Origin of the sequence: Nocardia carnea (assembly GCF_029868325.1) — a bacterium.
Lineage (GTDB): Bacteria > Actinomycetota > Actinomycetes > Mycobacteriales > Mycobacteriaceae > Nocardia > Nocardia carnea_C.
Genome location: NZ_JARWNW010000204.1, coordinates 1 through 48,652, shown reverse-complemented (window position 1 = coordinate 48,652; position 48,652 = coordinate 1). Strand labels below are relative to the sequence as shown.

Genomic DNA, 48,652 nt, shown 5'->3' with positions numbered 1-48,652 from the left:
CCGCGCGGGGCGCGCCCCGCCCCGCCGCGCCTGCGCGCACTACCACCCAACCCACACACCCCCCCCCCGGGGCCACGGGGCGCGCGATTCTCTGGTGTTCGCCGGGATGCGCCGGTCAGCGCAGGGTGGCGGTGAGGTGCGGGTAGCCCTTCTTCGGATGCCGCAGGGCCAGTTCCCAGCCGTCGGCGACCCGATCCGCGTACACGTTCACGGTCGAGGGCAGCAGAATCGGCTTACCGAACTTCACCGCGTAGGACACCGCACCGGGAATCCGGCCCTCCAACGTGGCAAGGATGGCCGCCGCCGACCACATACCGTGCGCGATGGCCCGCGGGAAACCGAACGCCTTGGCACCCAATGCCGAGGTGTGGATCGGATTCTGATCGCCGGAGGCGTTCGCGTAGCGGGTGATCGCCGATTGGTCGACCCGCAGGGTGCGCAGCGGGGGCGGTGGTACCTCTTCCGGCTTCGGCTCGGGTTTGGGACCGCCCGACAGCGAGGTCTTCTGCTGGTGCAGGAAGGTGGTCACCTGCCGCCACACCAGTTCCCGCCCGACCCGGATCTCGCTGATCGCGTCCACCAGCAGACCTTTGGGGTGCTCGCGCAGGTTCTCGATATGCGCGGTGATATCGAGTGGTTCACCGACCGAGATGTCGCGGGTGCGTTCGATCAGGTTCTCCGTATGTACCGCGCCCATCGCGGCGAACGGGAAATCGCGCTGCACCAGCAGTTTCATCACCATCGGGAAGGTGATGACGAAGGGGTAGGTCAGCGGCAGGTTGTCGCCGAACCGCAGCCCGGTGGCGCGGCAGTAGGCGGCCAGATGTTCGGGATCCACGCGCAGGCCGTCGAGCCGGACCTGGCGGTCCGGTATCGCCGCCGTGCGGCCGGATACGAACGGCAGCGGGACCGCGCCCAGGGCCGCCTTCGCATAGAGGCTGCCGTTCTTCGGGGGTGCGTCGAGGGTGATGGTCTCGGTCATCACGCGCCGATCATGCTCTGGCCGCAGACGCGGACGATATTGCCGTTCACCGCGTTCGACGCCGGGCTCGCGAAGAAGGCGACGGTTTCGGCGACGTCCACGGTCTGCCCGCCCTGGTTGAGCGAGGCCATCAGCCGGCCGCCCTCGCGGGTTGCCAGCGGGATCGCGGCGGTCATGGCGGTTTCGATGAATCCGGGCGCCACGGCGTTGATGGTGATGTTCTTCTCGGCCAGCGCGGGTGCTTCGGCGTTCACCATGCCGATGACTCCGGCCTTGGAGGCGCCGTAGTTGGTCTGCCCGCGGTTGCCGGCGATACCCGCGATGGAGGATACGTCGATCACCCTGCCGCCTTCCTTCAAGGCGCCCGAGGACACGAGGCCCTCGGTGATCCGGTGCGGGGCGGCGAGGTTCACGTTCAGGACCGCGTTCCAGCGGCCCTCGTCCATGTTCGCGAGCAGTTTGTCCCGGGTGATTCCGGCGTTGTGCACGATGATGTCGATACCGCCGAAGCGTTCGGTGGCGAATTCGGCGAGCCGCTCGGCCGCGTCGGCGGCGGTCACATCGAGTGCCAGCGCGGTACCGCCGACCTTGTTCGCCGTTTCCGTCAGCGCCTCGCCCGCGGCGGGGATATCGGCGACGATCACGGTCGCGCCGTCCCGGGCGAAGACCTCGGCGATGGTGGCGCCGATACCGCGCGCCGCGCCGGTGACCACGGCGACCTTTCCGTCGAGCGGGCGGTTCCAATCGGCGGGCGCGGTGGAATCGTCCTTGCCGACCCGGATCACCTGCGCGTCCACGAACGCCGATTTGGCCGAGAGGACGAAGCGCAGCGTCGAGGCGAGGCCGGTGGCCGCCGGCGAGGCTTCGGGGTGCAGGTACACCAGCTGGGAGGTGGCGCCGCGCAGCAGTTCCTTGCCGACCGAGCGGGTGAAGCCCTCCAGCGCTCGCTGGGCGATCTGGCCCTCGACCGATCCGGCGAGTTCCGGGGTGGTGCCGATGACCAGTACCCGGCCCGACGGCGCGATACTGCGCATGGCCGGCTGGAAGAACTGGTAGAGCTGGGAAAGGTCCTCGATGCTGCCGATACCGGTGGCGTCGAAGACCAGTGCGCCGTACTTGGTGCCGGCAGCCGGTGCATCGGCGAAGGTGTAGTCGCCGGCCAGCAGCGCGCGCAGCGGTTCGGCCACGCGGCCCTTACCACCCAGCAGTACCGGGCCGGGCAGTGCGGGCTCGCCGGGGGTGTAGCGCCGTAGTTTCTCCGGCTTCGGCAGGCCCAGCTTGTTCGCGAGGAACCCGCCGGGCGCGGAGTTGACGAACGATCCGTAGAGGTTGGGTGCGCCCTTGCTCTTGGCTGCCACTGTTCCCACCTTTTCTGTTGCTCGAGTGGTTGCCGGTACCGGCCGTGGGGCGGGGTACCCCCCCCCCCGCCCGGTGATGCCGGACAAACACAACCCCCCGCAGCGCGGGGGGGGGGGGCCGGCCGCCCCCGCGGCCGGGTACCGCGGATCCGGGGCCGGAAACACCCGACCATCTCGCCAACTCGACAACCTGGGAGACCCGAGTGACCACCACATCCCGTTCGACCCGTCCGGTCGCCATCGTCGGCGGCAACCGCATCCCGTTCGCCCGTTCCGACAAGGCCTACGCGCACGCTTCCAACCAGGACATGTTCACCGCGACCCTGGACGGTCTGGTGAGCCGCTTCGGCCTGCAGGGCGAACGCCTGGGCATGGTCGCCGGCGGCGCCGTCCTCAAACGGGTCGGCGAACACGGCATGATCCGGGAGAGCGTGCTCGGCAGCACCCTCAGCCCCTACACGCCCGCCCACGACCTGCAGCTCGCCTGCGGCACCGGCCTGCAGGCCGTGGTCACCGTCGGCGACGCCATCGCGGCCGGCCGGATCGAGGCCGGTATCGGCGGCGGCACCGACACCACCTCCGATGCGCCGATCGGGGTGAGCGAGCGGATGCGCGAATGGATGCTGAACATCAACCGCGCCCGCACCAACGCCGAGCGTCTCAAGCTGGTCGGCCAGTTGCGGCCCGGCATGGTCGGTATCGAGATTCCGCGTAACGCCGAACCGCGCACGGGGATGTCGATGGGCGAGCATGCGGCCGTCACCGCCAAGGAATTCGGTATCGCCCGCGAGGCGCAGGACGAACTGGCCTACCTGTCACACACGAATATGGCCGCCGCCTACGAACGCGGATTCTTCGACGATCTGGTGACCCCCTTCCTCGGACTCACCCGCGACGACAATCTGCGTCCCAACTCCTCGGTGGAGAAACTGGCCACTCTGAAACCGGTGTTCGGCGTGAAACTCGGCGACGCCACGATGACGGCCGGTAACTCCACACCCCTCACCGACGGTGCCTCGGCGGTACTGCTGTCCAGCGACGAATGGGCCGCCGAACGCCGCCTGCCGGTACTGGCGCATCTGGTGGACAGTGAGGTCGCGGCCGTCGACTACATCCACGGCCCCGACGGCCTGCTGATGGCCCCCACCTACGCGGTGCCCCGCATGCTGGCCCGCAACGGCCTGACCCTGCAGGATTTCGACTTCTACGAAATCCACGAGGCCTTCGCGTCGGTGGTACTGGCCACCCTGCAGGCGTGGGAATCGGATCAGTACTGCAAGGAACGGCTGGGACTCGACGGTGCCCTGGGCCCGATCGACCGGACCAAGCTGAACGTCAACGGGTCCTCGCTGGCCGCCGGTCATCCGTTCGCGGCGACCGGCGGGCGGATCGTCGCTCAGACCGCCAAGATGCTGGCCGAGAAGGGGTCCGGTCGGGCGCTCATCTCCATCTGCGCCGCGGGTGGGCAAGGTGTGGTGGCCATTCTGGAGCGCTGAGCGGGATAGCGCCGCATCCGGCCGCAGGCGGTCGGCAGCTGGGTGCGGTGAACCCCGAGCCGGGCGACACCGGTGCCGGCGGGAGCAGGGAGCTCGCCGGCACCGGGACCGGCCCCGGTGGGTATGCGGTCCTACCTTTCGGCGCCCGGTAATTCGTGGTGTCCGCCGAAGGCCTCGCGCATAGCCGAGAGGGTTTTGTCGGCGTAGCCGGACTCGCCGCGGGACGCGAAGCGCTGGAACAGGGCCGCGGAGAGGACCGGGGCGGGGACACCGATATCGACCGCGGCGTCCAGCGTCCAGCGACCCTCGCCGGAATCCGAGACGCGACCGCCGAAGGAGTCCAGGTCCGGATCCGCGTGCAGCTGGGCCGCGGTCAGGTCCAACAGCCACGACGCGACCACCGACCCACGCCGCCACACCTCGGTGACCTGCGCGATATCGATGTCGTAGCGGTAGTACTCGGGGTTCTCCAGCGGCGTCTCCTCGGCGGAGTACTCGCTCGCCGCGCGGTTGCCGTAATCGGCTTTGTGCAGGATGTTGAGGCCCTCAGCGTAGGCGGCCATCACGCCGTACTCGATACCGTTGTGGACCATTTTCACGAAATGCCCGGCCCCCGCCGGACCGCAGTGCAGATACCCGTGTTCGGCCGGGCCGGGTTCGCCTGCACGGCCCGGTGTGCGGGGCGCGGCCGCAACACCGGGCGCGATCGCTTGCAGCAGGGGCTCCACCTGCCGGAACGGTTCCGGTTCGCCGCCGACCATCAGGCAGAAACCGCGTTCGCGGCCGAAGACTCCGCCGGAGGTACCGATATCCAGATAGTGGATGCCGAGCGGGCCGAGCTTCGCGGCACGGTCGATATCGTCGTGGTAACGGCTGTTGCCGCCGTCGATGACGATATCGCCGGGGTCGAGCAGTTCGGCCAGTTGATCGATGACCGCGCCGGTCGCCCCGGCGGGGATCATCACCCAGACCACGCGCGGGGTCTCCAGCATTGCGAGGAATTCCCGCAGGTCGGTGCTGCCGCGGAAACCGTCGGCCAGTTCGGTGGTGAGCCCGGTGATCACCTCCGGATGGCGTTCGCAGCCCACCGCGGTATGGCCGGCCGCCACGATCCGCCGCACGATATTTGCGCCCATCCGGCCGAGCCCGATCATGCCCAACTGCATCTCGTGTCCCCTTTTCCCTGGGTTGGAGGTCCGGATCGCACGTCGTAGTCGATTGTGCCCGCCGCGGTCGCGAACTTCTGTGTGCGCGGGTGTAACGCCCTGTCGGCGGCGCCGATATACCGGTTGGCTCCGTGTATTCGCCTGACCCCCGACCCGGCGACTGCACGGGGCCACTTTGCTGTCCGGACCAGAACCGCGCAGTGGTCGTGCAGGCCGTTGCGTGGTATCGCCCGGCTACTGTGCGGTGTCTCAATTGAGCCGCTGCCCGGACCGCCAGATGGCGCAGCTGTGATCGATCAGGCACTGAAGATTACAGTTCGGACAACTATCGTTGGCGAAGGCTCGCACCCGGCGAGTCCCCGGACATTTCGATTGGGGAGGACGGTTCGTGAGCGGCGAATCGAATACCGACCGCGGCGACAGACACGAGCCCGGCCGACCACAGCCGACCGGCAGCGGTCCAGCTCAGCCGTCGCATACTGGTCGTGACCAGCAGGGACAGCCGCCCGCACGACCGAATCCGGCAGAAACCGTCGCGCCCGGCTGGCGCGGCGGCAGTTCGTGGCTGAACCCGGCGACCGGTACGGCCGGCGCAGATAACTCCGCGGCCTCCCCCGATTCAGTATCCGAGGGCTCGCCCAACCAAACCTCCGGCCCCGCTCCCACCGTTTCCCACCCGGCTGCCGCGCCGCTCGCGCCGGGGTATACCGGACCGCAGCAGGCCCGGGGCGGTGCCGATCCGGCCGGACCCGATTTCGCCACTCAGCAGTTGCCGCGCAGCGGCCCCACTCCGCCGCCGGACGCCTATGCCGCCGGCGGCCCCGATTTCGACGCCCCCACCGAAGTCTTCGAGTCCGCCGCCCTTACACAGCGCTTGGCCGGTGAGGAGGCCGCGTGGTCGGCCTACTCCGATGACACCGCCGCGACCGATGCCCTCGCGCAGAGCGGCTCGGTCCCTCCGGCGCCACCGCGGCCGCCGCAGGGGCGCCCGGGAGGTTCCGGCGGAGACGGTGGAGACGACGGGAACAAGCGTTCACCGGCCGGCCTCCGCGACCGATTTCGTGGTTCCGCGACCGCTCGCCGCGTGCTGCTGGCCGCCGCCGTGGTGTTCGGTATCGCCCTGGTGGGTTATATCGCCGATCTGGTGATGACCTCCGGCAGCGTTCCGCGCGGCGTCGAGGTCGCGGGGGTCGCGATCGGCGGGATGGACAAGGACGAGGCTCGCGCAAAGCTGCAGACCACCCTCGATGCCCGCTCCGGCGAAGTGGTGCCGGTGAAGATCGCCGATGTGCAGACCGAGCTGGTACCCAGCGCCGCCGGCCTCGGCGTGGACTGGGACGCCACCTGGGAGCGGGTGGGTGGCCAGCCGCTCAATCCCGCGGCCCGGCTGCTGTCCTTCGTCGCCACCCGTGAGGTCACGGTGGCCAGCACGGTCGACGAGGCCGCCTTCGGGCGCACCCTCGATGAACTGCGGGTACACGATCAGCCGCCGGTGGAGGGCGGTATCGCCTTCGAGGGCACACGGCCGGTCGCCGTGGACCCGGTTCCGGGCCGGATTCTGGACACGGCCGCGGCGCGGACCGTGCTCACCGACCAGTGGGCCACGGCGAACACCCTGGACCTGCCCGTTACGCCCGCACCCCCCGCGGTCCGGCGCGACGCCATCGAGAAGGCGCTGCACGAGATCGCCGAGCCTGCCGTGAGTGCGCCGGTGGTGTATTCGGGTAAGGGCAACGGGACCGCGACGCTGAATCCGGAGCAGATCGCCGCCATCGTGAGTTTCGTCCCGGACGGCCACGGTGGTCTGCGCGTCGAATTCGACCACAAGGTGGCGACGGATCTGCTCGCCCCGCAGCTGGCGCCGACCGAGGTCGAACCCAAGGATGCGACCTTCACCTTCTCCGGTGCGCCGACCGTGGTTCCCGCCGTGGTCGGCGACAAGATCAACTGGCCGAAATCGCTGGATCAGTTGCCGGCGATGCTGGCCGCCGCCGGACCGCAGCGCACCACCGCGGCGATCTATGAGCGGATCGAACCGAAGCTCACCACCCAGGCGGCGGAGTCGCTGGGCATTACCGAGGTGATGGGTGAGTTCACCACCGGCGATTTCTCCGGTCCGTCGGGTGTGAACATCCGGACCGTCGCCCGGGAGGTGAACGGTGCGGTCGTGAAACCCGGTGACACGTTCTCCCTGAACGGGCATACCGGCACCCGCGGCGCGGCCGAGGGCTATGTCGAATCCGGCATCATCGACCACGGCCGTCCCAGCACGGCGGTCGGCGGCGGGATCAGCCAGTTCGCCACCACCCTCTACAACGCCGCATATTTCGCCGGGCTCGAAGACGCGGGCCACACCGAGCACAGCTACTACATCTCCCGCTACCCGGCCGCCCGGGAGGCCACCGTCTTCGACGGTGCCATCGACCTGCAGTTCCGTAACAACACTCCGCACGGCATTTACATCCAGGCGTTCGCCGACAGCTCCGATGTGACGGTGCGTATCTGGGGCACCAAGACGGTGAACGTCGAATCCATCACCGGCGAAAAGTCCAAGCCGACCGAACCGGAAACCATCACCCTGCCCGAGGGCGACGACTGTATTGCCTCCACGGGAGCACCCGGTTTCACGATCGCCGATACCCGGGTGATCACCGATATCAATACCGGTCAGGAGATTTCCCGGCATACGCGGACGGTCAAGTACGACCCGGTTCCCGAGGTGAAATGCGTTTCCCCGGACGATGAGAAATCCGACGGGGAACAGCCCGAGGACACTTCGGAGCCGACCGCAGTGCCGCCGAGCAGCGGCAACGAGGGCAGCCGGCCCACCAATCGCGCGGGTAACCGCTGATACGCCACACCGGCCGGCCGGTGGAACAGCGGCGTTCCCTGCCTGCTCGTCCGTGGGGTAGCTGACGGTCGCTGCGGCACGTCGGCCTCGGTACCGAAACGACCTGGTCGTCGAGCGCATTGAGGCCGAGTCGGCCATGAGGTGCCGCCCACCGTGCTTGTGCCGAGTCTCGGGCCGGCGCAGGTTGTGCGCCGATTTCTACGTTTGATCACCGGCAGGCCGGCGTTCGGTTGGCCGCCAGGGACAGCGGCTCGGGTGGCCGCGGTATCGCGCAGATCGCCGGCATCGGCGGTCTCGGCGACGATGCCGGCGTCGCATGTTTCGGGACCGCGTCAACGGTCGCCCGGGGTCATCGTGGTGAGCGCGACCCGGCCGGTCGACTTCGGCTGCCGTAATGGTCACAGTGTCCGGTAGGCCGCCGGTGACTTACGGCGCCGCCCCGCCTACAGCGGGGTGCGCATCAGCAGGACGTTGTACTGCCGGTGCACCGTGAGCAGGAAGTACAGGTCGCTGCCCGTCTGGTAGGGGAAGATCATGGGCGCGTAGGCGGTAGGCAGGGAAGCTGCCTCCACCAGCACGCGCGGTGTACTCCACGGGCCTTCCGGGGTGTCCGCCGTGCGCAGCACCACCGAGTTGTGCGGATCGGTCGTCAGCATCACGTATTTGCGCAGATGGTCGTTCCACTGCACCGACAATTCGGCGACACCCTCGACAATCGGCGTCGCGGCCAACGGGTCGTTCACCTTCCAGCCGTGGCCGTCCCAGTACTCGTAGGCGTCGACATTCGCGATATCCGCCTCCCGCACCCGGGAGATGTAGCCGGCGTTGCCCCGCCCGGCTGCCGTGCCGTACCGGTACACATACCCATCGGCCTTCACGAACGCGTTCTGCTGAAAACGTTCGTGGCCGCCGCCGTTGGCCCGGCGGGTGGTGGGCAGCTGCGCCCAGGTCCGGCCGCCGTCGGCGGAGGAGGCGAGGGTCGAGAAGTTGGTGGTCCACTTGCCGTGGTCGCCCCATTCCTTCACCGACATCATGCTCATGTACTGCACACCGCCCACCGCGACCCCGGCGGTCGGGATCAGGCTGATCTCGATACCCGGGATCTTCGGGCTGGGCAGCGGGTTCGGGACCGCACCGTCGAAGATGATGCCCTGCGACGGGTCCTTGGTGCGGCTGTGGAAGAGCACATTGCTGCTCCACGCCCATGCGCTGCCGGCCAGCAGGTTGGGGATACCGAGACCGGCGGAATCGCCGAACGCCGTGATCATGGTCCCGGCTCCGTCGTCCCACATCACCCCGAGATCGGTGCCGAGTACGTTCACCCGCTCGGTCCGGTTGGGGCTGTCCATCCCGGTGACCTGGAAGACGGCCTGGGTTTCGCCCGGTAGCTGCGGCAGCCCGCGTGGCTGGCCGTTGATCCCGGGGATGGGATTCACATTGTTGGGGTCGGCTGCGGCCGGACCGGCCAGGACGAGGGCCGCGGTAGCACCCACTATCCCGGCGCGCACGAGTACGGACAGCGGGCGGCGAGTCATTCTCGGTTGTCCTCCTGCGGAACTGCGCGGTCTGCGGGTCATCTTGCCACGGCCGCGGTATCGGCGTGCCGGTCCGCGCTACCGAACCACCGCGGGATCCGGTCGAGCAAATCCTGCTGATCCGCTCCGGTCCAGGCCACGTGCCCGTCGGGCCGCAGCAGGACGGCGGGCACATCCAGTTCCGCGCCGGGGTCGGCGATACGGTCGATACGGTCGGTCCACCCCGCGACGGAGAGCCGGCCGGTCCGGTCGAGCAGTAGACCGCGTCCGCGGTGCATCAGCTCGTACAGGCGTCCCTGAGTCAGTGCGATATCGCGCATCCGCCGCCCGGCCAGTTCGTTTCCGTCGCCGAAGTCGTAACGGATATCGAGCGCGGTGATCTTGGCCAGCAAGTACCGGGTCACTTCAGGGAAGTCCATCAGTTCCGACAACAGCCCGCGCACCGCCCGTGGCCCCGGCTCGGCGGACAGCAGTTCCGATTGCGCGCGGGTATTCGCCAGCACGCCCGCAGCCACCGGACGGCGTTCGGTGCCGTAGCTGTCGAGCAGATCGTCCGGCGCCCGGCCCGCGAGCGTGGCCGCGAGTTTCCAGCCGAGATTGAACGCGTCCTGGATGCCAAGGTTGAGACCCTGCCCGCCCAGTGGCGGATGGATATGCGCCGCGTCGCCGGCCAGCAGTACCCGACCGACCCGATAGCGTTCGGCCAGCCGGGTCGCGTCACCGAATCGGGACAGCCGGCGCGGCGAATGCACCCCGAAATCGGTACCGGCGACGGCACGCAGTTGCCGGGCGAAGTCCGCGAGGGACGGCGGTGCCGACCGGTCGGCAGCCACCTCGGCCGCAGGCACCAGCACTCGGTAGAGCCCGTCGCCGAGCGGCATGAGACCGAAACGGTGCTCTGTTTTCCGTACTTCGGTCATCACCGTGGTGATGGTGTCCGGGGCGGCGGTGACCGCCATTTCCCCGAGCAGCGCATCCGTCGTGGACGGTTCCCCGGAAAAATCCACCCCGATCAGTGCGCGCACCGTGCTGCGCCCGCCGTCGCAGCCGATAAGGTAGCGGGCCCGCAGCCGGGTACCGTCGGTGAGCTCGGCGGTGACCCCGTGTTCGTCCTGCGCCAGCCCCGTCAACTCCCGGCCGCGCCGGATCTCGGCGCCCAGTTCCTGCGCGCGTTCGGTCAGCAGCCGGTCGGTGACCGGCTGGGGGATGCCGAGAATGTAGGGGTGGGCGGTATCGAGCCCGGCGGGCACGGCTTTGTCGATACCGGCGAAGTGGCTGCGGAGCGGGTACTTCTGCCCGTGGGCGAGGAAACGCTCCAGGATCCCGCGCTGGTCCAATATTTCGATACTGCGTACATGCAGGCCGGTCCCGCGGATGAATTCCGACGGCTCGGCGTCCTTTTCCAGCACGACCACCCGCACACCGTGCAATCGCAGTTCGCAGGCCAGCATCATGCCCGTGGGCCCGCCGCCGGTAATGATCACATCGAACATGTATCGCCCATCCCCTCCGTGGTTCCTGCCGTCACCACGCGCTGTCGCGAGCCTGTTTCCGCAGGTAGCGGGGCTCCGGCCGGATATTCTGCGGCACCACCGGGGTCTTGCCGCAAGACCCCCTGTGCGATATACGTTGAAGTGGGGAGGGGTTCGAAACGACTCGTTCGACCGGCCGTGTGCCCGGGTCGGCTCATGGGCTTCGTCGCTATGAGCGGGAGCCCACACAAAACTGGCGGCCCGGATCGTCCGGGCCGCCAGTTGGGAGAGCGATTTCTCAGCGGATCAGAACGCCGCCTCGTCCAGCTCCATGATGTCGTTGTCCAGGTTCGACAGGATGGTGCGGGTGGCCGTCAGCTCCGGCAGGATATTGCGGGCGAAGAACTGCGCCACGCCGACCTTGCCCTGGTAGAAGGCCTGATCGGCACCTTCCGCGCCGGCATCCAGTGCGGCACCGGCGACCTCGGCCTGCCGCAGCAGCTGCCAGCCGATCAGCAGATCGCCGACCGAGAGCAGGAAACGCACCGAACCCAGGCCGACCTTGTACAGCTCATCGGTCTGCTCCTGGGCGCCCATCAGGTGCCCGGTGAGTGTGGCGGCCATGGCCTGCACATCCTCGAGCGCGGTCGCCAGCAGCTTGCGCTCGGCCTTGAGCCGGCCGTTGCCCGCCTCCGAGTCGATGAACTTCTGCACCTGTCCGGCCACATGGCCCAGCGCGACACCGCGGTCCCGGGCGATCTTGCGGAAGAAGAAGTCCTGCGCCTGGATGGCGGTGGTGCCCTCGTACAGCGAGTCGATCTTGGCGTCGCGGATGTACTGCTCGATCGGGTAGTCCTGCAGGAAGCCGGATCCGCCCAGGGTCTGCAGCGATTCGGTGAGGTACTGGTAGGCCCGCTCGGAACCCACCCCCTTCACGATCGGCAGCAGCAGATCGTTGACGCGGGCCGCGAGATCGGCGTCGGCACCGGAAACGGCCGCGGCGACATCGGCGTCCTGGTGGGCCGCGGTGTACAGGTACACCGCGCGCAGGCCCTCCGCGTACGCCTTCTGGGTGGCCAGGCTGCGCCGCACATCCGGGTGGTGGGTGATGGTGACCCGCGGGGCGGCCTTGTCCGACATCTTGGTCAGGTCGGCGCCCTGCACGCGCTGCTTGGCGTAGTCGAGGGCGTTCAGGTAGCCGGTGGACAGGGTGGCGATGGCCTTGGTGCCCACCATCATCCGCGCGTGCTCGATGACCTCGAACATCTGCGCGATACCCTTGTGCACCTCACCCACGAGCCAGCCCTTGGCCGGGATGCCGTGGCCGCCGAAGGTGACCTCACAGGTGGCCGAAACCTTCAGGCCCATCTTGTGCTCGACATTGGTGACGAATACGCCGTTGCGGTCGCCCAGTTCGCCGGTTTCGTGGTCGAAGTGGAACTTCGGTACGAAGAACAGCGACAGGCCCTTGGTGCCCGGGCCGGCGCCCTCGGGGCGGGCGAGCACCAGATGCATGATGTTCGGGAACAGGTCGTCCGAATCGGCCGAGGTGATGAAGCGCTTCACGCCCTCGATATGCCAGGAGCCGTCCTCCTGCTGGACCGCCTTGGTGCGGCCCGCGCCCACATCGGAGCCGGCGTCGGGCTCGGTGAGCACCATGGTGGCGCCCCAGCCCTGCTCGACGGCGATCTTGGCCCACTTCTTCTGCTCTTCGGTGGCGTTGTTGTAGAAGATGTTCGCGAAACCGGGGCCGGCGGCGTACATGAAGGCCGCGGGCTGCGCGCCGAGGAGCAGTTCGGCGATGGCCCAGTAGGCGGCGCGCGGGACGTCGATACCGCCGAGTTCAGGGTCGACGGAGAAGCTGTCCCAGCCGCCTTCCTGCAGGGTCCGGTAGCTCTTCTTGAACGACTCGGGGAGGGTGACCGTATGGGTTTCCGGGTCGAAGACCGGCGGATTGCGGTCGGCGTCGGCGAAGGATTCCGCCAGCGGGCCTTCGGCCAGGCGACGCACCTCGTTGAGCATCTCCTTCACGGTGTCGGCGTCCAGGTCGCCGTAGGCGCCGGACTCCAGGATCTTGTCCAGACCGAGGACCTCGAAGAGGTTGAACTCCAGGTCGCGGACGTTGCTCTTGTAATGACCCATTGTGATACTCACTCTCCGTTGAGTCGGGTGCGGTCGGTGTGGTTAGCCGTTCCCGCCCGTTGTTGCCACCGGGTAGCTACCGGAACGCGGCAGGCTACTCGCGGGTAACTTACTGCCTATATTACCGACGGGTAAGGCGAGCGGCAAAGGGTCCCGCGGCAATGTGATGAGCGAAACAGGTAGCAACCCGGTGACCTGTGCAAACGAGACCCGAGCGGGTCTATCGGGCCGTTGTCACGCGTGGTACCTCGGAATGGGATCACCGGTGCCGGTGCTCAGCAGCTGCGGCAGGCTTTTCGTGATGTAGAAGGTCCAGCCGCGTGAGCAGGCCTCGAAGCATTCCGACTCGTCGGCGGTCAGGCCCTTGTGCGTGAACTGCAGTGTCGTGCCCTCCGGTGTCGCGGTGATATCGAAGACGACCGTCGTATCGGTCCATTCGGTGCGGTCGTCGACGAAGGTGAGATCGGAATCCACCACCTGCCAGACCATGCGTGCACCCGGAGTCACCTCGGTGAGCTGGAACCGGGCAAACCGGATGCCTTCTTTCTCCTTCGCGGTTTCCCCGGCATATTTGCTGTCGTCGGTGAAAACGAACTCGTCGCCCAAGGCGGCGCTCGCACCGATGAGGTTCTCGCTCCACCAGCCGCGCACGTTCGTCACGGCCGCGAAGACCTCCTCGGGGGTTTCCCGCACGGTTACGGCCGCGGTCAAGTACTCGGAATTCGACATCGTCATCGTCCTCTCTTCATCGGTGGTTTCGCCCCACCGACGAAGCAACACCGACCGGATCGACACCCGCATGGGAAAAAGTTCGAGAAAATTCGGGACGATCGCCGCGTCGCAGGTCAGAGCCCGCGCAGCCGCCGGGTCAGGTAGCGGCGTTCGGCGGCGGAAGGCGCCAGTTCCAATGCTTGCTCATAGGCCGCGGCGGCCTCGGTGACCCGGCCCTGCCGGCGCAGCAGATCGGCGCGGGTCGCGGGAAGTAGGTAGTAGCCGTCCAGGCGACCGGATTCGGCGAGTTCGTCGACGAGGGCGAGACCGGCCGGGACGCCCTCGGTCATGGCTACCGCCACGGCATGGTTGAGATCGACCACCGGAGACGGCGCCAGCCGCGCGAGGACACGGTAGAGCGCCGCGATCTGTGACCAGTCCGTGGACGCCGCGTCGGGTGCGCCGGCATGGCAGGCCGCGATGGCGGCCTGCACCTGATACGGCCCGGGACGCCGCAGAGCCAGCGCCTCGTCCAGTATGCGGACCCCTTCGGTTATCAGCGCGCCATCCCATCGGGAGCGGTCCTGATCCTCCAACGTGATCAGCACACCGTCCTCGGTACGTTGTTCGCGGCGGGCCTCGAGCAGCAGCATCAGCGCCAGCAGGCCCCGCGCCTCGGGTTCGGCAGGCAGCAACCGGACCAGCATCCGCGCGAGGTGAATGGCTTCCGCGGTCAGCCCGCGCTGTGTGGCCGCATCGCCGTAGCCCTGGTTGAAGATCAGATACAGCACCGCCGCGACCGCGGCCAAACGCTCCGGTAGCAATTCCGCCGGGGGAACCCGGTACGGGATGCCGGCCTCGACGATCTTGCGCTTGGCCCGCACCAGGCGCTGCGCCATCGTGGACTCGGTGGTCAGGAAAGCGCGGGCTATCTCGGGGGTGCTCACGCCGGCCAGCGTCCGCAAGGTGAGCGCGACCCGGGCCGGAAACGGCAGCGCGGGATGGCAACACGTGAATATCAGCCGTAACCGCTCATCGGGAATTACGTCTACCGGCGGCTCGGCCGGGTCGCGGGCCAGCACGGCGAGCTGGCGAAGTTTCGTTTTCGCAGCTGTGTTCCGGCGTAGCCGGTCTGTCGCGCGGTTGCGTGCGGTCGTGGTGAGCCAGGCCCCTGGGCGATCGGGGATACCGTCGCGCGCCCACGCGGACAACGCCGCGGCGAACGCGTCCTGTGCACAGTCCTCGGCCAGGTCCCAGTCGCCGGTCGCCCCGATCAGGGTGGCGACCACTTGACCCCACTCGTCGCGGTACGCCGCATCCAGCGCGGCGCGGACCTCCGGTGGTGCGGTCATTCCCACACGGGCCGGACCTCGATGGCGCCGTGCCGGGCATAGGGATGACGGGCAGCGAGTTCGACGGCTTCGTTCAGATCGGCACATTCGAGAATATCGATGCCGCCGATGAAATCCTTGGTCTCTGCGAACGGGCCGTCGGACACCAGCGTTTCTCCGTCCCGCACCCGGACCGTCGTCGCCTCCGCCACCGGACGTAACCGGGCGCCACCCCGTCGAGAGCCCCGCCGATCCACTTCCGCCGCGTAGTCCTGATGGGCCGGATCCGCCGCGATTTCGGCCGGGCTCGGCAACGATGTCTCGTCATCGCAGATCAGAAGCACATACTTCATCCTCCCAATATGCCCGACCACCCGGGCCGGAACCACTGGCGCGCGCCGCCCGGCGCTCCGGTACGAGATCTCGAAGAACCGATACGGGACTGGATAGGGTGAAGTGTGCGGATCGAGACGAGCGCCGGGCCCGCCGAGGCCGAGATCGATCACCCGGACGACCCCGCCTTCCTGCTGGTATTCACCCACGGCGCCGGCGGTGGGGTGGACAGCCGCGACATCGTGACGGTGCGCGATACGGCGCTGGCCGCGGGCGGTGTCGTGGCCCGCGTGCTGCAGCCCTACCGGGTGGCCGGCCGCCGAGCGCCCGGTAAGCCGGAGCCGCAGGACAGGGCCTGGGTCGAGCTTGTTACCGCCCTGCGATCGGAGATCGGCCCCGGCCTTCCGCTGATCCAGGGTGGCCGCAGCAACGGGGCGCGGGTCGCCTGCCGGACCGCCGGCGAACTCGGTGCCCGCGGCATCGTGGCGGTGTCGTTCCCGCTGCATCCGCCCGGGAAACCGGAGAAATCCCGGCGCGACGAATTACTGGCGGCCGCACCGGCCGAGGTGGTGGTGATCAACGGTGGTAGCGATCCGTTCGGAATCCCGGACCCGGCGGACGCGGCGGAGGTCCGGGTCATCGCCGGGCAGCCGCATTCTTTCAAGAAGGGGTTCGACGACATCGCCGAAACGCTGGCGCCGTGGTTCCGGCGCTGGAGTCGGTGAGTTACCCGGCTGAGCCGGACAGGCCGCGCCGCAAGGCGCGTGTGTGACCGCGCCACGCGGCACTGCCGGGTTAACCGGGTTGCCGCCTGTGTGATCCGGGGCTACTGAACCGGTTTGGTGGCGACCACCAGGGCGTCGATCGCGTCGCCGGCTTCGGTCGGCCGCAGGACCTGCTGGGCGGTATCGATCTGGAGACCGCTGTCCTCGCCCAGGTCGGCGACCACATCCTCGGGCGTGAACAGGATCTCCGGATCCTGCGGACCCCCGTGCCCCCGTTCCGGATTCGCGCTGTCGTGCCCGAGGACCAGCAGCATCCCGCCGGGGGTGAGCAACCGCGCCGCCCGCCGGACCATCTCGCGACGCTGTCCGGCCGGTAGATGCAGGAACACCATCAGGACCAGTTCGTAAGGACCGCCGATATCCACACCCGGATCGGTGAGATCGGCGCACTGCCAGGTGATCCGCTCCCGGATCGACCGGGTCAGCCGCGTCGCCACCGTACGGCCCTTATCGATCCCGACCTGGGAGAAATCCACCGCGTGCACCTGCCAGCCGTGGGTGGCCAGCCACAGCGCGTTGCGGCCCTCCCCGCAGGCCAGATCCAGTGCGCGCGGGAATTCCGGAACCGTCCCGTCGGGACCGGGTACGCGCGGTATGCGCCGGTCCAGTCCGTGCACGAACTCCACCACCGTGTTGTTCGGCGGTGCGCCCCACACCAGTTCGCTCTGCACATACCGCGCATCCCATTCGGCCGCGTCCATACGGGCCAGTGTATGGACGCGGTGTCCGGTTCGGACCGCTTCGGGGCCGGATGTCACTCGTCGGCGGGTTCGGGCAGCCAGTGCACCGGCGAGGTTTCCCGGACATGGACGAGGATGTCGAAGGCCGCCGCCGCCGAACTCACCGTCAGCCGCGCCGATTCATCCGCGGCCGGGTCGTACACACCGCTGATCACCCGCAGCTGGGCCGGCGCCGCCCGCCACGCCCGGACCTCCGGTGGTGCGTCGTCGCGTAGGTCGACGAAGTAGGCGGGCAGGTCGACGGTCCCCAGATCGGCATCGACGAGGTCCGGGTAGGGGTCGGGCGCGATCGCCGCGCCCAGGTCGCCGTGATGGAAACCGATCGCCACCGAGCGGTAGCCGGTGCCGAAATAGGTGCGCAGCTCGCTGCCTTCGCCGTGGAATCGGGTCTGATCCGGGCCGAGGCCGATCTCGGTGGCGGCGGTATGGGCGATCCCGTCCCAGTAGACGATTCGGGCACCGGTGTCGCGATGGTGATCGATGATCCTCCGGGCGGGCCGGGGATCGTCGCTACCGAAGCTGCCGCGACCGGCCACGCTGTTCTCGTGGAAGTCCACGATCAGCCGGATGCGGTCCAGTGCCGTCGAATACGCTGCGGCGGCCTCGGGGTCGTCCGGCTGCGGTAGCGAGTGCAGGAGAGTGAGCGCGGCACGGGCATCCTCGGCGAATGGTCGGCCGGGGTGAATGCCCTGGTGACGTTGGACGTGCTCGTCGATCCGGTGCGCGCTGCGGATCGGGGTCAGATACGCGGCGAGTTCGTCGGCGTGGGCGGGGGCCCAGCGGCGGGCGTAGGCGAGCACTTCGTCGTAGTCGGCGGATTCGGCGGCCGCCGGTTCGATGCCGAACACACCGACCTGATCGTCCGGGTGGTCGATGTTGTAGGCGCGCAGCCATTCGAGTGTCGCGACGGTTTCGGTCGTGCGCAGGGGGCGCCAGGCGCCGGTGAGCGCGGTGTACGGATCACCACTGCCGGTGCGTACGTAGGCGTCGAGCCGGGCACCGGAGCGTGCGCTGTCCTGGATGGCGAGCGCACGGAATCCGTGCTCGCTGATCAGAGTGCGCAGGATCCGATCGCGGATCCCGTAGGTCTGGCGGGAGAAGCGGGTGGATTCGCCGAGGCCGACCACGGTGGCCGCGGCCAGGTGGTCGGTCAGCGCCCGCAGATCCGGACCGGTATCGGCGGCGTCGGTTCCGTGTACGGGCCGCGCGTTATCGCGCAGCCATCGGTGCACCGCGTCGGCGGTATCGGTGGATGTCGAGGTCGTGGTCACGCCAGGCTCCTAATGGCTCGTCGGAGTGTGTGTCGTGAACCAGCCTCGTACCTCAACTATTGTTTAGGTCAAGCCGTGTCAGAGCTGAGTGCGCATCAGGACCACGTTGTACTGGTTGTGGACCGTGGTGAGGAAGTACAGATCGCTTCCGGTCTGATACGGGAAGATCGACGGCGCGTACGCGGTCGGCAGCTCCCGTGCGTCGATCAGCACCCGGGGCGGGCTCCACGGACCCTGCGGGGCGGGCGCGGTGCGCATCACCACCGAATTGAACGGGTCGGTGGTCAGCGAAACGTATTGACCCAGATGATCATTCCACATGACCGACAATTCGCCGACCCCGTGCATGATCGGTTTCGCGGCATTCACATCGCCGTGTTTCCAACTGCCGCCGTCCCAGTATTCGTAGGCGCCCAGATTCTGGATATCGGCCTCGCGGACCCGGGATATGTAGGCGGCATTGTCGCGGCCCGACGCGGTTCCGTAAACATAAACGTAGCCACCGTCTTTCGCGAAGGCATTCATCTGGAAATTGCGGTTGGCGCCCTCGTTGGGCCGGCGGGTGAATGTCAGATCGGCCCAGGTTTCGCCGTTGTCGGCGGATGCGGCCAGCCCGGAGTAATTGGTTGTCCATTCGCCCGGGGTATCCCATGTCTTCACCGACATCAGGCTCATGTACTGTACGCCGTTCACGGAGATACCGGCGGTCGGAATACGGCTGATCTCCAGGAACGGAATTTTCGGGCTCGGGATCAGATCCCGGGCCTGACCGAACACGTCGCGGACCACACTGTCGAAGTAGATACCGTGCCGGGGGTCGCGGGTATGGCTGCGGACCAGCACATTACTGCGCCACGCCCACATACTGCCGGACAGCAGGTTGGGGAATCCGACGCCGGCGGTATCGCCGAACGCGGTGAGCATTTCACCGTGCCCGTTGTCCCACATGATGCCCAGATCGGTGCCGAGCATGTTGTAGGTGTGGGTGCCGTTCGGGCTGGCCATACCGGTGACCTGGAAAACGGCCCGGGTGGCTCCGTGTAATTGGGGAAGCCCATTGGTGCCGTTCAGCACCGGAATGGGATTGATGGCGTTGGGATTCGCCGTGGCCGGTGCGGTGGCCGCGAGCATTGCGGCCGATGCGCCCGCCAGCAGAGACATGAGTATGGATCCGGTTCTTTTCAAGTCCGTCGGACCTCCGGGTTGCGTCGAGAATCGCCGCGGATAAACGTGGGCACCTCGAGATCTGTTGCACGGCTCATTTCGACTGGCTGGCAGATCGCGGTCATGTTAGCAGTGGATATGGGCTGATCAGAGGCTTTGCGTGGCAGTTCTGTGCTGGTGTCACACAGGTCGGCGGGGTTGTTGCCGAATTGTCACCAGCGGTGAGTCCGCGGGACCGCTGCTCCAGAGCGCCGTAGATCACTCCATGGTCTAATCGAGAAGTTAACCGCGCATTTCGGCGGTTTACTTCAGTGAGGAAGCGGAGGACGTATGCTGCCAGCCGGAATGGACCCGCGCACACCGGTGCTCGTCGGAGTCGGACAGATCGTGCATCGGTCCGGTGAACCAGGTCTGCCGGGGGCAGTCGAATTGGCGGCGGAATCGCTGCGCCGGGCCGGTGCGGACAGCGGAACCGGCGATACGCTGCTGCGATCGGCCGATGTGGTGGCCGCCGTCGCCACGGTCAGCGGCTCCTACCCCAACCTTGCCGCGACGGTCGCCGCGCAGATCGGCGCCTCCCCGAAACGGACCCTGCAATCCGCCCCCGCCGGTGGCGACGCACCCCAGCGGCTGCTCAACCTGCTGGGCAGGCAGATCGCCGAAGGTAAAACCGATATCGCCCTGATCTGCGGCGCCGAGGCGATGGCATCGCTCGGCAAGGCCAAGAAAGCCGGTGTGGACCCCGGCTGGACCGAACAGCACGAGAACGCCGTACCCGACGAGATCGTGGGCGCCACCGACGCCCCCAGTTCCGCGATGGAAACCGCGGCCGGACTCTGGGGGCCGATCTATGTGTACGCGCTGATCGAATCGGCGATGCGCAACCGTCTCGGCCTCGACCAGGAGACGCATCTGGCGCGGATCGGCGGGCTGTGGTCGCGATTCTCCGAGGTCGCGGCCCGCAACCCGTACGCCTGGCTGCCGACGCAACGGACCGTCGCCGAACTCGTCACCACCGGGCCCGACAACCGGATGGTGTGCAGCCCGTACCCGAAACTGCTGATGGCGAATCTGTCCGTCGACCAGGGTGCGGGCCTCATCCTGTGCAGCGCCGCGGCGGCGGATGCGGCCGGGGTGCCCCGGGAGCGGTGGGTCTTCCCGCACGGCGGCGCCACCGCCACCGATACCTGGTACCTCTCCGAACGCACCGATATCGCCGCCTCCCCGGCGATCGCCGCGGCCGGCCGGGCCGCGCTGACGGGCGCGGGGGTCGGTATCGACGATATCGCCCATATCGACCTGTATTCCTGCTTCCCGGTGGCCGTTCAGGTGGGTGCCGCGGCGCTGGGCCTGCCGATCGACGATCCCGCGCGACCCCTCACCGTCACCGGCGGCCTCACCTTCAGTGGCGGTCCGGGCAACAACTACAGCACCCACGGCATCGCCACCATGGCCGGGATCCTGCGCGACAATCCCGGCGACTACGGGCTCACCACCGCGCTCGGCTGGTACATCACCAAACACGGGGTGGGCGTGTATTCGGCGAAACCGCCGGCCGAACCGTTCCGTCCGGTGGAGGCCGAGGTCCCGGTGGCCCGGCGCGAGACGGCCCCGGGCTATACCGGCCCGGCGGTTATCGAGGCGTACACGGTCCCGCACCGCAAGGGTGAGGCGGGCGACGAAGCCGAAGCCGTGGTGGTCAGTGCGCTGAACCCGGCCGGGGCACGCATACTTGTCCGGGCGACGGACAGCGAAACCATCGCCGCCTGCACCATCGGCGACCGGTTGGGCGCTGCCATCGAGATCACCGCCGCCGACCGTTTCATTCTGCGCAGCGAGAGGACAGCCTGATGACCGACACCGTGCTCCTGGACCGGTGTGATGCGATAACCGTGCTCACCGTCAACCGGCCCGCGGCGCGTAACGCCATCGACCTGGCGACGGCGAAGGCGATCGAGGCCGCGATCGACGAATTCGAGGCCGACGATACCGCGCGGGTACTCGTGCTCACCGGCGCCGACGGAACCTTCAGCGCCGGAATGGATCTGATCGCGATGACCCGTGGCGAGTTCCCGGTGACCGAGCATCGCGGACCGCTCGGAATCGCGGCGAAACCGCCGGCCAAACCGATGATCTCGGCAGTCGAGGGTTTCGCACTGGCCGGTGGTTTCGAACTGGCGCTCTCCGGTGACCTCATCGTCGCCGCGCGGGACGCGAAATTCGGTATCCCCGAGGTGAAACGCGGACTCGTGGCGTCCGGCGGCGGCGTTATGCGCCTCACCCAGCGCCTGCCGCGCAGTATCGCGGCCGAACTGGCCTTGACCGGGGGCCGGATCAGCGCCGAACGGCTGCATCAGCTGGGGCTGGTCAACCGGGTGACCGAACCCGGCGAAGCGCTGGAGGTCGCGCTGGAGCTGGCGGGCGAGATCGCGGCCGCCGCCCCGCTCGCGGTGGCGGCCAGTAAACGGATCATCGACGAGTCCCCGGATTGGAATACCGCGGAGGGCTTCGCGAAGCAGGGGGAGATCGCTCTTCCCGCAATCGCTTCCAAGGATGCGGCCGAGGGGGCGCTCGCATTCGCGGAGAAGCGCGACCCGGTGTGGCAGGGTCGCTGAGTTTTCCGCGCCGCACGGTGTATCGGCTGTCGCCAGAACACCCGCGCCCGGCCGAGTGCGCCTTCTACGTGGGCATTTGATCGAGAATCACGCGGGCGCAGGCGGCGGGATCGTCGTAGAACGGCGTATGCCCGCTGCCCTGCAGCGTGATGTGGCGGGCGTGCGGGAGTACCTCGCGGGCGCGCCGGCTCTGGGTCTTGTAGGTGAGCAGGATGTCGCGGTTACCCCAGGCGATGGTCACCGGAAGGTCCGCCAGCGCCGCCGGGTCGGCGAGTTCCGCCTCGGTGAACGAGTCCAGTGCCGGTGAGAAACCCAGCGATTTCACCGCACCTTCGGCAGTGTCCAGAGCGGTCTGCGTGTCGACTGCCCAGGGCTTACCGAAGACCAGGCTCAAGAACATGGTGCGGCCGGCCGGTGTGCCGAGCACCTTCGGCATCGCCGGGCCGAGGATCCGGCCGAGTTTCTTGGACCGGCCCAGCGATTGCTGACACCAGACGCGGCCCGGTGTGTCCCAGAAGAAGATCGGCGAGAAGGCCGTCACCGAGCGTGCCAGGCCGCGGGCACCCAGATTCAGCGAGATGCCGCCGCCCATCGAATTTCCGGCGAGATGGGGCCGGTCGAGCCCTTGGGCGGCCAGGAAATCGGCGAGGGCGTCGGTCAGGGTGTCGACGGTGGTGCGGGGTAGCGGCGCGGAACCGCCGAAACCGGGTAGATCGACCGCGAACACCTCGAAATGCTCCGCGAGGGTGCCGATGATCGGTTCCCACACCTGCCACCGGCTGCCCACACCGTGGACCAGCACGAGAGGTTCACCGCTGCCTTGGCGATGGTGCTCGAGATCAGTCATTATCCAGCTCTCCGATCAGGATCCGAACTGCGGAATCACACTAACAGCAGGCAGGGGACATCAGTTCGGTTCGCGAGGATCGCCGGCGGTACGTCCTCGTTGGACCTGCACCGACGACGGGTGTGAGTCTTCTCGAAATATGCTCCTCCGAGTTGCGGCCCGACTGTGACTGCGACTACACACATGCGTGGGCGTCACGCGGACGACCGTGGGACGATCCCCGATCACCGCGGCGTCCAGGTGATACATCTGAGAGAGGAACCCGGTGCGGAAGACCCTTTTTGCCGCGACCCTAGTCATTCTGCCGCTGCTGGCGGCGGCCTGCGGTAGCGATACCGAATCCGCGCCCGCGCTCACCGAGGCGGACCTGTCGAAAGCCCTGCAGGAAAAGGGTCTCAAGGACCCGGCCTTCGCCGACTGCGCCGCCAAGGTGTACCTGGCGGAAGGTATTTCCCAAGAGGGCCTGCAAACCATGATCAGCGACGAGTTCGACACCCGGATGGCCGATCCGGAGACTCTCGGACTGAGCCCGGAGGACAAAACCAAGGCCGAAGCCGCGACCACCAAGATCGTCGGTGAATGCCTCGGGACGTCGCAGTAGGCGGTAACGGTAGCGGATGCCGATCGGGCATCGTCGGCCGTGCCGTAGCAGCGTTCTCTGTCCACGGCCGTGGGCCGGGTCATCGCGCTGCCGCTCGGCGGCCGACGAGTGCCGAGGCCGCGGCTACGGAACCGTTCAGGACAGATATCGGCTGGGGCCGAACTGCTCGAGTCCGGTGACCCGGAGCAATTCGAGGGACCCGGCAGTGCCGGTCGCTGGTGCGGCGGAGTAGACGAGGACGGTCTGGTCGGCCTCGGGATCGTGCAGTACGTCGCAGTCGAGAGTGAGAACGCCCAGTTCCGGGTGGGTGACCTCGGTGGTGCGGCTGCGCAATCGACCGGAACGGCCGGTTTGCCAGAGTTGCTCGAATCGAGCACTTCCGGCCCGCAGTTCGGTGATGAGCCGGACGAGGTCTGCGTCCCCTGGGTATTTGGCATGGGCAGTGCGCAGGCAGCCGACGCAGTCGGCAGCGTCGCCGCCGGCCTCCTCCCCGGTCCGCGCGCTGTCCGCACCGGCGCCGAGGAACCGTTGCCACAACAGGTTGCGTTGTGCCGGTGGCAACTGTGAGAAGTCGCCGAACAGGGCGGCTGCGAGCGGATTCCAGGCCAGCACATCGGATTTGGCGGACAGTACGACAGCGGGCAAGTCCGGGATGCGGTCCAACAGCCGCAGCACGCTCGGGCGCACCAGCATGGATACACATCCCGCGTGCGGCGGCTCCGATCCCGCGAGCCGGAACACCAGGTCACGGTCGGGATCGGAAAGCCGTAACGCGCGGACCAATGCACCCAGCACCTGGTCGGACGGTTTGGGGCCACGCCCCTGCTCGAGCCGGACGATGTAGTCGACGCTGAGCCCGGCCAGTTGCGCGACTTCCTCGCGTCGCAGACCGGGCACCTGCCGCCGAAGGCCGGCCGCCAACCCCACATCGACGGGCCGGAGACGGGAGCGCGCGGTCTTCAAGACGGTGGCCAATTCGGCTCTGTCCACCACCTCATCCTGCCGCAACTTCGGTTGCGGCGGGTGGGACGGACAGTCCTACGCCTGATCGGCCCTGGAGACGGCAGCGCGATGCTGTGACGCTACGAGCTGTGACAACATCGACAATCGCCTTGGTTACCGGGGCAAACAAGGGCCTGGGCCGCGAAACCGTCCGACGGCTGGCCGACCTGGGATGGCAGGTATTCCTGGCGGCCCGCGATACCGCGCGCGGCACCGAGGCGGTTGCCGAGCTGGCCGCCGAAGGCCGGCAGGCCGGGTTCGTCCGGATGGATGTGACTTCGGACCAGTCCGTCGCTGCGGCGGCTCGCCTGATCCGAGCACAGGTGGGGCGGCTCGACGTAGTGATCAACAACGCTGGTATCGCGGACCGGGGAACTTCGCCGACCGAAACCACTCCCGACGAGCTGCTGGAGGTGTTCGATACCAACGTTTTCGGACCGGCCCGGGTAACCCGTGGCCTCCTGCCGCTGCTGCGTGCAAGCACGTCCCCTCGAATCGTCATGGTCTCCAGTGGTATGGGATCGGTTGCCACCCTGACCGATCCCCGCTGGAAACACCTCGTGAACCCGACACTCGGTTACCCCGCAAGCAAAGCTGCGCTGAATATGCTCACTGCCGTCTACGCGAGCGCGCTGCCGGACATCCGGGTCAATGCGGTAGATCCCGGTTACACCGCAACAGACCTCAACGGCCACACCGGTCCCCAATCCCTCGCGGAGGGTGCCGACGCGATAGTGCGCCTCGCCGCCATCGCCACGGACGGGCCCACAGGCGGATTCTTCGACCGCAACGGAAGGATCCCGTGGTGAGAACCGGGGCGATCGCCGGGGCGGTGGTGCTCATCTGCCTGGCCCTGTTCATCATCACAACAGAATCGGAGAACACGATGAACCAGCAGAACGTGGACGCATCGACCGTGCTGTCGATCGGCGTACATCCCAGTGCCCTGGACTACAGCCGTTACCCAGGCCTCGACGAGGCCACGCTGACCGCGCGAATCGACGCCGCGGAAGCGGCGCTGCGGGAAGCCGGATTCGATATCGTCTCGTGCCGGCTCCCCGCCGAACCCGATGCGGCGGAGCAAGAACTGCGCCGATGTGCCGCGTCCGGAACTTTCCGGATCGCCATGATAGGAGCGGGCATTCGCATGGCCCCGGAACACACCCTGCTGTTCGAACGCCTGATCAATACTCTCGGCGATATCGCTCCGGGTATCCGCTTCTGCTTCAACACCTCACCCGAAACCACCATCGACGCTCTCCGCCGCTGGGTGTGATCCGCCGGGGCGGTGCTACGGCGGCCTGTCGATGTTCGAGTGCGGGCCGGTGGTGGCCTCGAAAGGCAGCAGTGTCGTCCGGTCCGGTTCGGATCGTCTCGATTCGAACCATGGCCGCACGCCCGGCCGGATGCTGAACTGGGCGCACAGCGGCGACGGTGCACTCACCGCCTACGCCGAAACCCGGCGCCCGGTAGCGCAAGCGTTGTCCACCGAAAAACAAGAGGTCGAATCGTGAGCGAGCTGTTCGAAGCCCCCGCCGACGGCACCGGCCTGCGCCGGGCATTCGCCAACTTCCCCAGCGGGGTGGTGGCCGTCTGCGCCCGAGTCGACGGCAAACCACACGGTCTCGCCGTGAGCACCTTCGTCCCGGTTTCCCTGGACCCGCCGCTGGTGTCGTTCTGCATCCAGAACACCTCCGCCACCTGGACCCGCCTCGTCCACGCGGGCCACCTCGGTCTCAGCCTGCTGGGCACCGACCAGCAGGACGCCGCCCGCTCCCTGGCCGCCCGCGACGGCGACCGCTTCCGCGGCCTGGACCTGCACGACGGTACGGGTGAAGCAGTGTTCATCGACGGCGCCTCGGTCTGGATCGAAGGCACTCCCGAAGCGCACGTCCCCGCGGGCGACCACACGGTGGTCATCCTGCGCGTGCGCCGTCTCGCAATCCACCCCGGTCGGGAGCCCTTGGTATTCCACGGCTCCCGCTTCCGACTCCTGCGCGCCGGCTGAGGCCGGCGATTCCGGGTTCGCGCCGGACCCTCGGCGGCTGTCTTCACAGGCACCGTCGAGGATTCTCCGCCGTATCAGTCGATCAGCGAGAGCCCCAGTTCAGCGGCGACCTCATGTGGTTCATGGCGATTCCCGGTATCGGTCACGATCCGCGACAGTGTTGTGATCGCCGCCCGGATATCTTGCTCCCTTTCGCCCGGGTCCTGGATGCGTTGGTTCGATCCTGCGCCCCCGAGGGAAAACGGCGCCGCCTTCGACCATCACATCGGCGCCTACCACGTCGGCGATCTTGCCATTCCCGTGCCTTCCACACGTCCTCCGCAGTGAGATGCGGTACGACAACGACTTCGGCGCGATTCTCCAACGCGTGCCCTGCCGCGCGCGGGCAGCGGATCAGGCAAGGGAGCCAGGCGATCGATGCGGCCTGGAATATATCGTGCGGCAGGTGAGGAACTGCCTCTGACCTGCATTTTGAGCCGGTGACGGGAATCGAACCCGCGCCGTCTGCTTGGGAAGCAGAAGTTCTGCCATTGAACTACACCGGCGGCACGCCTGTCGACGCGTTGGCGAGCTTAGCAGAGGGCCGGCCCGGGGCCGAAATCTTTTGCCGATTCCGGCCCCGGTGAACGTGGGTGGGTCAGGCTTCGGACCAGACGCCGAGCTGGTTGCCGCTGGGGTCGGTGAAGTGGAAGCGGCGGCCGCCGGGGAAATCGAAGGGGCCTTCGGTGACCGTGCCGCCGGCGGCGCCGACGGAGCGCAGGCTGGCGTCGAGGTCGTTCGAATACAGCAGGACCAGGGGGCCACCGGTGCGGACTTCGGAGCCGGCGGCCAGGCCGCCGGCCTCGCCGTCGCTGCCGTCGAAACGGCGGATACCGGTGTACTCGGGGCCGTAGTCGTTGAATTCCCAGCCGAATGCCGACCGGTAGAAGCTGCGGGCGGCGTCCATATCGGTGACGGTGAGTTCGATGTAGTCGATGCCGTGGTGGGTGTGCGCACTGGTCTCTGACATGGGTGGAGTATGCCCGCGGGGTGTGACAGGAAACAGTGCTGCCGGACCGGGATCTACCTGCCCGGATCGCGGTCGCTACGCTCGTGGCGTGCTGCTTTCCGATCGTGATATCCGGGCGGAGTTCGCCGCCGGGCGGCTCGGGCTCGAACCGTTCGCGGACAACCTGGTCCAGCCGTCCAGTATCGACGTGCGGCTGGACCGGATGTTCCGGGTGTTCAACAACACCCGCTACACCCATATCGACCCGGCGCAGCGTCAGGACGAGCTGACGAGCCTGGTGGAACCGGCGGCGGGTGAACCGTTCGTGCTGCATCCGGGGGAGTTCGTGCTCGGGTCCACGCTGGAGGTGTGCAGCCTGCCCGACGATCTGGCGGGCCGTTTGGAGGGTAAGTCGAGCCTGGGCCGGTTGGGGTTGCTCACCCATTCGACGGCCGGGTTCATCGACCCGGGGTTCAGCGGGCACATCACCCTCGAGCTGTCGAATGTGGCGAATCTGCCGATCACACTGTGGCCGGGGATGAAGATCGGGCAGTTGTGCCTGTTCCGGCTGACCAGCCCGGCGGAGAACCCGTACGGCAGCTCGGGCACCGGCTCGAAGTATCAGGGACAGCGCGGGCCGACGCCGTCCCGGGCGTATCTGAACTTCCCGCTGCCGGACTGAAGCGGCCGGTGTTCGGGCACCGAACGGAACCGGATCGCAGCCACTGTGATGTGTTCAGCGGCCGTCGTTCTCGGGTGGGCCGAGCACGATATCGGCGGTCCGTGTCATGACTTCGCCGCGGTCCATGCCGTCGGGCGGATCGGCGGCCAGGAACTGGATACCGATTCGCGCGCAGAAGGCGAGCAGGCTGCGGGCTTCGACCTCGACCGGGTCGGTGAAGTAGGCGCCGATCATCTCGCGAAGCAACTGCATGCGCTGGTTGTCCACCCGGCGCAGCCGGGCGGCGACGGATTCGTCGCGGCGGGCCCAATCCCGGATGGCGAGGTCGATCGGCAGTAGTTCCGGGGAGAGGGTGAGTGTGCCGGCGCGCTGGATTTTCGTCCGTGGGTCGCCGCCTTCGCGGGCGACGCTGTCGAGCACTTCGTCTACGCTGCGCCGTTCCCAGGTGTCCAGCATGGCCTCGAGCAGGGCGTTGCGGTCGGTGAAGTAGCCGTAGAAGCCGCCTTTGGTGACTCCTAGTTTCTTGGCGAGCGCTTCGACGCGGACTGCGTCGGGCCCACCGTGGGCGAGGGCGCGCAGGCCCTCGTCGATCCAGTCGGCACTAGGTGTGCGTGCCGTTCCCATTTGTGTGTCTCCCTTCACCGCCGGACATCTATACGCCACCGTATAACTGCGGTACCGTGCTTATATACGCCACCGTATAACAGTCAGAGGGAGATGCGGCGATGACTGACCCTTCCCCGGATCATGTGGTCGACAGCCACCCCGATCCGATCGCATTTCAGCAGTACGACCTCACCGATACGACCCGAGCGCGCAGCGCGATAACCGAATACGACTACAGCGATCAGTTCACGCTGCTCACCGACGCGGCGGCGACCGGGAATCCGGAAGCATGGGCACGCGCGGCGCTCGACGCCGTCGCCGGGAGCACGGGGCAGCTGATCTGGCGTGGCCTGCTCGGGTTCCGGCTGGCCCGGCGGTCCGCGCCGGCGCACGTGGCGGGCTGGCGGGTCGTCGAATCCGGCGACAGCTGGATAGCCCTCGCGGCCCGGTCGTGGATGCTCACCGGCAGTCTCGTGATCGAGGTCGAGGAGAACAGTGTTTCCCTGGCCACCTTCGTCCGGTACGAGCGGCCGGTCGGCAAGCGCATCTGGGCATTCGCCTCCCGGGGGCATCGCCGGTTCGCTCCCGAACTGCTACCCGATGCGCGGCGAGTGCTGCGTCGACTTCCGTGATACCGAGCCGGCCGGGGCAGAGACCGGCCCGGTATCCCGGTGGCTGTACTGGACAGCCGGTCCCGCGGTCGCCCGTCGGCGCCGCGGGCGGGCTACGACCGGCGTGCCTTGTGAGCTGCCGGACGTAGCCCCATCCCCGGTCATTCCCGGCTGCCGCCCGCCAGGAGTGCGGCATTGATCACCGAGGACAGTGGCGGGAGCAGACCGTCGCGTTCGGGTGGCACCACCCAGTTACAGCCCTCCCGGTTCCAGCGGCCCATCCCCGTGGGCAGCATGACCGCGCTGCCCACGCCGGGAATGTCGATATCGATGCGGTGCAGCATCTCCACCACTTCGGGATCGGGCCGGCGATCCGGATAGGCCACGAAGCTCCAGCGAATCTGGCGGGCCAGCACGGGGACCCGGATATCCCGGGAATCCAGCAGTTCGCGGACGGCGCGGGCGCGTTCGGTGGGTAGGTGGATGACACAGGCCCGGCTGGTGATCGGCAGCATCACGAAGCCGCCGCGTTCGGTGGCCGGTAGACCGAATTCGTGACGGTAGTAGGCGGCCCAGTCGTCGACCGTTCTGAGCTTTTCCACATTCACGGTGAATCCCCTTGCCTCCCTGGCGTGCCGGACCTTCCTGGCGTGCCGAGCCACGGCCGGTGGCGGTTTCGCTTCTGCCCCTCCAGGATCCCGCCTGCACCGGCGCGCCGGAACCGCCTCCGCGCTTGCGTTCCACTGCCCTTGCGCTGCCATTCGCTGCGGTAGCGAATTTCCTTGTGGTTGCAGTCACATTCGGCTCGTACTCTGGGGAGGAAATCGTTCGGAAAGGGTGACAACGTGGTCGGCCAATGGTCTGGAAAGGAGGCCCGGGCGCTTCGCGAGGCCAAACGGATGAGCATCCGGGAGTTCGCGGCACATCTGGGTGTGCACGAACGACTGGTGTCCAAATGGGAGGCCGGGGGCGACCGGGTACATCCGCGTCCCGTCAACCAGGCTGCCCTCGATACCTGCCTGGCCAGGTCCGATGATGTCGAGCGGGGCAGGTTCGCCGCATTGACGGCCGCCGGTACTGTCTCCGGCCCCGGCGGATCTACCACGGTGCGCGGAAGCTATTCCAATGACGCCGAACTCCTGGCCCTCATCGATAGCGGTGCGGTGCGCGGGGACGGGTCGGCGGCGATTTCGGAGAGGGATCTCATCATGGCGGCAGCACACGAGGCGAGCGATCACGCGGGCCGGGCCGAGGCGACGAATATCGGCCCCAGCACCTTGGAGCAGCTCGACGCGGATGTCACCCGGATCGCCAACGACTACGTGCACACCCCGCCGATGCCGATGATGGTGGAGATGCTGCGGGTCCGCCGGCGGGTGTATCGGCTGCTCGAGGGTCATCAGCGCCCGTCCGACACCAGTCACCTATATCTGCTGGCGGGCTCCCTGTCGGGGTTGCTCGCCAACGCCAGTACCGATCTGGGTTATCTGGATGCGGCCGGCGAGCAGATCCGGGCAGCCTGGGCGTACGGGGAGATCTCCGGTCACAACGGGCTGCGAGCGTGGGCGCGGGGGATGCACGCGCTGATCGAGTACTGGTCGGAACGGCCACATCGGGCGCTTGCGCTGGCGCAGAGCGGGCAGCAGTACGCGGATTCGGCCACCGCCGCGGTGCGGCTGCACAATATCGAGGCGCGGATCTGGTCGAAGATCGGTAGCGCCGCCGATACCGAACGTTGTCTCCGGGCCGCCGCCGCGGCGAGCGAGGGCCCCGCCACCGACAGCCTGCACGACGAAGTGGGCGGGGTGTTCGGCTTCTCCGAGGCCAAGGCCAGCTACTACGCGGGCGCCACCTATATCCATCTCGGTCTCGCCGAACCGGCGCTGGCCGCCACGGAGCGCACGATCGAGCTGTACCGCAGCGGTCCGGCGCGGCAGCGTTCCTACGGCGCCGAAGCGCTGGCCCGGGTCGATTCGGCGGCCGCGCACCTGATCAACGGCAGCCTCGACGGCGCGGCGGAGGCACTGTCGCCGGTGCTCGAACTGGCCGAGGACAAGCGCATCGCGCAACTCGAGGAACGGCTCACCGGCGTCCGCCGGCGGATCTGCGCTCCCACTTACCGTGGCGTGGCGCAGGCCCGGTCCCTGGACGAGCAGATCGAGGAATTCTGCGGTTCGACGCCCACCCGCAGCCTGCCCCCGGGCGCCGGGTGAGCGCACCGCGCGCCCGCTTCCTGCGGTAACCGTACGGGCACGGGCCGGGGCCGGACCGGATAACCCCTTGCCCCTGGTGGCACCATGGATCGGGTGAGTACTGGCCATTCGCATCCCGCCCCCCGCATTCTGGAGCAGTCGAAGAAGCTGCAGAACGTCGTCTACGAGATCCGTGGACCGGTACACGCACATGCGGCACGGCTGGAGGCCGAGGGGCATCGGATCCTGAAGCTCAATATCGGCAATCCGGCGCCGTTCGGGTTCGAGGCGCCCGATGTGATCATGCGGGATATGATCGCCGCCCTGCCGAACGCGCAGGGGTATTCGGAGTCCAAGGGGATACTGTCCGCGCGGCGGGCGATCGTCACCCGGTACGAGCTGGTGCCGGGCTTCCCGGAGCTGGATGTCGACAGTGTGTACCTGGGCAACGGCGTCTCCGAGCTGATCACCATCACGATGCAGGCGCTGCTGGACAACGGGGACGAGGTGCTGATCCCGGCCCCGGACTATCCGCTGTGGACGGCCATGACCAGCCTGGCCGGCGGTACGCCGGTGCACTATCTCTGCGATGAGAGCAACGGCTGGCAGCCCGATATCGCCGATATCGAAGCCAAGATCACCGACCGGACCAAGGCCCTGCTGGTGATCAACCCGAACAACCCGACCGGGGCGGTGTACTCGGCGGAGGTCCTGCAACATCTGGTGGACCTGGCCCGTAAGCATCGGCTGCTGCTGCTCGCCGACGAGATCTACGACAAGATCCTCTACGACGACGCCAAACATATTTCGCTGGCGACGCTGGCGCCGGACCTGCTGTGCCTGACCTTCAACGGCCTGTCCAAGGCCTACCGGGTGGCGGGTTACCGGTCGGGATGGCTGGCGATCACGGGCCCGAAGGACCATGCGGCCGGTTTTCTCGAGGGGATCGATCTGCTCGCCTCGTCGCGGTTGTGCCCGAATGTGCCGGCGCAGCATGCGATCCAGGTCGCGCTGGGCGGTTATCAGAGCATCGAGGATCTGATCCTGCCGGGTGGGCGCCTGCTCGAGCAGCGGGATATGGCCTGGGAACGATTGAATGCCATTCCCGGCGTGTCGTGCGTCAAACCCAAAGGCGCACTGTATGCATTCCCTAGGCTGGATCCCGAGGTTCACGAGATCCACGACGACGAGAAGCTGGTTCAGGACCTGTTGCTCCAGGAGAAGATCCTGATGGTGCAGGGCACCGGTTTCAACTGGCCCGACCACGATCACCTGCGCATCGTGACCCTGCCCTGGGCCCGCGATCTGGCGGTTGCCATCGAGCGTTTCGGCAACTTCCTGGCGAGCTACCGCCAGTAGCGGGACGGCCGAATTTGGAGGAAAACAGACCTCTCGTCCGGATTATGGCCAATTTTCTGAACCTACTGGCACAAAAGCGGATCGTATGTGTACAGTGGGCCTCGGCACTTCGAGTGCCCGGCCAGGTTGTCTACCCCCCCTGGGCAACCTGGTCCTCGGGTTAGGCCGCCTACCCCCCTGGGCGCCTGCCCCCGGGCGGCGGAGACATCCCCCTGCTCTCCGCCGCCCCTTCCCGAGTTCCCCGGCAGCTTGCCGAATCCCCAGCGTGGGGCCACATCCGTAGCCCGTGGCGGCACTCGGTGCATCCTCTAGGCTGAGCCGCGTGAGCGACCACCATCACCATCACGATCACTCCCGGCCGATCGCCATCGGAGCCACCGCCGCCCGCGTGGTGGTCGGATTGCTGATCGCGATCGGTGTCGTCGTGGTGGTCGCCGCCATCGCGCTGTGGCCCGACCGGCAACAGGTCGATATTCCGCTGCCCATGCAGAATGCCGACGGTTCGGCGGTGGTCACCGAGGCCGGAACCGTGATCCGGCAGGACCTCGGCGCCTGCGGCAGTCCCTCCATCGGCCGGGTGTTCGACGGTGAACCGGCACCGCCCCCCATGGAGGTCTACGACTGCCAGCGCAGTCTGATCGCCATCGAATCCGGGCCGCACGCCGGTAAGCACACGCTGCTGGAAATCGCGCCGGGTCCCGGCCAGCCCGATCTGGCAGCCGGCGACGAACTCCGTATCGTGCGGCAGGAGGCGCCGGACGGGACGCCACTGTATTCGTTCGACGATTACGCCCGCGGATTCCCGCTCAGCCTCATCTTCCTCGCGTTCGTCGTGGTGATCGTCGCGATCGCCCGGTGGCGCGGTGTCCGGGCAATCCTCGGCCTCGGTTTCGCTTTCGCCGTTCTGGTGATATTCCTGCTACCGGCTCTGCTGGACGGCAAACCCGCGATACCGGTTGCGCTGGTGGCCGGTTCGCTGATCCTGTACGCGGTGCTGTACCTCGCCCACGGGTTGAATCTGCGCACCAGTTCGGCGCTGCTGGGGACATTGACCTCGATGGTCATCGCCGCTGTGCTGTCCTGGATCGTCATCGAGGCGACCACGCTCACCGGTCTGTCCGAAGAACAGAACACGAACGTCGCCACCTATATCGAGCACGTGAGCATCACCGGGTTGCTGCTGGCCGGGTTCATCATCGGCTCGCTCGGTGTGCTCAACGATGTCACCATCACCCAGGCCTCGGCCGCGTTCGAACTCGCCGAACTCGACAAGAGTGCCACGCGGGGAGAGATATTCGCGGCCGCGATGCGCGTCGGGCGCGACCATATCGCCAGCACTGTGTACACCCTGGTACTCGCCTACGCGGGTGGTGCGCTGCCGCTGCTGCTGTTGTTCAGCGTGGCCGGCCGGCCCATCGGTGACGTCCTGGTGGGCGATGCTGTCGCGATCGAGATCGCGAGGTCCGCGGTCGGCGGTATCTGCCTGGCACTCTCGGTGCCGCTGACCACGGGGATCGCGGTACTGCTCGCCCGCCCGTTCGGTACCCCGAAACCGTCCGCACCTGCACGTAAAGTGAAGGTGGGCAGGCGTACCGATACCGGCAGCCACCGCGCGGTACCACGGCCGGAAGGTAGCCCGGAGACCGGGCCGCCGCGCCGGGCCGAACGCGACTATCGACCGTGGCCGACGACAGGTGACCAGCCCCGGGTCCGGCGACCGGGCCCCACCGACCCCCGTACGGGCCCACGTGCCGCCACCGACCCTCGGCAACCCAGCGCACCGAGGTCGCCGCGCACCGGCCCGCAGACTCCGGGCCGGCCACCACAGGGCCCCCCGCAGCCGGGGCCGCAACAGGCGTGGAATCCGCAGCAGCGGCTCGGCGGCGGGCCTCCGGGCCGGCGACCGGACCCCGGCTACGGTCGGGGCTGACGCGAGGTCAGCGTTCCGCGGGGGCGTGCCGCGGAAAAGGAAGCGCCTCCGGTGGGATGGTCGGTACGACGATCGGCGGCAGCCCCGGAACCTGGAAAGTGTTGGGACCGGCGGTGGTTGTCGGGGCCTCCGTCTCCGGCTGGTAGATCGGCGGCGGCTCGGCCAGCGGTGCGTGCTCGGCCCGCGAGGTGGTAGCGCTCGGCGGTGCGGTGGTTGCCGGCGGTGTGTTCGCCGAGGTGGTCTGCGGCTGTGACGTTCCTTGTACGTTGGCCGAATCCTGGCTGAACATATGCTGCCCGTACCCGAGACCGATGCCGATCGAGGCGACCACCACCAGCGCACTCACCGCCACCATCGCCGCGCTGATCTCCCGGGTGGGACGTTGTGGCGGCTCACCGAACGAACGGCGCGGCAACAGTTTCGCCGGAAGTCGCAACGCAACCGTCGGGGGGTCCTCGTCCGGAGACAACCGCGGTACCGGGGTACCGGTCGGGCGGGGTAGTGCGGCTGCCGGTGCGGGGTGGTCGCCGGTCGGTTCCTCGCCCGCCCGGGGACGCAGGGTTCCGGCGCCCGGAGGCGTGCTCGGGGCATCGGTCGGTGGGCCGAAGATGCTCTCCTGCGGTATCGGTAGGCCGGGGCGGGAACGATCCGAACCGGGCGCTTGATCCGCGGGGGAGGGGTGGGGACCCGAGTGAGTTGTCGCGGGAGTTGCTGGGCCGGAGCTCGAAGTGAGAGGCGTTGTGCGGCCGGTGAGCTCGCGATATGGGGTGGCCGAGCCGAACTGTGCCGCAGCCGGGCCGGGCAGTGCGGTGCTGGACTCGGGTGGTGCGGTGGCGGAGTCGGCCGGTGGCGCGGCGAGGCCGGGCAGTGCCGTGGCAGGGCTGGGCGGTGCACCGGTAGGACCGGGCAGCGCTGCGGTGGAACCGGACTGTGTCGTGGTGGCGCCGGACACCGCTGTGCCGGCGCCGGAAAACGCGGGCCCGAAGAGCATGGTGGTGGGCTCGGGAAATCCGGTGTGCGTGCCGAAGAGCGTTGTGGTGGTGCCGGGTCCCGCGCTGGTCGGTGTGGGGAGTGCCGACGGGGTTTCCGGTGGCGTCGTGGTGCCGGGAGCCTGGGGGACGGCTCCCGGATGCGTGGGTGCTGCGCCGACGCGGGTTGCTGCGGCGGCGGGGTGTGCCGAGGTCGTGTCGCCGGTGCGTGCCGTACTGCCCAGGTGCTCGTCCGCGCTGGGGATCGGGGTGGTGGTGCCGGCGGCCGTGTGCCCTGGGGCGGACTGCAGCGGGTAGGCCCCGCTGCCTTCCGAGTGCCCGGGGGCGGCGCCGGATCGCGCGGTGCCTTCGGTGGCGGGGGTGCGGGATTCGGCACCCTGGCCGGTTTCACTCGAGTCCGCCGGTTCGGCGGCCTGCGAGGTCCGTGTTCTGCCGGCCAGTAGGGCCGCGCCGCGGGCGGTTGCTGTCTCCGGCTCCGGGGGGACCAGGACCGGCATGTCCATCGCATCGCGCAGTGCCCGGCTGACCAGCGGAATACGCATACCGCCGCCGACCGCCAGCACTGCCTGCACCGGCCGGCCCGATCGTTCGACGACCGCGCGGGTGGCGCGGGCGGCGGTTTCCACGGCGCGGGAGATCAGCGCGGTGAAATTCTCCTGAGTGAGCAGCACCGGCCCGTAACCGCTGGGCAGGGCGACGGCACTACCTGCCGAGAGCCGCTCCTTGGCCGACCGGCACAGTGCGTCGAGCTCGGCGAGCCCGGCCGGGTCCGGCGGATGGGCGATCCGGCCGGAATTGATCTGCTGTTCCCGGATCAGCGAATCGAAGTATTCGCCGCTTATATCGCCGGTGCGTTCGGTATGCCGGACCTGGCGGGTGGAAACATCCACCACCGTCACGGAGAGTCCGGAGGCGCCCAGATCGAAAACGGCGAGCGAGGATACGTCCTTCAGGGCGCCGGAGGCCGCGGCGAATTCCACTACGGCGTCGATATCGGGGACGATGTCGTAATCGCTGAGGGCATGCTCGGTCATCGCCGTATGCAGGGCCCGGGCCTGCTGCTCGTCGCGGCAGGCCAGAACGGTGGAAGTGATGGCGGGGTTCGAGTTCAGGGCCGCCGCCACCGAAAGCGCGGCGCGTTCGGCACTGGGGGTTTCCGGGGGCACCACGAAGGTGCGCAGTTCGAAGGATTCGGGTACGGCGGAATCGGGTACTGCGCCGGGCTCGCCCGCAGGTGGGCGCGCCAGGCGGATCGCGCCGGCCCCCACCGACACTCCCAGTACTGAACTCATCGACAGCCCATCCGTACTTCCCGCTTCACGATATGCGAGCGCCGGCCAGTCGGCGATGACGGCTCGTCCCCCGACCCAGGCGGCTCGTCCGACAGTACCGCCCGGTCCCGTTGTTTCGCCGAGGCCGGAACCGTACGTACGGTTCGCTCACCAGACTCTACGGTGTACCCAGCCCTGCGTACACCCATCCGGCAGACCGCCAAGCGGCCTTATCGAGACAATTGCGACCGTCGATGATCGAACGGGTGCGGACCACCGAGTCGAGATCTTGCGGCCGCAATCCGGCGAACTCCTGCCATTCGGTGAGGACGAGGATCACATCGGCGCGTTCACACGCCTCCCGTACCGAGGTCGCGTAGCTCAGCGTGGGAAATACGCGGCGGGAGTTTTCCAGGGCTTTCGGGTCGTAGACGGTGACCACGGCGCCGTGGAGCTGAATCATTCCGGCCACATTGAGCGCCGGGGAATCCCGCACATCGTCGGATTCGGGTTTGAACGCCGCGCCCAGGACAGCGACGTTGGCGCCCAGCAGGGAGCCGCCGCAGGCGCGGGCCGCCATATCCACGATCTTGGTGCGGCGGCGCATATTGATGTTGTCGACTTCGCGGAGGAAGGCGAGGGCATGGTCGGCACCCAGTTCACCGGCACGCGCCATGAACGCCCGGATGTCCTTGGGCAGGCAGCCGCCGCCGAAACCGGCCCCGGCATTGAGGAACCGGCGGCCGATCCGTTCGTCGTAGCCGAGCGCGTCCGCCAGCACGGTGACATCCGCTCCGGTGGCCTCGCAGACCTCGGATACCGCGTTGATGAACGAGATCTTCGTGGCGAGGAACGCATTAGCCGATACCTTGACCAGTTCGGCGGTGGCGAGATCGGTGAGCAGGAACGGGACCTCGGCGGCGAGCAGATCGGCGTAGAGCTCGTCGATCAGTTCGCGTACCCACGGCGCCCGTTCGCGGGACCCGTCGACGCCGAGTACCAGCCGGTCCGGGCGCAGAGTGTCGCGGACCGCGTAACCCTCCCGCAGGAACTCGGGGTTCCAGGCGACCTCGATATCCACCGTGCTCAGCGCCCGCGCGCGTTCGCCCAGCGCGGCGGCGGTACCCACCGGCACGGTGGATTTGCCGACGATCACGCAGGGCCGGGTGACCAGTGGCGCCAGCGTATCCACCACGGCATGCACGTATTTGAGGTCGGCGGCGTATTCGCCCTTCTTCTGCGGTGTGCCTACGCCGAGAAAGTGCACGTCGGCATGGTCGGCGGCCTCGGTGTAGGAGGTGGTGAACCGGAGCCGGCCCGCGTCCAGGTTGCGGCGCAGTACCGCCTCCAAGCCCGGTTCGTAGAAGGGCGTGACCCCGTCGGAGAGTTTCGCGACCTTGCCCGGGTCGATATCGACCCCGAGTACGTCATGACCGAGTTCGGCCATACACGCTGCGTGCGTGGCCCCCAGGTACCCGGTGCCGAAGACTGTGCATCGCATAGAAGATTGGTAATCCGCGCCGGTGGCCACACCAGAAAACTGGGGCGAGAGGCCGGGCAACAGCAGATGTACACCCGACGACGGGACCGGTCGGCCTGCGGAAACCTCCCCGTGGGGGTTGTGCCGTCGCGTTCTGTCCGACCCGGTGCGTACTCGGCTGCTACTCCGCGGCTGCCCGTAGGATCGCGGCGATGCGCCGCCGAACGACCCTCCTCGCCGCCGGGGCGGTCGCCGTCGTGGTGTTCGTGCTCGCACTGTGGCCGGTCTACGTTCGTCCGCAACGCGAGCAACCCGCGCCGGCCGATGCGATCCTCGTGCTCGGTGGCGCGCACGACGGCCGGGAGGCGCTGGGGTTGCGGCTGGCGCGGGAAGGTTACGCGCCGCGGGTGCTGATTTCCAATCCGTACGAGGACAGCCCGCTGATCAACCGGATCTGTCATGGCGGTTACAGCTTCGAGGTGGTGTGTTTCGATCCGTCGCCGCGGACTACCCGGGGTGAGGGCCGGTACCTGGCGGATCAGGCGCGTGCGCACGGCTGGGACCGGGTCATCGTGGTGACCTTCACCCCGCATATCTCGCGGGCCCGGTATGTGCTCGGTAAATGCTGGGACGGGGAGTTGCTGTTCGTGGACACGCGCCCGGACCTCTCGGTACCGCGGTGGGCCTACGACTATCTGTATCAATCGGCGAGCTATGTGAAGGCGGTTTTCGAGGGCTGCGGACGGTGAACCGGAACATTTCCCGACCTTTGAGGGCATGTGCCTTCAGTTTGACGCGATGAGAGAGAACTGGCTAAATTCTCTCTAGCACCGGTAGTCGCCGGACCTGCTGTGACGACGCATGAAGCCCTCGGGAGCGTGTATGGATTACGACTGGTCGGAGGCCGACAAGGCCTTCCGAGACGAGGTACGGGCGTTCCTGGCGGAGAAGCTGACGCCCGAGATCAGCACCGCGGGCCGGTTGATGACAAGTGTCTACTCCGACCACGAGGCGAGCCTGGAATGGCAGCGCATCCTGCACGAGCGGGGCTGGGCGGCGCCGCAGTGGCCGGTCGAGTACGGCGGGTGCGACTGGTCGCTCACCCAGCACTACATCTTCAGCCGCGAACTCACCCTGGCCGGCGCGCCCGCGCTCTCGCCGATGGGTATCCGGATGGTGGCCCCGGCGCTGATCGCGTTCGGTACCGAGGAACAGAAGAACTACTTCCTGCCCCGCATCCTCACCGGCGAGGTCTTCTTCTGCCAGGGGTATTCGGAGCCCGAAGCAGGCTCCGACCTGGCCGCGCTCAGTATGGCCGCGGTCGACGACGGCGACGATTTCCGCTGCACGGGCAGCAAGATCTGGACCACCCACGCCACCGAGGCGAACTGGATCTTCGGCCTGGTCCGTACCTCTCGCGAGGGTAGGAAACAGCAGGGCATCACTTTCGTCCTGATGGATATGACCGCCCCCGGAATCGAGATCAGGCCGCTGGTCATGAGCTCCGGTGAGCAGGTACAGAACCAGATCTTCTTCGACAACGTGCGGGTTCCCAAGAGCAATGTGCTCGGGCAGATCGACGACGGCTGGACCGTCGCCAAATACCTGCTGGTCCACGAACGCGGCGGCGGGGCGATGGCACCCGCGCTGCAGGCCATGGCCGAGAACATCGCCACCGCCGCGGCCACCCAGCCCGGCCGCGACGGCAAACCACTGAGCGCGGACCCGCATTTCGCCGCCCAACTCGCCGACGCCCGCATCCGCACCGAGGTACTCGAAGTGCTGGAATTCCGGACGCTGGCGGCCATGGCCTCCGGTAAGGACCTCGGCAGTGCCTCCTCGATGCTGAAAATCCTGTCCACCGAACTCAGCCAGCAGCTCACCGAGCTCGCGCTCACCGCGGCCGGACCGCGCGGCCGGGTCTACCAGCCGCACGCCACCGCGCCCGGCGGACCGATCGCCGAATACACCCCGCCCGCCGACGGTTACCTCAGCGGCGAGGACTGGCAGGCCGTCGCACCACTGCGCTACTTCAACGACCGCGCGGGTTCCATCTACGCGGGCAGTAACGAAATCCAGCGAAATATTCTCGCCAAGGCAGCATTGGGGCTCTGATGGACTTCACCTTCACCGATGAACAGCAGATGCTGCGCGACGCGGTCGCCGGGTTTCTCGCCGCCCGCTACGACCTCGAAAAAAGCCGAAGCGCGGTCAAGACCGGGGCCGGTTGGCAACCGGAGATCTGGCGCGGCCTGGCCGAACTGGATGTTCTCGGTCTGACGCTGCCCGAGGAAACCGGCGGATCCGGCGGCGGACCGGTCGAATCCATGATCATTGCCGAGGAACTGGGTCGCGTGCTGGTCGTGGAACCCTATGTGGACACGGTGGTCGTCGGTGGCGGGCTGTTGCGCCGCTCCGGTGGTGAAACCGCCCAGGCGGTGCTGCGGCAGATCGCCGAAGGCAGTGCGCGGATCGCCTTCGCCGCGCTCGAACCGGGGTCCGGCGAAGTGCGCCACGACGTCTCGGCCACCGCCCGTCGCGACGGTGACAGCTGGGTCCTCGACGGCAGCAAGATCGTGGTCACCGGGGCGCCCATCGCCACCCACTTGATCATCTCCGCCCGCACCGCCGGCGAACGCCGCGACCAGGACGGGATTTCCCTGTTCCTACTGGAATTCGACGCCGCCGCGCCGCCGGCCGGAGTCGAGGTGCACCGCTACCGCACCATCGACGACCGAGTCGCCGCCGACCTCACCTTCACCGAATTCCGGTTCCCTGCCGATGCACTCCTCGGTGCGGAAGGACAGGCCTGGCCGATCATCGATGCCACCGTCGACGACGCCATCGCCGCGGTGGCCTCCGAAGCGGTCGGGTTGATGCGCAAGGTGCTCGACGACACCGTCGAATACACCAAGCAGCGCCAGCAGTTCGGCGTTCCGATCAGCAGCTTCCAGGTACTGCAACACCGCATGGTCGATATGCTGATCGAACTCGAGCAAAGCGTCGCCGCCGCCTACCTGGCCGCCTACGCCCTCGAGGCCGAACCCGCCGAACGGGCCCGCGCCATTTCCGCGGCCAAGGTCACGATCGGCCGCGCGACCCGTTTCATCGGCCAGAACTCGGTGCAATTGCACGGCGCGATGGGGATGACCGAGGAATTGGCCATCGGCCACTATTTCAAGCGGCTCACCGCCATCGAATACGAATTCGGCAACAGCTCCGATCACCTCGCCCGCTATATAGCGTTGACGAACTGATCGGCCCGCACCCCACTCAACCTGTGCCCGAGTGGGGTGCGGAAACCCGTGCCGGGCCGTGCGGTGGCTCGACAGGGGGGATCACCGCCCGGCCCGGTACCTCTACGTCAGTACTCGAGTTCGGTCCACGGAATGGTGATCGGGAACGGGAAATCGATGTGGATACCGTCTTCGTCTGCTGAGGTCCATTCGCCTGTCAGCAGATAATTGGCCGGCCGCAGTGGGCGAACACCGTCAGGCAGCTTCCCCGGCTCCGTTTCCAGGCCGTACGCGCGAACCGTTGCGATGGCGCTGGTGGCCTGCGCAATGGTCACTTCCCAGTACCAAGGGATGCCTGCGCTCGCGTAACGAGCTTTCTTGGCTTCCATATCCGTTTGCGTATTGGAAGGCGAGAGTACCTCCCCTACCAGGAAAGCGTCGGAGGCGCGGACATCCTGGAAGGGATTTTCAAGGCAACGGAAGACCATGAAATCGGGTGTCAGGAAGTTTGATTTGCCGCTACTTCCAAGGAAGACATTGGTCTCGGTTTCTACACGCCAACACTGCCCGGGTACTTCTGACATTGCCTTACGGGCACAGCGTTCGAACGCGTTCGTGAGGCGGCGAGTAAACGTCTGGTGCTCGCTCGGTCCACGCCTGAGCCAGATGACCCTGCCGTCCCAAAGCTCGATATTCTCGGCGATCTCCTCGGGTAGCTGCTCGAGTTCTTCCCACGTCATGTACTCCGGGAGATCGGGACGATCGGCGTTCGGCAGGGACATAGCGCCATGTTATGCCCTGCTCGACGTCTTATCGATGCCGTTGCGCTGCCCATATGTGTGATACGACGGCAAGTCTCCTGAGCGCTCGTAGATCGAGCTATCGCCGAGTCGCGCGCAAAACAGCAGTCTCGACCGGCGAGGCCGGATCCGGCTCGGCCGACTGCTGTGCATCGGCGGGGCTGAGGTTCGGTTGGGCGAGGAAACGGGGCTCGGTACCGCGATGGGGTTGGCCGGCGTGGACGAGGAACGGGTGGCACAGATACACATCGCCCGCCCGGCCGGTGGCGTAGGCGAGGGGGCGGTGCGCGGTGGCCGGTTCGGCGCGGCGGGCCAGCTCGCGGGCGTCGAGACCGGCTTCGCCCTCCGGCTCGAGAATTCGGGCGACATCCAAGTGGGACCCGGTACGGATCCGAGTCGGGGCGTCGGCGTCGCTGGTGTCGGAGAACAGGAACAGCATCAGCAGGGCGCGGTTCTTCGAATGGATATTCACTCGCCAGCTGAGATAGTCGCTGGCGCTGGATTCCGGTCCCGGAAAACTCGCGTCCACATGCCAGCCGTCGAGCACTGCGGGACCGTTGCCGGGGAACCGGATCACGAAACCGCCCAGGCTGGTCCGGGGCACCCAGCGTTTCGGGCCGACCAGCCTGTCGTAGGCCGCGTGCAGGCGCGGGGTATTGGCGGCGGCCACGAACGGGGTGGAGGCGTAATCGGGGCGAGTTGCCACCGGAGCGGGCCAGGTATCGGGCTCATCCGGCGAGACGTTCAGATCCTGCCAGATGATCGCGCGGCACTCCTCGGCCAGTGAACGCGGAAACGCGCACGGAAGGCGCACGAAACCGTTGGCGATGAACGAGGCCACCTGTTCGTCGTCGAGCATGCACCTATTCGACCCACTACTTCGGCGGCTGCGCCAGTGATTTTCCGCGCGCCGTCCGGTCGGACCGGGTGGCGGCGCAAATCCATCTGCTGCCACAGAGCGCTGCGCTGGAATAGCGACCGTCGCCCACGACTTGGACCCGGATATGACGAACCCACAGTTCGATCCACGCACGTTGTTGGCCGAAGGGCGTTTGGGCATCCTGGCCACGATCAAATCGAACGGTCTGCCGCAACTCTCGCCCGTTACCCCCTACTACGACCGGGACGCAGACGTCATCTACGTCTCGATGACCGAGGGCCGGGCCAAAACCGTGAACCTGCGCCGTGACCCGCGCGCGGCACTGGAAGTAACCCGCGCCGACGGCTGGGCCTGGGCGACCGCTGAGGGCACGGTTACGCTCACCGGTCCGGGTAGCGACCCGCACGGCCCCGAGGTCGAGGCACTGGTCGACTACTACCGTGCCGCCGCCGGCGAGCATCCGGATTGGGACGAGTACCGGTCGGTCATGGTCTCCGACCGCCGAGTGCTGATGAAACTTTCGGTCGAGCACGTGTACGGCGCTGCCTTGCGCTGAACCCCGGGCCGGCCGCCCGCTGTCCCGCGAGCTTCGGCTCAGTACTGGCCGATCGGTTCAGGCGGCATCGGCACAGAGTCGGAGCCTGTCAGGCGCGGTGGTGCGGAATGATCGACGGGCCCGGTGCTCAGCGCACCGGACCCGTCGATCATTCGGTTGTGTTCTGTGATCAGCCCTTGCGACCTGGCGCTTTAGCACCGGATTTGAAGCCGAGTGCACCTGGTTTGGCGGTCGGTGGAGTCGCGCCGGACCCGTTACCCGTTGTTCCGTTGCCGGACGATCCGGAGGTTTCGGCGGCAGGTTCGGACGGTGCCGATTCTTCGGCGGCGGGCGCCGTTTCGGCGGCGGGCGCGGGTTCGGCGGCAGGGGCTTTGGCGCCGGGCGCCTTCGGTCCCGGGCGCTTGAACCCGGATTTCATCGCCAGACCCTTGGCCGGCTTCGAGGGCTTGCTCTCGGCCGGCGTCGCCGCGGTGGGCTGCTCGGTCTCCGTGGATTCGGCCGGTGCCGTGGATTCCGCCGGGGCAGTATCGGCTGCCGGCGCCGATTCCGCTGCCGGAGCGGCGGTCTTGGCTCCCGGGGCCTTCGGGCCGGGCCGTTTGAACCCGGATTTCATCGCGAGACCCTTGGCGGCGACCGTGGGCTTGGACTCGGTCGGAGCCGAGCTCGCGGTGGTATCCGCCTCGGTGGTGGATTCGGCCTCAGCCGGTTCCGCGGCGGGTGCTTTGGCCCCGGGTGCCTTCGCGGCGCCCTTCATGGCGAGACCCTTGCCGCCGGGCGCTTTGGCGGCACCCTTCATCCCCAGACCCTTCACGGGCGGAGCGGCTTTGGCTTCGCCGGCTTCGGCCGAAGCGGTTTCCGCCGGCGCGGTTTCGGCCTTGGCTCCGGGCGCTTTGGCCGCGCCCTTCATGGCGAGACCCTTGCCGCCGGGTGCCTTGGCGGCCCCCTTCATCCCGAGACCCTTGGCAGGCGCGGCCGGAGCCGCTTCGCCGGTTTCGGCTTCCGCGGCGGGTGCTTTGGCCCCGGGTGCCTTCGCGGCGCCCTTCATGCCGAGGCCCTTACCGGGTGCCTTCGCCGGACCCTTCATGGCCAGGCCGCCGCCCTTCGGAGCCGCCTTCTCGGCGGCCGGGGCCGCAGCTTCGGCGACCGGCTCGGGTTCGGGTTCCGGCTCGGGTTCGGGTTCGGCCTTGGGTTCCTGGATGACCGTGAGGTTGGCGGTCAGCTGTTCCGGCTGCTGTCGCTCGATGGATTCGAGCATGAGCTGCGCGACGTCGACGACCTCCACGCCCTCGCCCTGACCGGACTCCTGGCGTGCGGTGACACCGTCGGTGAGCATGACGCGGCAGAACGGGCAGCCCGTGGCGATCTTGGCGGGGGAGGTGGTGAGCGCCTCGTCCACGCGGTCGATATTGATGCGCTTGCCCAGCTGCTCTTCCATCCACATCCGCGCGCCACCGGCGCCGCAGCACATGGACCGTTCGCCGTGGCGGGGCATTTCCACCAGGTTCGAACCCGATGCCGCCATCAGTTCACGCGGCGCGTTGTAGACCTTGTTGTGACGGCCCAGGTAGCAGGGATCGTGATAGGTCACGTTCTGCGACACCGGCGCCACCGGCACCAGCTGCTTCTGCCGCACCAGCCGGTTCAGCAGCTGGGTGTGGTGCACCACCTCGTACGTGCCGCCGACCTGCGGGTACTCGTTGTTGAGCGCATTGAAGCAGTGCGCGCAGGTGACGACGATCTTCTTCTTTTTCTGCTCCACACCCTCGAACACCGAATCCAGCATTTCGATGTTCTGCATGGCCAGCTGCTGGAACAGGAATTCGTTACCCGCACGCCGCGCCGAATCACCGGTGCACGTCTCTTCCTGACCCAGCACCATGAACTTCACCCCGGCGGTCGCCAGCAGTTCCGCGACGGCCTTGGTGGTCTTCTTGGCGCGATCTTCGTAGGCGCCGGCGCAGCCGACCCAGAACAGGTATTCGTAGCCGTCGAAACTGTCGGCGTCCTTACCGAACACCGGAATATCGAAATCGACTTCGTTGATCCAGTTGAGCCGGTCCTTGGCGTTCTGGCCCCACGGGTTGCCCTTGTTCTCCAGGTTCTTGAACAGGCCCGCGAGCTCGGACGGGAACTCCGATTCGATCAGCACCTGGTAGCGGCGCATATCGATGATGTGGTCGACGTGCTCGATATCGACCGGGCACTGCTCGACGCAGGCGCCGCAGGTGGTGCAGCTCCACAGCACCTCGGGGTCGATGATGCCGTTGACCTCGGCCTCGCCGACCAGCGGCCGCTCGGCCTCGGCGCGGGCGGCCTCGGAGATCTTGGCCAGCTTCGCCTCGTCGGGTTTGCCATCCGCGTCGACCAGGCCGATCTCGTCGCCGGCCGGGTCCTTGCTGCCGCCGGCCAGCAGATACGGCGCCTTGGCGCGGCCGTGGTCGCGCAGCGACATGATCAGCAGCTTGGGTGAGAGCGGCTTACCGGTGTTCCACGCCGGGCACTGCGACTGGCAACGGCCGCATTCGGTGCAGGTGGTGAAATCCAGCCAGCCTTTCCACGAGAAATCCTCGACCCGGCCCGCACCCAGCGTGTCGGTATCGGGGTCGACGTTCTCCATATCCAGGGCACGGCCCTTGGACATCATCGGCTTGGCCGCACCGAGGGCGACGCCGCCGTCGTCCTCACGCTTGAAGTAGATATTCGGGAAGGCCGAGAAACGGTGCCAGGCCACACCCCAGGTGATGTTGCGGCCGACCAGGTACAGGAAGGCCATACCGGACATCAGTTTGATGAAGGCGAAGATCGACACCATGGTCGGGCTGGCGGGCAGCAGTTCGGCCACCCGCATGGTGAAGAAATCGGTCGCGCCGTTGGCGTGGCCGTAGGTCGCGATCTTGCCGGCCTTCACGAAGACCATGCCCAGGCCTTCGAGCAGCACGATCGCCTCGATCACATAGGCCGCGCCGAAGGCCGAACCGCTGAACCGGGAGAGCCGCTCCGGCACCCGCGGATGGTTCAGCTGCCGGATGATGATCAGCGTCGAGATGCCGACGACCGTGCCGATACCCAGGATCTCGTCCCACAGGTGGTAGATCGCGGTGTTGCCGATGAGCGGCCAGTGGAAGGCGGGATCGAAGGTCTGACCGTATGCCTCGAACCAGAGGATCGCGCCGCCGATGAAGCCGATCATCACGAGCCAGTGGGCCCAGCCGACCGTCCGGAACTTGTTCATCCGGGTATGCGCCAGGAACTCCACCAGCATCTGCTTGAGACGCGGGAAGAACGGGCGCCAGCGATCGGGTGCGGGCTGGCCCAGCATGATGGCGCGGACGATATCCCGGACGCCGCCGAAGAACGACGCCCAACACAGCAGGCTGAGCGCCGCTCCCAAGGTGCCCAGCGTCACTGTCAGGGCATTCATGTCGCGACCTTTCTTTCGAGGCAACACGAGGTGCGAGGAACGATGAGTAACCTCGTCCGGCTCGTATCGTAACCGGCGGTAAGTTACCCGCCGGTAACTACTGGGGTCCAGTGTACGATCGCCGCTGCGCTGTCAGCCCATCTGCCTGGGCTTTCCCATGTTCGGGGTCCCGTGATCAATGTCACCTTATTCAGTTGATGGTCCATAACTGTTCTTGCTGATGAACACCGTAAAGGGCCCGCTGTCGACAGCCTTGCTAAGGCCAGGCTTACCCCAATGGTTCCTTACGGTTGGGAAACGAATATCGCCTTTTGCCAACGCATTCGACTACGCTCAGCCCGATCTATCAGGAAGCGTGACATCTCATAACGCTCGGGGAGGATCACGGGTCCGAGTTACATCGGCCCCCTCGCGTAGGGATGTCATGCCGCACAGCCGATTGGAATTGGATGAAACTCGCTAGATCCACTGTGGTCGCAGCACTGGCCGCAGGTTCGCTCGCTGTGGGCTTCGGCACCGCTCACGCCAACCCGGCACCCGAAGCCCCGGCGCCCATCAACTACTCCGTGCAGATGGTGGAGAAAACCGTCGTCACGACGCTGCAGGGCGGCACCTTCGCCATTTCGGAAGAAGAAGTACAGCCCATCGCGGCCGAGCCCGGCGCGGCGCCCGAGAAGGAAAAGTTCGTCCAGGTCAAGGACAAGACCGGTGCGGTCGTCGTCTCCTGGCCGGTCGACCTCTCCGTCGAGGGCACCGAGATTCCGGTGAAGCCGGTATTGAAGAACGATGACACGGTTCTGGAGTTGACACCGGAGAAGACCGATGTCCAGCCTCAGCAGCCGGTCCAGGCGGTGAACCTCACCGCCAAGCCCATCGCGTCGCCGGCGGAGAACCAGATGGCGATGAACGAATTCGCCACCCAGTTCTCCATCGCCACCGCGGTCGGCGGTTTCGTCGGCACGGCCGCAGGTGTGGTGGTCGGCGGGCTCGTCGGCTGCATCCTCGGCTTGCCGCTGCTGGCGGTCGGCTGCATCCCCGCCGCTATCGCCGGCGCGGGTATCGGCGGCATCCTCGGGACGATCGCGCTGGGCGGTCCGGCCCTGGGCATCGCTGCGATGGACCTGGTGCAGACTCTGCAGGCCGAACCGGGACAGAGCAAATGGGCCAACGGCGGTAAGCCGCCGGGACAGCCCTGATCGACCCCGTGTAGGGGGGGGGGGGGGGGGGGGGGGGGGGGGGGG

41 protein-coding genes, 1 tRNA gene and 1 pseudogene are annotated in these 48,652 nt (G+C 67.5%); 20 read left to right on the top strand and 23 right to left on the bottom strand.

Features of this window, described 5'->3' with window-relative positions:
- Window positions 1-115: 115 nt before the first annotated feature.
- Both QH196_RS16965 and QH196_RS16960 read right to left on the bottom strand, forming a co-directional pair.
- A complete protein-coding gene (locus tag QH196_RS16965; RefSeq protein WP_280416771.1) occupies window positions 116-982 on the bottom strand; it encodes a MaoC family dehydratase in 867 nt (288 codons plus the stop codon).
- Window positions 982-2,340, bottom strand: coding sequence for a 3-oxoacyl-ACP reductase (locus tag QH196_RS16960; protein ID WP_280416769.1), 1,359 nt, complete (start codon window positions 2,338-2,340; stop codon window positions 982-984). Before QH196_RS16960 ends, QH196_RS16965 begins: the two co-directional genes overlap by 1 nt.
- Before the next feature lie 203 nt (window positions 2,341-2,543).
- Between QH196_RS16960 and QH196_RS16955 the strand changes: the two genes are divergently transcribed.
- On the top strand, window positions 2,544-3,836 hold the full coding sequence (locus QH196_RS16955; protein WP_280416768.1) for an acetyl-CoA C-acetyltransferase: 1,293 nt from the start codon (window positions 2,544-2,546) through the stop codon (window positions 3,834-3,836).
- Between the two features lie 131 nt (window positions 3,837-3,967).
- Here QH196_RS16955 and gnd read toward each other — a convergent pair whose 3' ends face one another.
- Window positions 3,968-5,002, bottom strand: a complete 1,035-nt coding sequence (gene gnd, locus QH196_RS16950; protein ID WP_280416767.1) for a phosphogluconate dehydrogenase (NAD(+)-dependent, decarboxylating) — start codon at window positions 5,000-5,002, stop codon at window positions 3,968-3,970.
- 769 nt (window positions 5,003-5,771) lie between these two features.
- On the opposite strand from gnd, the gene QH196_RS16945 reads away from it, so the two are divergent.
- The gene (locus tag QH196_RS16945; RefSeq protein WP_280416766.1) at window positions 5,772-7,853 is read left to right on the top strand and encodes a VanW family protein; all 2,082 of its coding nucleotides are present in this window, start codon (window positions 5,772-5,774) and stop codon (window positions 7,851-7,853) included.
- A gap of 443 nt (window positions 7,854-8,296) precedes the next feature.
- On the opposite strand, the gene QH196_RS16940 is transcribed toward QH196_RS16945, so the two are convergent.
- The 6 genes from QH196_RS16940 to QH196_RS16915 all read right to left on the bottom strand — a co-directional run bounded on the left by QH196_RS16940 (window position 8,297) and on the right by QH196_RS16915 (window position 15,397).
- Window positions 8,297-9,388 carry a DUF4185 domain-containing protein gene (locus QH196_RS16940; protein ID WP_280416765.1) on the bottom strand — a complete coding sequence of 364 codons (1,092 nt, stop codon included), beginning with the start codon at window positions 9,386-9,388 and terminating at the stop codon, window positions 8,297-8,299.
- Between the two features lie 38 nt (window positions 9,389-9,426).
- On the bottom strand, window positions 9,427-10,881 hold the full coding sequence (rox, locus tag QH196_RS16935) for a rifampin monooxygenase (protein ID WP_280416764.1): 1,455 nt from the start codon (window positions 10,879-10,881) through the stop codon (window positions 9,427-9,429).
- A gap of 285 nt (window positions 10,882-11,166) precedes the next feature.
- Complete coding sequence (locus QH196_RS16930) at window positions 11,167-13,002, bottom strand: acyl-CoA dehydrogenase (protein ID WP_280416770.1); 1,836 nt, start codon at window positions 13,000-13,002, stop codon at window positions 11,167-11,169.
- A gap of 234 nt (window positions 13,003-13,236) precedes the next feature.
- Window positions 13,237-13,731: an SRPBCC family protein gene (locus tag QH196_RS16925; RefSeq protein WP_280416763.1), complete on the bottom strand. Its 495-nt coding sequence runs from the start codon at window positions 13,729-13,731 to the stop codon at window positions 13,237-13,239.
- A gap of 116 nt (window positions 13,732-13,847) precedes the next feature.
- The gene (locus tag QH196_RS16920; RefSeq protein ID WP_280416762.1) at window positions 13,848-15,065 is read right to left on the bottom strand and encodes an RNA polymerase sigma factor; all 1,218 of its coding nucleotides are present in this window, start codon (window positions 15,063-15,065) and stop codon (window positions 13,848-13,850) included.
- Window positions 15,062-15,397 carry a YciI family protein gene (locus QH196_RS16915; protein ID WP_280416761.1) on the bottom strand — a complete coding sequence of 112 codons (336 nt, stop codon included), beginning with the start codon at window positions 15,395-15,397 and terminating at the stop codon, window positions 15,062-15,064. Before QH196_RS16915 ends, QH196_RS16920 begins: the two co-directional genes overlap by 4 nt.
- Window positions 15,398-15,502: 105 nt before the next feature.
- Between QH196_RS16915 and QH196_RS16910 the strand changes: the two genes are divergently transcribed.
- Window positions 15,503-16,102: an alpha/beta hydrolase family protein gene (locus QH196_RS16910; protein WP_280416760.1), complete on the top strand. Its 600-nt coding sequence runs from the start codon at window positions 15,503-15,505 to the stop codon at window positions 16,100-16,102.
- Between the two features lie 101 nt (window positions 16,103-16,203).
- On the opposite strand, the gene QH196_RS16905 is transcribed toward QH196_RS16910, so the two are convergent.
- The 3 genes from QH196_RS16905 to QH196_RS16895 form a co-directional block, all read right to left on the bottom strand.
- Window positions 16,204-16,863 (bottom strand): class I SAM-dependent methyltransferase, encoded by a 660-nt coding sequence (locus QH196_RS16905; protein ID WP_280416759.1) that lies wholly within the window; start codon window positions 16,861-16,863, stop codon window positions 16,204-16,206.
- A 53-nt stretch (window positions 16,864-16,916) separates the two neighbouring features.
- Entirely contained in the window at window positions 16,917-18,173 is a 1,257-nt protein-coding gene (locus tag QH196_RS16900) for an erythromycin esterase family protein (protein WP_280416758.1), read from the bottom strand.
- Window positions 18,174-18,251: 78 nt separating this feature from the next.
- Window positions 18,252-19,334 (bottom strand): DUF4185 domain-containing protein, encoded by a 1,083-nt coding sequence (locus tag QH196_RS16895; RefSeq protein WP_280416757.1) that lies wholly within the window; start codon window positions 19,332-19,334, stop codon window positions 18,252-18,254.
- A 333-nt stretch (window positions 19,335-19,667) separates the two neighbouring features.
- On the opposite strand from QH196_RS16895, the gene QH196_RS16890 reads away from it, so the two are divergent.
- Entirely contained in the window at window positions 19,668-21,188 is a 1,521-nt protein-coding gene (locus QH196_RS16890) for an acetyl-CoA acetyltransferase (protein WP_280416756.1), read from the top strand.
- Window positions 21,188-21,952, top strand: a complete 765-nt coding sequence (locus QH196_RS16885) for a crotonase/enoyl-CoA hydratase family protein (RefSeq protein WP_280416755.1) — start codon at window positions 21,188-21,190, stop codon at window positions 21,950-21,952. The genes QH196_RS16890 and QH196_RS16885 overlap by 1 nt, the downstream gene beginning before the upstream one ends.
- A gap of 64 nt (window positions 21,953-22,016) precedes the next feature.
- On the opposite strand, the gene QH196_RS16880 is transcribed toward QH196_RS16885, so the two are convergent.
- On the bottom strand, window positions 22,017-22,799 hold the full coding sequence (locus QH196_RS16880; protein WP_280416754.1) for an alpha/beta fold hydrolase: 783 nt from the start codon (window positions 22,797-22,799) through the stop codon (window positions 22,017-22,019).
- A gap of 265 nt (window positions 22,800-23,064) precedes the next feature.
- Here QH196_RS16880 and QH196_RS16875 point away from each other — a divergent pair, with 265 nt between their 5' ends.
- Window positions 23,065-23,400 carry a hypothetical protein gene (locus tag QH196_RS16875; protein WP_280416753.1) on the top strand — a complete coding sequence of 112 codons (336 nt, stop codon included), beginning with the start codon at window positions 23,065-23,067 and terminating at the stop codon, window positions 23,398-23,400.
- Between the two features lie 135 nt (window positions 23,401-23,535).
- On the opposite strand, the gene QH196_RS16870 is transcribed toward QH196_RS16875, so the two are convergent.
- Window positions 23,536-24,390, bottom strand: coding sequence for a helix-turn-helix transcriptional regulator (locus tag QH196_RS16870; RefSeq protein WP_280416752.1), 855 nt, complete (start codon window positions 24,388-24,390; stop codon window positions 23,536-23,538).
- A gap of 101 nt (window positions 24,391-24,491) precedes the next feature.
- On the opposite strand from QH196_RS16870, the gene QH196_RS16865 reads away from it, so the two are divergent.
- From QH196_RS16865 to QH196_RS16850, 4 genes are read left to right on the top strand one after another with little or no spacing between them, the layout of a single operon-like run.
- A complete protein-coding gene (locus QH196_RS16865) occupies window positions 24,492-25,211 on the top strand; it encodes an SDR family oxidoreductase (protein WP_280416751.1) in 720 nt (239 codons plus the stop codon).
- Window positions 25,208-25,678, top strand: a complete 471-nt coding sequence (locus tag QH196_RS16860) for a hypothetical protein (RefSeq protein WP_280416750.1) — start codon at window positions 25,208-25,210, stop codon at window positions 25,676-25,678. Before QH196_RS16865 ends, QH196_RS16860 begins: the two co-directional genes overlap by 4 nt.
- 49 nt (window positions 25,679-25,727) lie before the next feature.
- A complete protein-coding gene (locus QH196_RS16855) occupies window positions 25,728-25,916 on the top strand; it encodes a hypothetical protein (RefSeq protein ID WP_280416749.1) in 189 nt (62 codons plus the stop codon).
- Window positions 25,913-26,410, top strand: a complete 498-nt coding sequence (locus tag QH196_RS16850; protein WP_280416748.1) for a flavin reductase family protein — start codon at window positions 25,913-25,915, stop codon at window positions 26,408-26,410. Before QH196_RS16855 ends, QH196_RS16850 begins: the two co-directional genes overlap by 4 nt.
- A 474-nt stretch (window positions 26,411-26,884) precedes the next feature.
- Here the strand turns inward: QH196_RS16850 and QH196_RS16845 are convergent.
- Both QH196_RS16845 and QH196_RS16840 read right to left on the bottom strand, forming a co-directional pair.
- A tRNA-Gly gene (locus QH196_RS16845) sits at window positions 26,885-26,955 on the bottom strand.
- A 92-nt stretch (window positions 26,956-27,047) separates the two neighbouring features.
- Window positions 27,048-27,419, bottom strand: coding sequence for a VOC family protein (locus QH196_RS16840; RefSeq protein ID WP_280416747.1), 372 nt, complete (start codon window positions 27,417-27,419; stop codon window positions 27,048-27,050).
- A gap of 88 nt (window positions 27,420-27,507) precedes the next feature.
- On the opposite strand from QH196_RS16840, the gene dcd reads away from it, so the two are divergent.
- Window positions 27,508-28,080, top strand: coding sequence for a dCTP deaminase (gene dcd / locus QH196_RS16835; protein WP_280416746.1), 573 nt, complete (start codon window positions 27,508-27,510; stop codon window positions 28,078-28,080).
- A gap of 54 nt (window positions 28,081-28,134) precedes the next feature.
- Here the strand turns inward: dcd and QH196_RS16830 are convergent, their stop codons facing one another.
- Entirely contained in the window at window positions 28,135-28,704 is a 570-nt protein-coding gene (locus QH196_RS16830) for a TetR/AcrR family transcriptional regulator (protein ID WP_280416745.1), read from the bottom strand.
- Window positions 28,705-28,805: 101 nt separating this feature from the next.
- Between QH196_RS16830 and QH196_RS16825 the strand changes: the two genes are divergently transcribed.
- Complete coding sequence (locus QH196_RS16825) at window positions 28,806-29,318, top strand: hypothetical protein (RefSeq protein WP_280416744.1); 513 nt, start codon at window positions 28,806-28,808, stop codon at window positions 29,316-29,318.
- Window positions 29,319-29,458: 140 nt separating this feature from the next.
- Here QH196_RS16825 and QH196_RS16820 read toward each other — a convergent pair whose 3' ends face one another.
- The gene (locus QH196_RS16820; RefSeq protein WP_280416743.1) at window positions 29,459-29,905 is read right to left on the bottom strand and encodes a hypothetical protein; all 447 of its coding nucleotides are present in this window, start codon (window positions 29,903-29,905) and stop codon (window positions 29,459-29,461) included.
- A 291-nt stretch (window positions 29,906-30,196) separates the two neighbouring features.
- Here QH196_RS16820 and QH196_RS16815 point away from each other — a divergent pair, with 291 nt between their 5' ends.
- From QH196_RS16815 to QH196_RS16805, 3 genes and pseudogenes are all read left to right on the top strand, one after another.
- A complete protein-coding gene (locus QH196_RS16815) occupies window positions 30,197-31,510 on the top strand; it encodes an XRE family transcriptional regulator (RefSeq protein ID WP_280416742.1) in 1,314 nt (437 codons plus the stop codon).
- Window positions 31,511-31,594: 84 nt separating this feature from the next.
- Entirely contained in the window at window positions 31,595-32,848 is a 1,254-nt protein-coding gene (locus tag QH196_RS16810; protein ID WP_378750925.1) for a pyridoxal phosphate-dependent aminotransferase, read from the top strand.
- Window positions 32,849-33,170: 322 nt separating this feature from the next.
- Window positions 33,171-34,412, top strand: a pseudogene (locus tag QH196_RS16805) (YibE/F family protein); the annotation flags it as partial.
- 373 nt (window positions 34,413-34,785) lie between these two features.
- Here QH196_RS16805 and QH196_RS16800 read toward each other — a convergent pair.
- Both QH196_RS16800 and QH196_RS16795 read right to left on the bottom strand, forming a co-directional pair.
- Window positions 34,786-37,059, bottom strand: a complete 2,274-nt coding sequence (locus tag QH196_RS16800) for an FGGY-family carbohydrate kinase (protein WP_280416740.1) — start codon at window positions 37,057-37,059, stop codon at window positions 34,786-34,788.
- 157 nt (window positions 37,060-37,216) lie between these two features.
- Entirely contained in the window at window positions 37,217-38,539 is a 1,323-nt protein-coding gene (locus QH196_RS16795; protein ID WP_280416739.1) for a UDP-glucose dehydrogenase family protein, read from the bottom strand.
- Window positions 38,540-38,730: 191 nt separating this feature from the next.
- Between QH196_RS16795 and QH196_RS16790 the strand changes: the two genes are divergently transcribed.
- The 3 genes from QH196_RS16790 (at window position 38,731) to QH196_RS16780 (ending at window position 41,775) form a co-directional block, all read left to right on the top strand.
- Window positions 38,731-39,267, top strand: a complete 537-nt coding sequence (locus tag QH196_RS16790) for a YdcF family protein (RefSeq protein ID WP_280416738.1) — start codon at window positions 38,731-38,733, stop codon at window positions 39,265-39,267.
- Between the two features lie 133 nt (window positions 39,268-39,400).
- Entirely contained in the window at window positions 39,401-40,633 is a 1,233-nt protein-coding gene (locus tag QH196_RS16785; RefSeq protein ID WP_280416737.1) for an acyl-CoA dehydrogenase family protein, read from the top strand.
- Window positions 40,633-41,775 carry an acyl-CoA dehydrogenase family protein gene (locus QH196_RS16780; RefSeq protein ID WP_280416736.1) on the top strand — a complete coding sequence of 381 codons (1,143 nt, stop codon included), beginning with the start codon at window positions 40,633-40,635 and terminating at the stop codon, window positions 41,773-41,775. Before QH196_RS16785 ends, QH196_RS16780 begins: the two co-directional genes overlap by 1 nt.
- 107 nt (window positions 41,776-41,882) lie before the next feature.
- On the opposite strand, the gene QH196_RS16775 is transcribed toward QH196_RS16780, so the two are convergent.
- Both QH196_RS16775 and QH196_RS16770 read right to left on the bottom strand, forming a co-directional pair.
- Window positions 41,883-42,536, bottom strand: coding sequence for a Uma2 family endonuclease (locus QH196_RS16775; protein WP_280416735.1), 654 nt, complete (start codon window positions 42,534-42,536; stop codon window positions 41,883-41,885).
- A 97-nt stretch (window positions 42,537-42,633) separates the two neighbouring features.
- Complete coding sequence (locus QH196_RS16770) at window positions 42,634-43,413, bottom strand: phytanoyl-CoA dioxygenase family protein (protein ID WP_280416734.1); 780 nt, start codon at window positions 43,411-43,413, stop codon at window positions 42,634-42,636.
- A gap of 145 nt (window positions 43,414-43,558) precedes the next feature.
- Between QH196_RS16770 and QH196_RS16765 the strand changes: the two genes are divergently transcribed.
- Entirely contained in the window at window positions 43,559-43,990 is a 432-nt protein-coding gene (locus tag QH196_RS16765; RefSeq protein WP_280416733.1) for a PPOX class F420-dependent oxidoreductase, read from the top strand.
- Between the two features lie 169 nt (window positions 43,991-44,159).
- Here the strand turns inward: QH196_RS16765 and QH196_RS16760 are convergent, their stop codons facing one another.
- Window positions 44,160-47,411 (bottom strand): heterodisulfide reductase-related iron-sulfur binding cluster, encoded by a 3,252-nt coding sequence (locus tag QH196_RS16760; RefSeq protein WP_280416732.1) that lies wholly within the window; start codon window positions 47,409-47,411, stop codon window positions 44,160-44,162.
- Between the two features lie 449 nt (window positions 47,412-47,860).
- Here QH196_RS16760 and QH196_RS16755 point away from each other — a divergent pair, with 449 nt between their 5' ends.
- Window positions 47,861-48,607, top strand: a complete 747-nt coding sequence (locus QH196_RS16755; RefSeq protein WP_280416731.1) for a hypothetical protein — start codon at window positions 47,861-47,863, stop codon at window positions 48,605-48,607.
- Window positions 48,608-48,652: the final 45 nt, after the last annotated feature.

Bases quoted from the DNA above. Each gene is read 5' to 3' on its own strand.
- QH196_RS16800 (WP_280416740.1), bottom strand. From the start codon at position 37,059: ATGAGTTCAGTACTGGGAGTGTCGGTGGGGGCCGGCGCGATCCGCCTG.
- QH196_RS16785 (WP_280416737.1), top strand. From the start codon at position 39,401: ATGGATTACGACTGGTCGGAGGCCGACAAGGCCTTCCGAGACGAGGTA.
- QH196_RS16905 (WP_280416759.1), bottom strand. From the start codon at position 16,863: ATGGACGCGGCCGAATGGGATGCGCGGTATGTGCAGAGCGAACTGGTG.
- QH196_RS16880 (WP_280416754.1), bottom strand. From the start codon at position 22,799: ATGACTGATCTCGAGCACCATCGCCAAGGCAGCGGTGAACCTCTCGTG.
- QH196_RS16815 (WP_280416742.1), top strand. From the start codon at position 30,197: ATGAGCATCCGGGAGTTCGCGGCACATCTGGGTGTGCACGAACGACTG.
- QH196_RS16840 (WP_280416747.1), bottom strand. From the start codon at position 27,419: ATGTCAGAGACCAGTGCGCACACCCACCACGGCATCGACTACATCGAA.
- QH196_RS16940 (WP_280416765.1), bottom strand. From the start codon at position 9,388: ATGACTCGCCGCCCGCTGTCCGTACTCGTGCGCGCCGGGATAGTGGGT.
- QH196_RS16965 (WP_280416771.1), bottom strand. From the start codon at position 982: ATGACCGAGACCATCACCCTCGACGCACCCCCGAAGAACGGCAGCCTC.
- QH196_RS16765 (WP_280416733.1), top strand. From the start codon at position 43,559: ATGACGAACCCACAGTTCGATCCACGCACGTTGTTGGCCGAAGGGCGT.
- QH196_RS16825 (WP_280416744.1), top strand. From the start codon at position 28,806: ATGACTGACCCTTCCCCGGATCATGTGGTCGACAGCCACCCCGATCCG.
- gnd (WP_280416767.1), bottom strand. From the start codon at position 5,002: ATGCAGTTGGGCATGATCGGGCTCGGCCGGATGGGCGCAAATATCGTG.
- rox (WP_280416764.1), bottom strand. From the start codon at position 10,881: ATGTTCGATGTGATCATTACCGGCGGCGGGCCCACGGGCATGATGCTG.
- QH196_RS16755 (WP_280416731.1), top strand. From the start codon at position 47,861: ATGAAACTCGCTAGATCCACTGTGGTCGCAGCACTGGCCGCAGGTTCG.
- QH196_RS16810 (WP_378750925.1), top strand. From the start codon at position 31,595: ATGGATCGGGTGAGTACTGGCCATTCGCATCCCGCCCCCCGCATTCTG.
- QH196_RS16920 (WP_280416762.1), bottom strand. From the start codon at position 15,065: ATGACCGCACCACCGGAGGTCCGCGCCGCGCTGGATGCGGCGTACCGC.
- QH196_RS16775 (WP_280416735.1), bottom strand. From the start codon at position 42,536: ATGTCCCTGCCGAACGCCGATCGTCCCGATCTCCCGGAGTACATGACG.
- QH196_RS16760 (WP_280416732.1), bottom strand. From the start codon at position 47,411: ATGAATGCCCTGACAGTGACGCTGGGCACCTTGGGAGCGGCGCTCAGC.
- QH196_RS16770 (WP_280416734.1), bottom strand. From the start codon at position 43,413: ATGCTCGACGACGAACAGGTGGCCTCGTTCATCGCCAACGGTTTCGTG.
- QH196_RS16925 (WP_280416763.1), bottom strand. From the start codon at position 13,731: ATGTCGAATTCCGAGTACTTGACCGCGGCCGTAACCGTGCGGGAAACC.
- QH196_RS16930 (WP_280416770.1), bottom strand. From the start codon at position 13,002: ATGGGTCATTACAAGAGCAACGTCCGCGACCTGGAGTTCAACCTCTTC.
- QH196_RS16795 (WP_280416739.1), bottom strand. From the start codon at position 38,539: ATGCGATGCACAGTCTTCGGCACCGGGTACCTGGGGGCCACGCACGCA.
- QH196_RS16885 (WP_280416755.1), top strand. From the start codon at position 21,188: ATGACCGACACCGTGCTCCTGGACCGGTGTGATGCGATAACCGTGCTC.
- QH196_RS16890 (WP_280416756.1), top strand. From the start codon at position 19,668: ATGCTGCCAGCCGGAATGGACCCGCGCACACCGGTGCTCGTCGGAGTC.
- QH196_RS16895 (WP_280416757.1), bottom strand. From the start codon at position 19,334: ATGTCTCTGCTGGCGGGCGCATCGGCCGCAATGCTCGCGGCCACCGCA.
- QH196_RS16780 (WP_280416736.1), top strand. From the start codon at position 40,633: ATGGACTTCACCTTCACCGATGAACAGCAGATGCTGCGCGACGCGGTC.
- QH196_RS16790 (WP_280416738.1), top strand. From the start codon at position 38,731: ATGCGCCGCCGAACGACCCTCCTCGCCGCCGGGGCGGTCGCCGTCGTG.
- QH196_RS16915 (WP_280416761.1), bottom strand. From the start codon at position 15,397: ATGAAGTATGTGCTTCTGATCTGCGATGACGAGACATCGTTGCCGAGC.
- QH196_RS16830 (WP_280416745.1), bottom strand. From the start codon at position 28,704: ATGGGAACGGCACGCACACCTAGTGCCGACTGGATCGACGAGGGCCTG.